Annotated in this window: 47 protein-coding genes and 1 tRNA gene (1 of these 48 running past the window's edge); 12 read left to right on the forward strand and 36 right to left on the reverse strand. The window is 70.0% G+C overall.

The genetic code is table 11. The annotated features are described in order from the left end of the window. Positions 1 to 547, reverse strand: a 547-nt coding sequence (locus ACN469_RS08645; RefSeq protein ID WP_498766036.1) for a YihY/virulence factor BrkB family protein, incomplete at its 3' end; no start/stop codon positions are given. Positions 548 to 757: 210 nt separating this feature from the next. Between ACN469_RS08645 and ACN469_RS08650 the strand changes: the two genes are divergently transcribed. The 3 genes from ACN469_RS08650 to ACN469_RS08660 are packed head-to-tail and all read left to right on the forward strand — an operon-like array spanning position 758 to position 5,208. Next, on the forward strand, positions 758 to 2,317 hold the full coding sequence (locus ACN469_RS08650; RefSeq protein WP_498766038.1) for a PEGA domain-containing protein: 1,560 nt from the start codon (positions 758 to 760) through the stop codon (positions 2,315 to 2,317). After that, positions 2,307 to 3,302, forward strand: a complete 996-nt coding sequence (locus ACN469_RS08655) for a hypothetical protein (protein WP_498766040.1) — start codon at positions 2,307 to 2,309, stop codon at positions 3,300 to 3,302. Before ACN469_RS08650 ends, ACN469_RS08655 begins: the two co-directional genes overlap by 11 nt. 34 nt (positions 3,303 to 3,336) lie before the next feature. Further along, on the forward strand, positions 3,337 to 5,208 hold the full coding sequence (locus tag ACN469_RS08660) for a serine/threonine protein kinase (protein WP_498766042.1): 1,872 nt from the start codon (positions 3,337 to 3,339) through the stop codon (positions 5,206 to 5,208). Positions 5,209 to 5,309: 101 nt separating this feature from the next. Here ACN469_RS08660 and ACN469_RS08665 read toward each other — a convergent pair whose 3' ends face one another. After that, the gene (locus ACN469_RS08665) at positions 5,310 to 5,639 is read right to left on the reverse strand and encodes a hypothetical protein (RefSeq protein ID WP_498766044.1); all 330 of its coding nucleotides are present in this window, start codon (positions 5,637 to 5,639) and stop codon (positions 5,310 to 5,312) included. A gap of 152 nt (positions 5,640 to 5,791) precedes the next feature. Next, positions 5,792 to 6,817 (reverse strand): LLM class flavin-dependent oxidoreductase, encoded by a 1,026-nt coding sequence (locus ACN469_RS08670; RefSeq protein ID WP_498766046.1) that lies wholly within the window; start codon positions 6,815 to 6,817, stop codon positions 5,792 to 5,794. Between the two features lie 199 nt (positions 6,818 to 7,016). Between ACN469_RS08670 and ACN469_RS08675 the strand changes: the two genes are divergently transcribed. Both ACN469_RS08675 and ACN469_RS08680 read left to right on the forward strand, forming a co-directional pair. Further along, the gene (locus ACN469_RS08675) at positions 7,017 to 7,799 is read left to right on the forward strand and encodes an AAC(3) family N-acetyltransferase (protein WP_498766048.1); all 783 of its coding nucleotides are present in this window, start codon (positions 7,017 to 7,019) and stop codon (positions 7,797 to 7,799) included. Between the two features lie 186 nt (positions 7,800 to 7,985). Continuing rightward, positions 7,986 to 9,665, forward strand: coding sequence for a hypothetical protein (locus ACN469_RS08680; RefSeq protein WP_498766050.1), 1,680 nt, complete (start codon positions 7,986 to 7,988; stop codon positions 9,663 to 9,665). Positions 9,666 to 9,671: 6 nt separating this feature from the next. On the opposite strand, the gene rfbC is transcribed toward ACN469_RS08680, so the two are convergent. The 4 genes from rfbC to rfbB are packed head-to-tail and all read right to left on the reverse strand — an operon-like array spanning position 9,672 to position 13,040. After that, positions 9,672 to 10,217 carry a dTDP-4-dehydrorhamnose 3,5-epimerase gene (rfbC, locus tag ACN469_RS08685; protein ID WP_498766052.1) on the reverse strand — a complete coding sequence of 182 codons (546 nt, stop codon included), beginning with the start codon at positions 10,215 to 10,217 and terminating at the stop codon, positions 9,672 to 9,674. After that, complete coding sequence (gene rfbA, locus ACN469_RS08690; RefSeq protein WP_498766054.1) at positions 10,214 to 11,095, reverse strand: glucose-1-phosphate thymidylyltransferase RfbA; 882 nt, start codon at positions 11,093 to 11,095, stop codon at positions 10,214 to 10,216. The genes rfbC and rfbA overlap by 4 nt, the downstream gene beginning before the upstream one ends. Before the next feature lie 15 nt (positions 11,096 to 11,110). Beyond that, positions 11,111 to 12,013, reverse strand: coding sequence for an SDR family oxidoreductase (locus ACN469_RS08695; RefSeq protein WP_498766056.1), 903 nt, complete (start codon positions 12,011 to 12,013; stop codon positions 11,111 to 11,113). Between the two features lies 1 nt (position 12,014). After that, on the reverse strand, positions 12,015 to 13,040 hold the full coding sequence (gene rfbB / locus ACN469_RS08700) for a dTDP-glucose 4,6-dehydratase (RefSeq protein WP_498766058.1): 1,026 nt from the start codon (positions 13,038 to 13,040) through the stop codon (positions 12,015 to 12,017). Positions 13,041 to 13,159: 119 nt separating this feature from the next. Here rfbB and ACN469_RS08705 point away from each other — a divergent pair, with 119 nt between their 5' ends. From ACN469_RS08705 to ACN469_RS08715, 3 genes are read left to right on the forward strand one after another with little or no spacing between them, the layout of a single operon-like run. After that, positions 13,160 to 14,803, forward strand: coding sequence for a glycosyltransferase family 4 protein (locus tag ACN469_RS08705; protein ID WP_498766060.1), 1,644 nt, complete (start codon positions 13,160 to 13,162; stop codon positions 14,801 to 14,803). Further along, on the forward strand, positions 14,793 to 15,359 hold the full coding sequence (locus ACN469_RS08710; RefSeq protein WP_498766062.1) for a hypothetical protein: 567 nt from the start codon (positions 14,793 to 14,795) through the stop codon (positions 15,357 to 15,359). The genes ACN469_RS08705 and ACN469_RS08710 overlap by 11 nt, the downstream gene beginning before the upstream one ends. An 18-nt stretch (positions 15,360 to 15,377) precedes the next feature. Next, positions 15,378 to 17,570 (forward strand): glycosyltransferase, encoded by a 2,193-nt coding sequence (locus ACN469_RS08715; protein ID WP_498766064.1) that lies wholly within the window; start codon positions 15,378 to 15,380, stop codon positions 17,568 to 17,570. Between the two features lie 53 nt (positions 17,571 to 17,623). Here ACN469_RS08715 and ACN469_RS08720 read toward each other — a convergent pair whose 3' ends face one another. From ACN469_RS08720 to ACN469_RS08760, 9 genes are all read right to left on the reverse strand, one after another. Next, positions 17,624 to 19,915: a glycosyltransferase gene (locus ACN469_RS08720; protein ID WP_498766066.1), complete on the reverse strand. Its 2,292-nt coding sequence runs from the start codon at positions 19,913 to 19,915 to the stop codon at positions 17,624 to 17,626. Continuing rightward, positions 19,912 to 21,882, reverse strand: a complete 1,971-nt coding sequence (locus ACN469_RS08725) for a class I SAM-dependent methyltransferase (protein ID WP_498766068.1) — start codon at positions 21,880 to 21,882, stop codon at positions 19,912 to 19,914. The genes ACN469_RS08720 and ACN469_RS08725 overlap by 4 nt, the downstream gene beginning before the upstream one ends. A gap of 274 nt (positions 21,883 to 22,156) precedes the next feature. After that, complete coding sequence (locus tag ACN469_RS08730; RefSeq protein ID WP_498766071.1) at positions 22,157 to 25,972, reverse strand: rhamnosyltransferase WsaF family glycosyltransferase; 3,816 nt, start codon at positions 25,970 to 25,972, stop codon at positions 22,157 to 22,159. Positions 25,973 to 26,045: 73 nt separating this feature from the next. After that, positions 26,046 to 27,338: an ABC transporter ATP-binding protein gene (locus tag ACN469_RS08735; protein WP_498766073.1), complete on the reverse strand. Its 1,293-nt coding sequence runs from the start codon at positions 27,336 to 27,338 to the stop codon at positions 26,046 to 26,048. Between the two features lie 9 nt (positions 27,339 to 27,347). Then, on the reverse strand, positions 27,348 to 28,130 hold the full coding sequence (locus tag ACN469_RS08740; RefSeq protein ID WP_498766075.1) for an ABC transporter permease: 783 nt from the start codon (positions 28,128 to 28,130) through the stop codon (positions 27,348 to 27,350). A 260-nt stretch (positions 28,131 to 28,390) separates the two neighbouring features. After that, positions 28,391 to 28,465 (reverse strand) — tRNA-Gly (locus tag ACN469_RS08745). Positions 28,466 to 28,554: 89 nt separating this feature from the next. Beyond that, a complete protein-coding gene (pgsA, locus tag ACN469_RS08750; RefSeq protein WP_498766077.1) occupies positions 28,555 to 29,244 on the reverse strand; it encodes a CDP-diacylglycerol--glycerol-3-phosphate 3-phosphatidyltransferase in 690 nt (229 codons plus the stop codon). Positions 29,245 to 29,255: 11 nt separating this feature from the next. Next, a complete protein-coding gene (locus ACN469_RS08755) occupies positions 29,256 to 30,806 on the reverse strand; it encodes a tetratricopeptide repeat protein (RefSeq protein ID WP_498766079.1) in 1,551 nt (516 codons plus the stop codon). Beyond that, entirely contained in the window at positions 30,763 to 31,452 is a 690-nt protein-coding gene (locus ACN469_RS08760) for a lytic transglycosylase domain-containing protein (protein WP_498766081.1), read from the reverse strand. Before ACN469_RS08760 ends, ACN469_RS08755 begins: the two co-directional genes overlap by 44 nt. 87 nt (positions 31,453 to 31,539) lie before the next feature. Here ACN469_RS08760 and nadB point away from each other — a divergent pair, with 87 nt between their 5' ends. The 3 genes from nadB to ACN469_RS08775 are packed head-to-tail and all read left to right on the forward strand — an operon-like array spanning position 31,540 to position 34,458. Next, positions 31,540 to 33,129 carry an L-aspartate oxidase gene (gene nadB, locus ACN469_RS08765; protein ID WP_498766082.1) on the forward strand — a complete coding sequence of 530 codons (1,590 nt, stop codon included), beginning with the start codon at positions 31,540 to 31,542 and terminating at the stop codon, positions 33,127 to 33,129. 5 nt (positions 33,130 to 33,134) lie between these two features. After that, the gene (locus ACN469_RS08770) at positions 33,135 to 33,860 is read left to right on the forward strand and encodes a rhomboid family intramembrane serine protease (protein WP_498766083.1); all 726 of its coding nucleotides are present in this window, start codon (positions 33,135 to 33,137) and stop codon (positions 33,858 to 33,860) included. 1 nt (position 33,861) lies between these two features. Continuing rightward, positions 33,862 to 34,458 carry an LOG family protein gene (locus tag ACN469_RS08775; protein ID WP_498766084.1) on the forward strand — a complete coding sequence of 199 codons (597 nt, stop codon included), beginning with the start codon at positions 33,862 to 33,864 and terminating at the stop codon, positions 34,456 to 34,458. Positions 34,459 to 34,477: 19 nt separating this feature from the next. Here the strand turns inward: ACN469_RS08775 and ACN469_RS08780 are convergent, their stop codons facing one another. The 9 genes from ACN469_RS08780 to ACN469_RS08820 form a co-directional block, all read right to left on the reverse strand. Continuing rightward, on the reverse strand, positions 34,478 to 35,107 hold the full coding sequence (locus tag ACN469_RS08780; RefSeq protein WP_498766085.1) for a hypothetical protein: 630 nt from the start codon (positions 35,105 to 35,107) through the stop codon (positions 34,478 to 34,480). Continuing rightward, entirely contained in the window at positions 35,104 to 35,670 is a 567-nt protein-coding gene (gene pyrE, locus ACN469_RS08785) for an orotate phosphoribosyltransferase (protein ID WP_498766086.1), read from the reverse strand. Before pyrE ends, ACN469_RS08780 begins: the two co-directional genes overlap by 4 nt. Continuing rightward, positions 35,670 to 36,638, reverse strand: a complete 969-nt coding sequence (locus ACN469_RS08790; RefSeq protein WP_498766087.1) for a ParB/RepB/Spo0J family partition protein — start codon at positions 36,636 to 36,638, stop codon at positions 35,670 to 35,672. Before ACN469_RS08790 ends, pyrE begins: the two co-directional genes overlap by 1 nt. A 289-nt stretch (positions 36,639 to 36,927) precedes the next feature. Beyond that, a complete protein-coding gene (gene bacP, locus ACN469_RS08795; protein WP_498766088.1) occupies positions 36,928 to 37,626 on the reverse strand; it encodes a bactofilin BacP in 699 nt (232 codons plus the stop codon). A 3-nt stretch (positions 37,627 to 37,629) separates the two neighbouring features. Continuing rightward, positions 37,630 to 37,953, reverse strand: coding sequence for a bactofilin family protein (locus ACN469_RS08800; protein WP_002636698.1), 324 nt, complete (start codon positions 37,951 to 37,953; stop codon positions 37,630 to 37,632). 59 nt (positions 37,954 to 38,012) lie between these two features. After that, positions 38,013 to 38,354, reverse strand: a complete 342-nt coding sequence (gene bacN, locus ACN469_RS08805) for a bactofilin BacN (protein WP_141648417.1) — start codon at positions 38,352 to 38,354, stop codon at positions 38,013 to 38,015. A gap of 55 nt (positions 38,355 to 38,409) precedes the next feature. Then, the gene (locus tag ACN469_RS08810) at positions 38,410 to 39,249 is read right to left on the reverse strand and encodes an alpha/beta hydrolase (RefSeq protein ID WP_498766089.1); all 840 of its coding nucleotides are present in this window, start codon (positions 39,247 to 39,249) and stop codon (positions 38,410 to 38,412) included. A gap of 12 nt (positions 39,250 to 39,261) precedes the next feature. Then, positions 39,262 to 41,139, reverse strand: coding sequence for a tetratricopeptide repeat protein (locus tag ACN469_RS08815; protein WP_498766090.1), 1,878 nt, complete (start codon positions 41,137 to 41,139; stop codon positions 39,262 to 39,264). A 43-nt stretch (positions 41,140 to 41,182) separates the two neighbouring features. Further along, the gene (locus ACN469_RS08820) at positions 41,183 to 43,678 is read right to left on the reverse strand and encodes an ATP-binding protein (protein WP_498766091.1); all 2,496 of its coding nucleotides are present in this window, start codon (positions 43,676 to 43,678) and stop codon (positions 41,183 to 41,185) included. A 544-nt stretch (positions 43,679 to 44,222) separates the two neighbouring features. Here ACN469_RS08820 and ACN469_RS08825 point away from each other — a divergent pair. After that, positions 44,223 to 45,833, forward strand: a complete 1,611-nt coding sequence (locus ACN469_RS08825; protein ID WP_498766093.1) for a hypothetical protein — start codon at positions 44,223 to 44,225, stop codon at positions 45,831 to 45,833. 31 nt (positions 45,834 to 45,864) lie between these two features. Here ACN469_RS08825 and ACN469_RS08830 read toward each other — a convergent pair whose 3' ends face one another. The 11 genes from ACN469_RS08830 to cpaB form a co-directional block, all read right to left on the reverse strand. Continuing rightward, positions 45,865 to 46,605: a TlyA family RNA methyltransferase gene (locus tag ACN469_RS08830; RefSeq protein ID WP_498766095.1), complete on the reverse strand. Its 741-nt coding sequence runs from the start codon at positions 46,603 to 46,605 to the stop codon at positions 45,865 to 45,867. Further along, positions 46,602 to 48,353: a 1-deoxy-D-xylulose-5-phosphate synthase gene (locus tag ACN469_RS08835; protein ID WP_498766097.1), complete on the reverse strand. Its 1,752-nt coding sequence runs from the start codon at positions 48,351 to 48,353 to the stop codon at positions 46,602 to 46,604. Before ACN469_RS08835 ends, ACN469_RS08830 begins: the two co-directional genes overlap by 4 nt. Next, positions 48,353 to 49,246, reverse strand: coding sequence for a polyprenyl synthetase family protein (locus ACN469_RS08840; RefSeq protein ID WP_498766099.1), 894 nt, complete (start codon positions 49,244 to 49,246; stop codon positions 48,353 to 48,355). Before ACN469_RS08840 ends, ACN469_RS08835 begins: the two co-directional genes overlap by 1 nt. Before the next feature lie 29 nt (positions 49,247 to 49,275). Continuing rightward, positions 49,276 to 49,656 carry a response regulator gene (locus tag ACN469_RS08845; protein WP_163864826.1) on the reverse strand — a complete coding sequence of 127 codons (381 nt, stop codon included), beginning with the start codon at positions 49,654 to 49,656 and terminating at the stop codon, positions 49,276 to 49,278. 24 nt (positions 49,657 to 49,680) lie between these two features. Then, on the reverse strand, positions 49,681 to 50,025 hold the full coding sequence (gene xseB, locus ACN469_RS08850; protein ID WP_163864825.1) for an exodeoxyribonuclease VII small subunit: 345 nt from the start codon (positions 50,023 to 50,025) through the stop codon (positions 49,681 to 49,683). A gap of 48 nt (positions 50,026 to 50,073) precedes the next feature. Further along, the gene (gene xseA, locus ACN469_RS08855) at positions 50,074 to 51,810 is read right to left on the reverse strand and encodes an exodeoxyribonuclease VII large subunit (protein ID WP_498766102.1); all 1,737 of its coding nucleotides are present in this window, start codon (positions 51,808 to 51,810) and stop codon (positions 50,074 to 50,076) included. Next, positions 51,807 to 53,546 (reverse strand): FHA domain-containing protein, encoded by a 1,740-nt coding sequence (locus ACN469_RS08860; protein WP_498766104.1) that lies wholly within the window; start codon positions 53,544 to 53,546, stop codon positions 51,807 to 51,809. Before ACN469_RS08860 ends, xseA begins: the two co-directional genes overlap by 4 nt. 36 nt (positions 53,547 to 53,582) lie before the next feature. Further along, positions 53,583 to 55,466, reverse strand: coding sequence for an FHA domain-containing protein (locus tag ACN469_RS08865; RefSeq protein WP_498766106.1), 1,884 nt, complete (start codon positions 55,464 to 55,466; stop codon positions 53,583 to 53,585). 80 nt (positions 55,467 to 55,546) lie between these two features. Further along, positions 55,547 to 56,431, reverse strand: coding sequence for a type II secretion system F family protein (locus tag ACN469_RS08870; protein WP_498766108.1), 885 nt, complete (start codon positions 56,429 to 56,431; stop codon positions 55,547 to 55,549). Positions 56,432 to 56,441: 10 nt separating this feature from the next. Then, positions 56,442 to 57,287, reverse strand: a complete 846-nt coding sequence (locus tag ACN469_RS08875; protein WP_498766110.1) for a type II secretion system F family protein — start codon at positions 57,285 to 57,287, stop codon at positions 56,442 to 56,444. A gap of 39 nt (positions 57,288 to 57,326) precedes the next feature. Further along, positions 57,327 to 57,671: the final stretch of a Flp pilus assembly protein CpaB gene (gene cpaB / locus ACN469_RS08880; protein ID WP_498766112.1), read on the reverse strand. Its footprint extends 471 nt past the window's final position; the window shows 345 of its 816 coding nt (coding positions 472–816); its start codon lies beyond the right edge, outside the window — the gene reads right to left on this strand; the stop codon is at positions 57,327 to 57,329.

Consider the following 57,671-nt stretch of genomic DNA (forward strand, 5'->3'; position numbering starts at 1 on the left):
GGCCCGCCACGGGCAGGCGCAGCCACAGCGCCACCGTGGACATGGGGCCTGGCAGCTTGCTGGCCAGCGCGGGCGTGGCCACGGCCGCCAGCGCCGCGAAGATGGCCACCACCGCGGCCACCAGCGTCGCCGTCACCGCGATGAGCCGAAGCTTCCACACCGGGCGCGTTTCCTCGACGCCATAGGCCGTGTTCAGCGCGGTCATCAACGCGACGATGCCCCCGGAGGCCGCCCAGATGGCTCCCACGCCACCTACCGTCAAGAGCCCCACCGGGTTGCTGTCCGCCAGCGCCTGGATGCGCTCCCCCAGGATGGTCGTCACCTCCTTGGGGGCCACCTTGCCCAGCTCCTGGATGAGCACCTGGGCCTGGTTCGGGTCGATGAGGACGCCCGCCAGCGACACGAGGAACAGGAGGAAGGGGAACAACGCCAGGATGGCGCGGAACGTCAAGGCCCCCGCGACGTCGCCGACATCGTCGCGTTTCCACTCGTCCTTCAAGAGCTTGAAGAACTCCCACCACCCCATGCCCTTGCCCGGCAGGACCATCTCGCCCCCTCGCACATGTAAGCCCAGGGGAAGATGGCCATGCGGTCCCTCGGTGGCGCCCCTGCCCGGATGGGCAGCCTCCCTGGCTGCTCCGCCCTCGGGGAGCCGACTTCCTGAAAAACATTTCATCCGCTAAAAAACACCCGGCGCCCGTTTCTCGCCCTATCCGGGCACACGGGACTCACCGCCTCAGCCCGCCCCGAGGACGCAATGTTCGTCGCCTCTCTCCTGAGTGTCAGCCTGGCGCTGGTCGCCAGCGCGACACCCGGCGCCGCCCCCGAAGCCCGCGCCGAGGCCCCGGCCCACACCCTCTGGCTCATCCAGCCCATGTACCCAGGGCAGGACGCCCTGGTGAAGCGGACCGAGGACGGCATCGCCGGCCTGCTGCCGGGTGACGTGAAGCCCCGGCAGGTCATCGGAGTGGGGGCGCTGGCCTCGCACCTCCAGGGCCGGGAGGGCGACCTCGGCTGTCTGGCGGGAGGCGCCCGGTGCCGGGAGCCCCTGGGGACCTATCTGGCGTCGCTGGGCCTGGAGCGCGTGGTGCTGGTGCGGGTGGGCCAGGACGACGCGGGCTACCGCTTCCGCGCCGTCAGCGTGCGCTCGGAGAGCGGCGCGCGCGCGGAGGCGGAGACGAGCAACCCCGCCTTCGAGAAGGCCCTGGCCGGCGTGCTGGTGAAGTTCCTGTCCCTCAACGCGCTGGTGGAGGCGGTGTCGGAGCCCGCGGGCGCGACGGTGTTCATCGACGGGGTGAAGATGGGCGTCACGCCCTACGCCACGGAGGTGCTGCCCGGCGAGCACACGTTCCGCTTCGAGCTGGCGTCGCACCTGCCCAAGGAGGAGACGCGCGTGGTGGCCTCGCGCGAGCAGGTGAAGCTGCGGCCGGCCCTGGAGAAGGTGCCCGCGCGGCTGGTGGTGAAGGCCCTGCCAGAGGGCACGGAGATCTCCGTGGACGGCAAGGTGGTGGGCAAGGACGCGGTGGACCAGGGCATCCAGCCCGGCTCTCGCACTCTGCTCCTGGCGCGCGAGGGCTATGAGCCGCACGAGGTCCAGGCGGATATCGCCCCGGGCGCGACGTACACGCTGGAGCGCGAGCTGAAGCCCACGTCGATGCAGGCCTTCAAGCTGGCGATGAAGCGGCGGCAGGATGCCACCATGGCGCGCCAGAGCTACCTGGAGGCGGCCTACGAGTTCACCAGCCTCACGTCCGACACGCTGACCGCGCAGCCGGTGAAGACGGAGGGCGGGCTGAGCGACGTGCGCGGCAGCGGCGTGCGCGCGCCGGGCTCGCGCCGGCTGCGGGGACTGGGCCTGGAGTACGGCCGCTATGGCCAGTACTTCGGCGTCATGCTGGTGGGCGCCACCTGGTACTCCACCGGCGACGTGTGGACCATGGGCGTCAACGTGCCGCAGAACGTGCAGAACCCGAACGTGGTCGGGCTCACGCAGGTGAACACCAAGGTCCAGATGTTGTCGTTGCGCGCGCTCCAGCCCCAGCTGCGCTACGTGCTGGGGCCCGTGTCCCTCGCCATCCAGGCGGGGCTCGACGTGCGCGGCGCGCTGGCGAAGGAGGAGGACGATGGCTCCGGCAACTCGCCCCGCTTCGAGGACGGCCTCTACGCGTTGGACTTGCACGCGTCCGGACAGGCCTCCGCGCGCATCTTCGTCTACGAGGGGCTCTACGCCTCCGTGGCGTACCAGCGGGGCTTCTCGCTGCTGAGCAAGATCGCCGGGACGAGCAACTTCCGTGGAGGGGTGGGTTATGCGTTCTGAGTCGCGCCGACTGCTGCTGACGTGTGCGCTGCTGGTGTGCGGCGTGGCTGGGGCGGAGCCGCTCGTGGGCCCCTCGGTGGGCAACGCCGACGCGCTCGTCGCCGAGGGCACCAAGCTCTACAACAAGCGCAAGTACGCGGAGTCCTCGCGCGTGTTCCTCCAGGCCACGCGGGCGAACGCCACGCTGCTGCCGGCCTACCTGGGCCTGGGGCGCGCGCGCATGGGCGCCAAGGAGACGGCGGGCGCGTGCGCCGCGTATCGCGCCTGGCTGAAGAGCGCGCCGGACATCCAGGAGCGACCCAAGGCGAAGGGCGAGTTGGACCTTTGCGAGCGTCAGCTCAAGGCCCTGCGCAAGAAGAAGAAGGCCCAGGTGCCCGCGGACCTGACGGCGCGGCACGTAGAGCTGAAGTCCGACTTCTTCGAGGCGCTGGAGGCCGGCACGCTCATGGGCGCGGGAAGCGCGGGTGAGAAGCTGCGCACGCTGGTGACGGAGGGCTACCTGGGCACGGACCTGGCGGAGATGGGCACGCGCCTGAGCACCGCGAGCCGCGCCGCCGCGGAGGACGTGCACCAGCGCGCGCTGAAGGGCGAGGCGCTGGAGACGGAGCGACTGCGCGCCGGACGCGAGCTGTTGGACCAGGCGAAGGACACCGGCGAGGCCGCGCCCCAGTCCCCCGCGCAGGGCCTGTTCCTGGACGGCCTGGCCGTGCTTCAGGGCGGAGACTCGAAGAGCGCGGAGGGGCTGTTCGCCAAGGCGGCCTCGGCGGCGCCGGGCGTGACGGAGTACCGGGTGTGGCGCGCGGCGGCGCTCCAGCGCGCCGGTGACCTGCGGGGGGCCCTGTCGGTGATGGAGACGGAGCTGCCGGAGGACCCTCGCACGGACCTGCTGCGCGCGGCGGTGGCGCAGCGCACGTCGAAGGAGGACGGCGCGCGTGAGCTGGAGCGGCTGCTCTTCCAGCGCTACGCCGCGCCCCCGTCACGCTGACGTCGCACCCACCTCGCGGTCAGGAAAGACTTGGATGGCCCTCTTCATCTGTCAGCGGTGCGAGACGGAGCACGACACCTGGGGCGGTGCCTGCCCGGGGTGCGGAAGCACCGAGCAGCTGAAGGTCGCCCCGCAGGTGGACCGGATGCTGGGCCGCACGGTGGCGGGCCGCTACCGAGTCATCAAGCGGCTGGGCCAGGGCGGCATGGGCTCCGTGTACCTCGCGGAGCAGGTGGGCATCGGGCAGCAGGTCGCGATGAAGTTCCTCAACAGCAACCTGTCGTTGGACCCGGACGTCGCGCGGCGCTTCCTCAACGAGGCGAAGAGCTACGCGCGCGTGGGTCACCCCAACGCGGTGACGTTGCATGACTTCGGACAGGACGAGGAGGGCAACCTCTACATCTCCATGGAGTACGTGGAGGGCGACGACCTCAAGCGCCTGCTGACGAAAGTGGGCCGGCTGAGCCTGCATGAGGCCGGGGACATCATCCTCCAGGTCGCGGACGTGCTGGCGTACGCGCACGCGCGCGGGGTGGTGCACCGTGACTTGAAGCCGGAGAACGTCATGGTCCGGCAGGGCATGCGCGGCTGGCACGTGAAGGTGCTGGACTTCGGCATCGCCCGCATCGCCGACGGAGCCACGCGCCTGACGGCGCAGGGCGCGGTGGCTGGCACGCCCCGGTACATGTCCCCCGAGCAGGCCATGGGGCAGGACGTGGACGCGCGCGCGGATATCTACGCGGTGGGCGTGGTGCTCTTCGAACTGCTCACCGGCGTGCAGCCGTTCGACGGGACGAGCGTCGCGGACATCATGCAGAAGCAGGTGAACCAGGCCGTTCCCCGGCTGGTGGACGTGTTCCCGGACCTGGACATGCCCGCGCTCGACGCGGTCATCCAGAAGGCCACCGCGAAGAAGCGCGTGGAGCGCTACACCACGATGGAGGCGTTCGCCGGGGACCTGAGCAACGCGCTGCCCACGATGTCCGGCCGGCCCGCCATCAGCGGCGTCAGCCCCGTGGTGAGGCCGGGTGCGACTGAGACGTCCTCACCGGGCACCATGATCTACGGCGACGGCACCGAGGACACGATGCTGCGCGGCGCCTCGGTGCCGACGCCGCCCCCCATCGACCCGGGCCTCTACAACACCGGGCGCGTGGCCCCCATCCCGCTGACGCAGCCCGCGCCGGGCATGCCCGAGCTTCCCCAGCGCCCCGCCGCGAGGGACGGGTTCGACAAGACGGCGCACGCGGTCTCTCCGTATGCACCGCCGCCGAGCGGGCGCCCTGGCTGGGTGCTGGCCCTGAGCGTCGCTGGCGCGCTGCTCGCGGGCGGGTTCGGCGTGATTGCCCTGCGCGGCCCACCGCCGGTGGACGGACACGGACCTCCGGGCCCCTACGGCATGGGGGACGGGCACCCGCCCCCGCATCCTCCGCCGCACGGCCCGCCTCCGCGTCCTCCCCCGCCCCCCCGAGGGCCTCCGCCTGTCGAAGAGGCCCCCGCGACCCAGGAGCAGGCCCCCGGAGAGAATGCGCCAGCGCCCACAGAGGCCGTCGCCGCGGCCGCGGACATCGCGGCGCTGAAGCATCTGAAGGAGAACGCCCAGCTCCGGCTCATCGAGATTGGCGACGACTTCAGCGATGGCGAGCTGTCCAAGGCCGCGGCGAAGTACGAGCTGGCCAAGAGCGTGGGGCTGGACGTCGTCGAGCCGAAGCTCGCGGAGCTGGGAGCGAAGATAGAGGATGCGACGAAGCGGATGGCGCGCGCTCGGGCCCGGGAAGCCGAGGGTCGCTGCAAGGAGGCCATCAAGCTCTACCAGGCGGTGGCACGGGACTATGAGAACCTGAGTGCGGCGCACCGAGGCATCACCCGGTGCAACGGGGATCTCCCGCCCGAGACGTCCGACTAGCGGGAGCGCTCCTCCACATCCGCTCTGGCTCGTGGCCCAAGAGGTGCCACGAGCCAGAGCGGACCGGAGGCCGCGCGCTAGCTCAGCGCGCGGTGTAACGACTACTCCAGGCTGCAGCCCGGGATGCAGTGACGCACGTTGATGAGCGTCCTCGTCCCGGAGATGTTCGACTGACAGGCCGCGTACTGCGTCGCCGGTTGCCCCTGAACGCGCGTGGTACCGCACTTCTGGACACAGGCCTGCACGTTCTCCACCCAGTAGATGAGCGTGTCGCCGCTCCTGCAGGACGGCGGGTAACCGATGCCCTGCTCCACGCTGCTCACCGGGGCCTCCGTCTCGGGGACCTCCGCGGTGGGCTCACCGCCTCCGCAGGCCAGGAGGGACAGGGAGAAGCAGGCGGTCAGCGTGGCGAGGATACGGGCGGCGTTCATGGGGGACTCCTGAGCAGAGGTGGAACTCCCGCATCATGCATAACCCCTGACTTCCGATGAAGTCCCTCCGGCGCCCGAAATCTGCTGTCACATGCCTCGGCTGTCTCGAACCGGACGCGCCCGGCAGTCACCTCCCGAGCGCCCGCGCCGGCTCACCCGCCGACGGACGTCGCGGGCTTCGCATCGAGCGACAGCTTCGCGTGCACCTGCGAGAGCAGCTCATACGAGCGCAGTCGCGCGGCGTGGTCGAAGATCTGCGCGGTGACCATCAGCTCGTCGGGTTGCGTCTCGGCGATGAAGGAGCGCAGTCCCTCGCCCACCTGCTCCGGGTCGCCGACGATGGAGCAGGCCAGCATGGACTCGACCTCCGCCAGCTCATACTCGGTGATGCGCCCGTCCATGGTCTCCACGGGCGCGGGAAGCTGGCCCGGCCGACCGCGCCGCAGGTTGACGAACGCCTGCAGCAGCGACGTGAAGAGGCGCTGGGCCTGGGCCTCGGTGTCGGCGGCGAAGACGTTGATGCCCAGCATCGCGTAGGGCTTCTGGAGGGCCTCCGACGGACGGAACTGGCTGCGATACAGGCGCAGGGCCGTCATCATCTGCTGCGGCGCGAAGTGCGAGGCGAACGCGAAGGGCAGGCCCATGGCGGCGGCGAGCTGCGCGCTGAAGAGGCTGGAGCCCAGGAGCCACAGCGGCACCTTCAGGCCCATGCCGGGCACCGCGCGCACGGCTTGCTGGGGCTCCGGCTCCTGGAAGTAGGCCTGCAGCTCCGCGACGTCCTGGGGGAACGCATCGGAGGAGTCCACGCGGCTTCGCCGCAGGGCGGAGGCGGTGCGCTGGTCCGTGCCGGGAGCGCGGCCCAGGCCCAGGTCGATGCGGCCAGGGTACAGCGTCTCCAGCGTGCCGAACTGCTCGGCGATGACGAGCGGCGAGTGGTTGGGGAGCATGATGCCGCCAGCGCCCACGCGGATGCTGGAGGTGCCCTGCGCGACATGGCCGATGACGACGGCGGTGGCCGCGCTGGCGATGCCCGTCATGTTGTGGTGCTCGGCGAGCCAGAAGCGTCGGTAGCCCCAGCGCTCCGCGTGGCGCGCCAGGTCCAGCGTGCCGCGCAGGGCGTCACCGGCGTCGCTGCCCTGGCGGATGGGGGAGAGGTCGAGAACGGAGAAGGGAATCATCGAGGGACCCCAGGGCATGCACGCGGAACGGAGGACGGGCCCGTCCCGTCCCGGGCGGCACCACCCCCGGCGTCCCACCGTTAACCGGGGACGCGGGGGAGCGCACGGGAAACGCGGGAGGGCTTGGACGCTCCCTCGCGAGATGGGGCCCTCACGGGAGGCGACCTGGCGCCCGGCCCGGTAGAATCTCCCGGTGTCCATGCGCGAGCTCAGTCAGCGGGAAGTGGTGGAGCAGCTCCAGACCCTGGGCGTCCGCGAGGGGGGCGTGCTCCTGGTCCACACGTCCTTCAAGGCGGTGCGGCCCGTCGAGGGAGGCCCTCTCGGGTTGATTGGCGCGTTGCGCTCGGCGCTCGGCCCGGCGGGCACGCTGGTCATGCCCACGATGACCGACGGGGAGTCGGTGTTCGACCCGGTGTCCACCCCGACCACGGACATGGGCATCACCGCGGAGCTGTTCTGGCGACAGCCCGGAGTCACCCGCAGCACGCACCCCGGGGGCTCGTTCGCCGCAGAGGGCCCGCACGCGGCGGACATCTGCCGGCCACAGCCCCTCGCCCCTCCGCACGGCCCCGACAGTCCGGTGGGCCGGGTGCATGACCTGGGCGGCCAGGTCCTCCTGCTCGGCGTGACGCACTCGGAGGACACGACGCTGCACCTCGCGGAGGCGCTGGCGAAGGTGCCCTACTCCATCTCCCATCCCTGCGTCGTCGAGGTCGACGGCGCTGTGGGCACGGTGATGATTCCGGAGACGGACCACTGCTGCCAGGGCTTTCGGCTCGCCGACGACTGGCTCCGTGCACGCGGCCTCCAGCGCGAGGGGCCGGTGGGCCATGCACACGCGCGACTGTTCGACTCCCGCGCGCTCGTGCCCCTCGCGGTGGACCAGCTCACCGTGGCGCCGCTCACGTTCCTCTGTGCGCCGGACAACGGCTGCGGGGAATGCGACGCGGCGCGCGGGAGCGTCACCGGCGTCGCGACCTGAGCGCGCGGCGAAAGCGTCAGGTGGCGAAAGACGCCTGGCACTCCAGGGCTGAACCGCGCACTGGGGATCAGCCCGGGTGTCGCGGAGGTGACGGCCCCCATCGCGCGCGCGAAATGCACGTGCCTGGCGCGCGCGCGGTGCCTCATTAGCAGCGCGCTTTGAAGCGCGTCAGCATTGGGGGATGGGATGAACAAGACTCACGGGCATGTCGGCTGGGTATTTCTCGCCGCGGCCCTGGCCACCTCGCAGGTGGCCTGTTCGAAAAGCAAGGACAGCGGCGACTCCGTCAATCAGAACCAGACGAAGGACGGCCCCGTGGACCAGGGGCCGGACCTGCCGCGGCTGACGGGGGGCGACGCGACGCGAGGTCAGCAGGTGTTCCGCTTCGAGACCTTCGGCAACGAGGGCTTCTGGACGGACGCCGCGAGACTGCCCGCGGGCATCGTCGCCGCGAGGCTCACGCCCGTGCAGGCGCTGCAAGCGGGCCTGAGCGTCAACGTGGAGGCGCTGGACGACGCCACGAAGACGGCGGTGGCGAACGAGCTGGCGAGCCAAGGCACCAGCGGGCCGCTGCTCAATGACCCGGCCACCACGCTGCTGCTGCTCAATGCCAACGCGGTGATTGGCGTCGTGGTGAAGGACACCAACGGCGACGGCAAGCTGGACGTCGCCACGGGCGACAAGGTCGGCGTGAGCTGCGCGCTGTGCCACGCCATCACCGACGGCTCGGTGGTGAAGTCTCCGAACAACCTGGGGGGCGGCTCCGTCGGCAAGCAGATCGACGGGCTCACGCCGCACAACCTCAACGTCGGTGGCATCTTCGCGCTCGCCGCCAACACGCGCGCGTTCTACCCGCTGCTCCAGGTGAAGCTCGCCGCCAACGGGAACAAGTCCATCGGCCGAGCGCCGTCGGACCAGGGGCTCACCGAGACGTCCACCGAGGCGCAGGCCGATGCGCTCGTGAGCAACCCGGCCTTCTATCCGCTGGGGACCTTCGACGACGCGCCGGACGGCACGGGCGCGCAGCAGCACATCGCGCCCTTCTTCCGGACGGACCTGGCGGCGCCGTGGGGGACTCCCGGCGATATCGCCCGGCTCGAGAACTTCAACAACCTCGTCTACACCGCGCTGTTGGACCCGACGAGCCTGGTGACGCCGGATGGCCGCGCGTTCCTCAGGGCCCTGGGCGGCGTGGCCGCGGGCAACGAGCTGGCGGACGACTACCTCACCATCCTCAAGGACACCCAGGTCCAGGGAAAGGGCGGAGTGGTGGGCGAGGGCTTCCCCTACATCACGGCGACGCTGCTCACGGACAAGGCGGGGACGGAAGAGGCCCCGGTGGGCCTGCGGGTGAACGAGGACGCGCTGCGAGACTTGAACGCGTACACCGACGGCCTCGCGGCGCCGGCACCGGGGGCCTTCGACGCCACCCTGGCCGCGCGCGGCAAGGAGCAGTTCGCCGCGCGGTGCACCCGCTGCCACAACGTGGACCAGACCCGGCGCGTCCCGTCCTTCATCGTGCCGATGGCGACGCTCTTCCCGGGCTACAACCCCACGGTGATTGCCCAGCGTCCGCAAGAGGCCGGCGTGCGCCCCATCGCCTTCGCGCCCATCCAGGACGACCCGGCCACCATCTTCGACGACAAGACGGTCGTCGTGGAGGCCAGCCGCCGAGGCGAGCCGCGTGGCTCCGCCATGCCGCTGCTGCTCGACCTGGGGAGGAAGGACCGCTTCCTCCACGACAGCTCCGTGGTGGGGCTGGCGTCGCTGTTGGATCCGGCGCGCGGTGACAAGGCACCCCACCCCATCTATGTGCCGGATGCGGCGCAGCGCGCGGAGCTGGTGGAGTTCTTGAAGAGCCTGTAGCCGCGACTACAGCGAGGGCAGCACCGGCGCGTCCTTGAGGCGAGGGGCGCGCAGGTCCTTGGGAGACATCACCGGCTCGGACACCGGCCAGGGGATGGCGAGGTCCGGGTCGTCCCACGCGACGCAGCGCTCCGTCTCCGGCGCGTACAGCGTCGTGCACTTGTAATGGAAGTCGGCGGTGTCGCTCGTCACGCAGAAGCCATGGGCGAAGCCGGGCGGAATCCAGAGCTGGCGCCGGTTCTCCGCGGACAGCTCCAACGCCACCCACTGGCCGAACGTCGGCGAGCCGCGCCGGACGTCGACCGCGACGTCGTACACGCTGCCCACGAACACCTGCACCAGCTTCCCCTGCCCTTGCGGCTCCTGGAAGTGCAGCCCGCGCAGCGTGCCCCGCGCGGAGCGCGAGTAGTTGTCCTGCACGAAGGGCCCGGGGATGCCCGCGTCGGCGTAGCGCTTCGCGTGGAACAGCTCCATGAAGAAGCCCCGGTCGTCACCGAAGACCTTCGGCTCCACCAGCAACAGCTCCGGAATCTCCAGCGGCGTCACCTTCATGACACCGCACCCTTGCTCTCCGCGAGGGCCAGCAGATATTGCCCGTACTCGTTCTTGCGCATCGGCTCCGCCAGCGTCACCAGTTGCTTCGCGTCGATGTAGTCCATCCGGTACGCAATCTCCTCAGGGCACGACACCTTGAGGCCCTGCCGCCGCTCGATGATCTCAATGAAGTTGGACGCCTCCATCAGCGAGCTGTGCGTCCCCGTGTCCAGCCACGCGTACCCGCGCCCCATCAGCTCCACGTCGAGCTGCCCGCGACGCAGGTACTCGGCGTTCACGTCGGTGATCTCCAGCTCGCCCCGCTTGCTCGGCTTGAGCGCGGCGGCGATGTCGAGCACCTGGTTGTCGTAGAAGTACAGCCCGGTGACGGCGTAGTTCGACTTCGGCTTGAGCGGCTTCTCTTCCAGGCTCACCGCCCGCCTGTTCGCGTCCAGCTCCACCACGCCGTAGCGCTCCGGGTCCTTCACGTAGTAGCCGAACACGGTGGCGCCCGCCGCGCGCTTCGCCGCGCCGCGCACCATGCCGCTCAGCCCGTGCCCGTAGAAGATGTTGTCGCCCAGGATGAGCGACACGGGGTCCTTGCCCACGAAGTCGCGGCCGATGACGAACGCCTGCGCCAGTCCGTCCGGCCGGGGCTGCTCCGCGTACTCGAAGCGCATGCCCCACTGCGTGCCGTCGCCCAGCAGCTCCCGGAAGCGCGGCAGGTCCTGCGGCGTGGAGATGATGAGCACGTCACGGATGCCCGCCAACATCAGCGTGCTGAGCGGGTAGTAGATCATCGGCTTGTCGTGCACCGGCAGCAGCTGCTTGCTGACCACGCGGGTCAGTGGGTACAGCCGGGTGCCCGAGCCGCCTGCCAGGATGATGCCCTTCATATCCACCTCTCGACGTCAGTGCCCGCGCGCGGCCTTCCACGTCGCGTGGAAGCGCGCCAGCGACTCGGCCAGTTCCAGGGGTTTCGCCGCCAGCTCCGTGCGGACCTTGTCCGTCCTGAGCCCGCCCTTCAGCGGCCGGGGGCTGGGCAGCTTCAGCTCCGCCATGCGCGTGGGGATGACGAGCTTCGCGTCGAACCCGAACACCTCGCACAGCGCCCGTCCGTAGGTCACCCGGTCGACGACGGTGCCGCCACACGTATTCCACACGCCGCCGAGCTTGCGCTCGCCCAGCTCCACCAGCATCGCCGCCACGTTGTCCGCGAGGCTGGGCGAGACGACCTGGTCCTCGAACAGCCGCGCGGGCTGCCCCTTCTCCAGATTCGTCACCAGCCACGCGCCGAAGTTGAGCCGTCCCTCCACCGGAGGCCAGCCATACACCACCGCCGTCCGGGCAATCGCGCAGCCGGGCGCGAGCGTCCGCGCCGCCTGCTCGCCCATGTGCTTCGTCACCGCGTAGACGCCGCGCGGATTCGGGATGGCGGCTTCGTCGTAGGGGCCCGCGTCACCGTCGAAGACGTAGTCGGTGGACACATGCACCAGGTGCGCTCCGGCCTTGCGCGCCCCGCGAGCCACCGCCGCCGTCGCGCTCACGTTGCCGGCGTAGGCCGCCTCCGGGTCCTTCTCGCAGGCGTCCACCTCCGTCATGGACGCGCAGTGGATGATGACCTCGGGCGCGGCGGCCTCCAGCGCGGCGGAGACGTCCGCCTCTCGCGTCAGGTCCACGGATACGTAGCCGTACTCGCCGCCCGTGCGCCGGGGCCCTCGCCCCAGGCCCACCACCGTGTGGCCCCGCTGCTCCAGCAGCGCACAGGCGCGGCTGCCCACCAGACCGTTGGAGCCCGTCACGAGCACGCGCATGTCACGCCCTCCCCTGGAGACGACCGCTGTACTGCGTCTCGAAGTACTGCCGATAGGCGCCGCTCATCACCCGCTGCCACCACGCGGGGTGGTCCACGTACCAGCGCACCGTCTCCGCCAGCCCCTGCTCGAACGTGTGCGCGGGCGTCCAGCCCAGCTCCGCGCGAACCTTCGACGGGTCGATGGCGTAGCGCCGGTCGTGTCCCGGGCGATCCTTCACGTACTGGATGAGCGACTCCGGCTTGCCCACCAGCCCGAGGATGGCCTTCACGATGTCGATGTTGCGCCGCTCCGCCCCGCCGCCGATGTTGTACACCTCGCCCGCCCGGCCCTGCTCCAGCGCGCGCAGCAATGCCTGACAGTGGTCCTCCACGTGCAGCCAGTCGCGCACGTTCGCGCCATCGCCGTACACCGGCAGCGGCTTGTCGTGCAGCGCGTTGACCACCATGAGCGGAATCAACTTCTCCGGGAACTGGTAGCGCCCGTAGTTGTTCGAGCACCGCGTCACCACGACGTCCATGCCGAACGTGTGGTGGTACGCGAGCGCCACCAGGTCCGAGCTCGTCTTGCTCGCCGAGTAGGGGCTGGAGGGCTGGAGCGGCGAGGCCTCGGTGAAGGCACCCGTGGGGCCCAGCGAGCCGTAGACCTCGTCCGTGGAGACCATGACGAAGCGCTTCACGCGCCAGGCGCGGCAGGCCTCCAGGAGCCGCTGGGTGCCCAGCACGTTGGTCGTGATGAACACCTCGGGCCCCAGGATGGAGCGGTCCACGTGGCTCTCGGCGGCCAGGTGCAGCACGGCGTCGATGGCGTGCGTGGACAGCAGTTGCTCCACCAGCGCGCGGTCGCCGATGTCGCCTCGGACGAAGACGTGGCGGGGGTCCCCCTCGAGGTCCGACAGGTTCTCCAGGTTGCCCGCGTACGTGAGCTGGTCGAGGTTGACCACGGTCCACTCGGGTCGCTCGCGTCGCAGGTACCTCACGAGGTTGGAGCCGATGAAGCCACACCCTCCTGTCACCAATACGTTCATGTGCCGCGGGCCTCGACTGCTCAGAGAGGGTGCCTGCGTATCGGAGGGGTCGGCGACGGTCAAGGCGCCAGGGGGCTCGGGCTTGTGTGCTCCCCCTCGCGGCGCTAAGGGAGCCGGGCGTGAGCGCATCCAGACACAGCCCCCCGGCATCGCCGCCCCGGGAAGTCCACCAGCTCCTTCCACGGCTCGCCTGGGGAGACGCGGTGGGCAACCAGGTGCGTTACCTCCAGGGCCTCTTGCGGAGCTGGGGGTTCGCCTCGGAGATTTTCGCCGAGGACTGGGATGACGCGTGCAAGGACCAGGTCCGGCACGTCCGCGAGCATGCGAAGCACGCCCGCCCGGACTCCGTGCTGCTCGTGCATCACAGCTTCCAGTCCCGGCTGGTGCCGCTCATCGCCCGGGCGCCTGGTCGCAAGGTGCTCGTGTACCACAACGTGACGCCTGCCCGGCTGTTCGAGGGGTTCGAGCGCAAGGTGGCCGCCGCGTGCGACGCCGCCCGGGACGAGCTGCTCGAGCTTCGCCCTCACGTCGAGCGGGCGTTCGCCTACTCGCGCTTCAGCGCGGAGGAGCTGGTGGCGGCGGACTACGCGTCGGTGTCGACGCTGCCGTTCGCCATCGACTGGAGCGCCTTCGACACGGCGCCGGACCCCGCGCTGCTCGCGGAGCTGAGCGATGGTTTCTCCAACGTCCTCTTCGTCGGGCGGGCCGTGCCCAGCAAGAAGGTGGACGACGTGCTGCGCGTCTTCACCGCGTACCAGCGGCTGTACCAACCGCGCAGCCGGCTGGTCGTCGCCGGGTATCTGCATCGGGATGGCGCATATGGTGCGTACCTGCACGGGCTCAAGGAGGTGCTCGGCGCGGAGCGCGTCCTCTTCCTGGGCCGGGTGAGCGCGGCGCAGCTCTCCGCGTGCTTCGCCACCGCGTCGGCGTATCTCTCCATGAGCCGGCACGAAGGCTTCGGCGTGCCCTTGCTGGAGGCGATGTACCGGAGCGTGCCCGTCGTCGCCTACGGCGCGGCGGCCGTGCCGGAGACGATGGGCGGCGCGGGGCTCGCGACGCTGTCGGACGACCCGGCGGAGGTGGCGGAGCTGCTCGCGGTGCTGGACCGGAGCCCGGGGCTGCGAGCGCAGGTGCTCGAGGCGCAGCGGGCACGGCTCCAGGCCCTCTCGCAAGCGCGCGTGGCCGAGCAGGTCCGTGAGGCCTTCGACGCCCTGCTGACGTCGCGCCCGACAGAGGCGCCCTCGGCATTGGCTTCGCGCGAGCACGTCGCCGTGGAGCTGGTGTGCCCGGGGTACACCGTGCGGCCCGAGGACGCGGCGTCGCGGCTGACACGTCAGCTGGCGGAGCAGCTGCCTGGGGCACGCGTCCTCGCGCTCCGACCTCGTGGTGCCGAGGCTTCGCTGGAGGTCGGCCCCGAGCAGGTGGAGGGCGTGTCCGTGTGGCACTTCACGCCAGACCAGCCCGTGGGCAGAGGGCCTGGGGCGCTGCCCGGCTCCTCCTCGCTGGAGACCGCGGTGCGCGTGTCCCCGGAGACGGTCATCTTGCTGGGGGTGGATTCGCTCTCGGCCCAGGCGCTGATGCCGCACGTGGGCGCGAGGGCCTTGGGGATGTACACAGCCGAGCATTCGTCGACGGTGCTGGAGGCCGCGCGCCGTCACCTGGGTGACAGGCTGGTGCGGCTGGAGCCATCACGCCCCGAGGAGACCCTCATGACGCTGTCGAAAGTACTCTCCTCCGTTCGAGGTGACGGCCGTGCGCGCTGAGGACCTGTTGACCCGTGCTCCCTCGCCCGAAGCCGTGGCGAAGGAGACGCAGAAGCTGCCGGAGCCCACCGCCGAAGCGCTCGAGGCCCTGCGCCAGACGCTGGAGGCGTCCGCGCGTCCCGCCACTTCCACGCCCTGGCCCGCGCTGCTCCAGGAGGCACGCGGGAAGATGGACAGCCGCTACGCCGGTCCGGTGACGTCACACCGTGGCGGAGTGTCGGGCCTGGCGCTCGTGCTCGCGAAGAGGGCCTTCCGTCTCGTCTTCCAGCCGTTCATCAACGAGTCGCTCCGCAAGCAGGTGGAGTTCAACGAGTCCATTCTCGATGCGCTCGCCACCATCCATGACGTCCAGCGCGAGCACGCACGCACCCAGGCCACCTGGAGGCAGGAGGTGGAGCGCCGCCTGGCGCGCATCGAGGGCGCGGTCGCCCCACCGGCGCCCTCGCAAGTCACTCACGACTCCGCTTCACCACCGGCTCCACGACAAGGCGACAGCGACTCCACTGACCGCCCCACGGGCGGCTCATCGCGGCGCCATCGCTCGAACCGGCGCTAGTCCCCTTCCGAGGTCTTCTTGCGCATCTGCCTTGTCTCCAGAGAGCTTTCTCCCTTCCTCGGGGGCGACATCGGCACGTATGCGTCGCTGATGAGCCGCTCGTTCGCCGAGGCGGGCCATGAGGTGCACGTCCTCACCGCGCCTCACGCGGGCCTCGAACGCGCGAGCACCCTGCTGCCCGGCGTTCAGGTGCACGCCGTCCACTCGGAGATGGACTCGGCCTTCGCGGGCGCCTTCCCTTTCGCGCCGATGCGCTACGCCATGGACGTCTATTCGTCCCTGCGCGAGCTGCATGCACGCCACGCCTTCGACTTCATCGAGTTCCCCGAGCACGACTTCGAGGGCTACTTCGCGCTGAGAGCCCGGCGCACGCTGGGTCACTTCGCCTCCGCCGTGCTCGCGGTGCGGCTGCACACGCCCACCCATGAGCTTCGGGCCCTCAACGGCGTCGCCACGTTGGATCTGGACCTGGCCCGATGGGAGTACATGGAGGACACCTCCATCCGCGAGGCGGATCTGGTCCTGTCCCCCACCCACGCCCTGCTCGACAAGGTGCGTTCGCGGCTGAAGCTGGAGACCCGGGGTGTCGTCGTTCCCCATCCCTTCCGTCACGACGTCTCGAAGAGCGCCACACCCGAGGAGCAAGGCCGACCCCAGGTGTTGTACTTCGGCCCGCTGGAGCACCAGCGGGGCGTCCACCTCCTCGTCGACGCGATGCAGGCGCTCTTCGAGCGGGGCCTCAACGCGACGCTCCTGCTCATTGGCGAAGACACTCCGACGGGGCCGGCTGGCCGCTCCATGCGTGCCTCGCTGGAGCGACGTATCGCGCCCGCGTGGCGCGAGCGCATCCAGTTCGAGCTCGCGCGCTCCACTCCGGGCCTCGCCGTCGCCCTCGCGGACGCCACCGTGTGCTGCTTCCCCTCGCTATGGGAGAACTTCCCCCACCGCTGCCTGGAGGCCATGTCCGCGGGAGCGCTCGTCGTGGGCAGCGACGCGGGAGGCATGGCGGAGCTCATCGAGGATGGGCGCAGCGGCCTGCTCTTCCGTGCGGGTGATGTGGCCCACCTGGCGGCCACCCTGGAGAAGGCGCTGACGCACCCCACCCCGCGCGAGACGGCGCGCCGTGAGGCCCCTGCCCGTATCGCCGGGTACTGCGCCCCCGCGAGCATCGTGAAGCAGGTGGAAGCCGCGGTGGAGAGCGTGGCTGACGTCCGGCACCGCGTGCTCCCCAAGCGCACCAGGCCGAAGACCGACACCCCACTCGTGTCGGTGCTGGTGCCCTACTTCAACATGGGGCACTACCTGCCGGAGACGCTGCGCTCCATCCGCGCGCAGACCTTCACCGACTACGAGATTGTCCTCGTGGACGACGGCTCCACCGACGCGGAGAGCATCGACATGCTCGAGCGGGTCCGCGCTCCGGACCTGCGCATCATCCGCCAGCGCAATGGCGGACTGAGCTCGGCGCGCAACACGGGGCTGAAGCACGCCCGCGGGCACTACATCCTTCCGTTGGACCCCGACGACCTCATCGCTCCGACGTTCCTGGAGAAGGCCGTCGCGGTGATGGAGGGCACGCCGGGGCTGGGCTACGCCACGTCCCTGGTGAACTACTTCATCGACGACGCCACCCGCGTGACGGGCGGCTGGGTGCCGTGGGGCATGGAGCGCGACGCGCTCTGGGTGGCCAACGTGGCCTCCACGTGCACCGCGCTGATGGAGCGACGAGTCGTCGAGGAGGCCGGTGGCTACGACGAGTGGTTCACGGGCTTCGAGGACTGGGATGTCTTCTGCTCACTCGCGGAGCGGGGGCTCGAAGGCTCCGTCATCCCCGAGAGCCTGTTCTCCTACCGCGTGCGGCTGGACTCGATGACGCGGACCTCGCTCGTCTCCGAGAGAGATGGGCTGCTGGCCTACCTGAACCAGAAACACCCGGGACTCGCGCCGCATCCCGAGCGCGCGCTTCGCATCCTCCGAGGAGAGGCTCGCAAGCAGGAGGCCCGACTCCTCGCCCAGGCCGCGGCGGCCATTCCCAGGCCCCTGCTCACCCGCGTCGTGGACAGTATCAACGGCACGCTCAAGCGCATGGACTTCGTCCACCACACGCTGCGCGGCGCCGTCTCGTGGATGGTGGGCTCGGAAGGCGACTCGCGGCCCCTGCGCCACCAGCTCGCGGACCGGCTCAGCGGCAAGTCACGATCCGACCGCTGAGCCGCATTCCCGCCGGGGTGCCCGACGCCAGAGGCAGGCACCCCGACAGCGGCTCAGCGCCGCCCCATGCCCAGCTTGCTGGTGGTCTTCATCACCTGCTTCATCGTGGGGTGGACCACGGGCATCGCCTTGAGCGTCCGGTTGAGCAGGTCCACCAGCGCGTAGCGCGTGGGGCGTGCCTCCGCGCCTTCCGGCGTCAGGCCGCTGGCCGCGAGCTTGAGGAGCCGGTGCATCATCGGCAGGCGCTTCAGCGTGGAGTTGAGGGTGTCCACCACGCCATAGCGCAGCGGCACCTCTCCGCTCGCCGCCTCCGACGTGGGCTCCGAAGACGGCGCGCGGGCCACGTTGGGAGGCGAGGCCAGCAGCACGAAGGCCGCCAGCTGGACTCCCGCGGGGAGCGGGCGCGCGAGGTTCTGGTGGAGCTGGAAGAGCAGCTCCTGATGCCGACGCGGGTTGACGCCGGAGATCATGGACCCCTTGCGCCGCCGATAGTGGAAGTGGAGCGCGTTGGTGACGAGGAAGCGGTGCCCCGCATGCGCCAGGCGCAGGTAGAGGTCCCAGTCCTCGTAGCTCGTCATCTCCTCCGTGTAGCGCATGCGCTCGAACACCGAGCCGCGCATGAGCGACGTGGCGCACGACAGCCGGTTGGCCACCATGCCCAACGACGGACAGTCGCCAATGAAGAGGGCGTAGTCGATGAAGCGCCGCTGCGCCCGGGCCTCGTCGGAGTCGAAGTAGCCCGTGGAGGGCACCACCACGTCGAACTCCCGGTGGCGCTCCAGCGCCTCCACCGCCATGCGGATGAAGGTGGGGCTGATGCAGTCGTCCGCGTCCAGCGGGAGGATGTAGTCCCCCGTCGCCGCGCGCAGGCCGATGTTGCGTGAGGCCGGCAGGCCCCGGTTGACGGGGTTGCGGATGAGCTTCACGCCGCTGGCGCCGGAAGCGCAGGCCTCCTCGATGCGGTTGAGCACCTCGTGGTCGAACGCGCCCGTCGAGGCGTCGTCCACGATGATGACTTCAATCTCCGGGTAGTCGCTGTCCGCGACGCTCGCCAGCGTCTCCGGCAGGAAGCGACCCAGGTTGTGGTTGGTGATGAGCACGCTGACGAGCGGCAGGTCGGCGTCCGGGGCCAGCCGGGCCACCGCGGGCCGCTCCCAGGGCATCTCCCAGTACGCGGGCTGCGCGGTCCACTCCACCTGGCGCAACGCCGGAGCACGCCACGCACGTGCCAGGGACTCCACGAGCCCTTCGACCGAGCCGTCGTACGTGTAGCAGTTCACCCCATCGATGAAGGGGCTTCCCGGCGCGAAGGCCACACACTTGCCGTTGAGCACCAGCGTGGCGCCCGCGCCAGAGGCCTCGTAGGCGGTGAGGTTGAGCGACTCGTAGTCGGAGGTGATGACGACGATGCCGTGCCGCATCAGCGCGTCACGGTCCTTGCTCGGCCCGGTGAAAAGGAAGCGCGGGCGAAGGTCCTCCGGAATCAGCGACTGGACATACGCCAGAAAGGCCGAGTTGGCGGTATGGCAGGCCAGCACGGCCTTCCCACCGTACTCCGGGAAGCGACGCATGAACGCGGCCGCACCCCGGACGAACATGTCGGTCCGCTTGAAGTTCTGGATCTTGGTGACGAAGAGCAGGTCCGGCTCGCCCTCCGTGCGCGGCGGCACCGGGTCCGCCTTCGGCGCGACGGGCGGAAACTCATGGACCACCTTGTCGAGCCACGACTCGGGAAAGCCGTAGAACGAGCGGTTGAGCTCGGCGACCCCGGGGATGTGGGCGATGACGAGGTCCGCGTCCAGCAGCGCCTTGCGCTCGAGCTCGAACTGGCCCAGGTACTCCCAGTTCGGCAGCTGGCGCTCGAAGGGCACCAACATCCCGGCCGTCGAGTGCAGCCGCACCACCATCCGCGCATCCTCCAGGCCGCAACCGAGCAGCTTCTCCTGGATGGCGCAGAAGCCCCAGCCTCGGTAGTCCGGGAACTCGATGACGTCGAAGCGAACACCTTCGGACTCCAGCCGGCGCAGTTGGAGCAGCAGCTCCATCGACTGGGCATGGCTCGTGGAGTCGGTGAAGGCGCCGGGCGGCGGGTAGACGCCTCCGTCGTCGAAGCTCACCTCCCACTCGCGGCGGGCCGCGGCGACGTGCACCTTCACCTTGTCCTGGAAATAGCGCTCCACCTCCCGCGGCTTCACCGTCGTGCGCGACGGGAACAGCAGGTGCATCTCCACATCCAGCCCACGTTGGAGCGACTCCTCGACGAGGTTGTGGATGACGCGGCCGATACCGCCCGCGGTGAAGGGGTACATCTCGTCGGTGACGAGGCAGACGCGGCGAGGGCTCATGATTGAACGAACTCCTCCAGGACCTTGACCGCCTCGACCGTGAGGGCGCGCTCGTAATCCACCATCATCTGTGTGAGCTCCTCGGGCGAGCGGTCTCGCAGCGCCACCATCCGCTCGATGGCCGCGGCGACGACCTCCACGGAGTCCACGCCCGAGACTTGCGCGAGCTTCTGGAAGGGATGCGAGTCCAGCGCGCCCAGGCTGAGCGGCCCATGGACACACGGCACGCGCAGCGCGAGCGCCTCCAGCCCCGTCATGGGCTGACACTCCGACAAGGAGGCGTTGAGGACGATGTCGCAGCGGCGCACCAGGTCGAACAGCTCCGTGCGGCTGGGGCGCGCGACATGGTGGATGCGCCGGGGACTCTTCATGGCGTCCGGCAGGTGGTAGCTCGCGGTGACGTAGATGTCGTCGATGCGAGAGGACGCCTGGCAGGCGAAGAGGTTGGTGAAGAAGTTCTTCCGCCAGTCATTGGGCGTGGGGATGAGCGCGGCGCGCGTGAGGCGGCGCGACGGAAGGATGCGGTCGGCCTCCGACAGCCGGGGCGGCAGGTTGAGCACCGTCTTCGGGAAGACCTCGGGTGCCAACAGGTGCATGCCTGGCTTGACGGTCGCCACCGCGTCGAGGATGCCACGCCGCCGCAAGTCGATGAGCTGCGCGAAGCAGTCCAGCTCGAACGAGTTGTGGAACTGCGCCGACGAGCCGTGCCACAGCGCGAGGATTCGCACCGAGGAGCCGAGCGCGCGTCGCAGCAACACGACGAAGTCACGGGCGTTGGTGGAGAAGCCGTGGACGATGACCTGGCGGCAACCGCTGCGCTCGACGACCTCGAGCGAGGCGCGCAGCTCTCGCTCGTCCAACACGCGCTCGGCGGCGATGGCCAGCTTCTGCCCCGGCAGATAGCCGGCGGCGGCGCGAATGCCGTGCCACTCCTGGTGGAACACGTGCATCAGCTTGCCGAACTGGGGCAGGTCCGCGGACCAGCGGGTGTCCATCGCTGCGTTGTGGATGAAGCCGGGGACGAAAGACTGCGGCGCCTGCGGAGCCGGCGCGTCCGGGAACGGCACCCGCGCGGCCCGCAGGCGGGCGAGGTCGTCGGAGAGTCCCTGGAGCCGCTGGCGACGCGCGAAGCGCGCGGACTCCACCGCCAGGCGCTCGGTCAGCTCCGCCACCTTCGCCTCGCTGCTCGTGACGGGCGCCGCCATCGACTTGCTCGCCCGGCCCGCCCACTCCAGCAGCCGGGGCATGGCGCGCGCGTGCAGCGCCTCCAGCGTCAGCGGCTGGGACTCGTCGCGCGGAGCCTCCGTCCCCACGAGCTGGAAGTAGCGCCGGCCCTGGCCCGCATGGCGCTTGAGGACGTAGACGTCGTGCGTCTCCACGAGCCCGGGGCCGTGGTGCAGGTCCCACCCTTCCGGCAGCAGGTCCGCGAAGGCGTGGAGCCAGGAGCCCGGATGACACGAGGGGTCCCACACGCTGGTGGGCATCAGCGGGTTCTCCACCAGCACCAGCATGCCGCCGGGCAGCACGAGCTGCCCCATGGTCTCCAGCAGGGCGGTGATGCGCTCACTCGGGTTGTGCACGAGCGTGGAGACGGAGAAGACGACGTCGAAGCGGCGGCCCCCCACGGCGGCGAGCGGGTCGTCCCCACAGAAGATGCGCTCCTCCACGGGGCGCAGCGAGGCGGGCGGCTCCTGGCGCAGCGGCTCCGTCATCGACTCCGAGATGTCGTACCCGTGGTAGCGCACCTGGGAGAGCTGGGAGAGGTATGCCGCGTGCTGGCCGAAGCCACAGCCGAACTCCAACACTGACAGCGAGCGGTCCAGCCGGCGCTGTTCGGAGCGGATGAGCGCGGTCACCGCGCGTTCCTGCTGACCGTACGCGATGTTCCCCTGACCCTCGCGGACTCGCACCAGTTCCCGATAGGAGTGGCCGCTGGTCGTCTTCCAGAAATGGAGACTGTCGCTCATCTGGGCCGCGTCCCCATTCGGGCCCTCGCTCTTGATGTCTTTGTACATGTGCCGATGTAGAGTTGCGCCGCCTGCATGGACCGAAGAAGAAGGTTGCCAGCGGGATTTCCGCAGCAGCGCAACCATTCCCATGCCTGGCGGCAGTCAGGCAAGGGACGTGCTGTAAGTGAAGAGTAAAAGCGCCCAGGGAGGACCTTGGACGCATTGGCGATTTCCGCATTCTCGGCTATCCGCCCGCCCCCTTGCCAGCCGAGCGGGCCCCGGGTGACCTCCATCACTCGATGGCCGAGCGGACTGCTCCAACCTCCGGCGTCAGCAGATGCGCCATCATCTGGTCCACCTGCTGCTCCCAGGTCGTGCGCCGCACGCGCTCGGCGGCGCGGGTTCCGAGCCGGGTGCGCAGGTCCGCGTCCAGCACCGCCGTCCGCAGACGCGCCAGCACCGAGCCAGGGGTTGGCGCGGCCAGCAAGCAGTTGCGCCCATCCTCCAGCAGCCAGTGATTGGCGCGGTTGTCGTTCGTCACCACGGTCATCCCGCACGCCATCATCTCCAGTGGCAGGTAGGAGGGGTGCCGGGTGAACATGAAGCACAGGCCCACGTCGCACTCGCGGTAGAGCGCCGCCGTCCGCTCCGCGGGGAGCACGCCCAGATTCGTCACCAGGCCACGAACGCCATACGACTCCGGGTGCCACTCGGCTCCAGCAGTAACAATCTCCACCGCCGGGCCCAGCTCGCGCTTGAGCCGCGTCAGCGCCGCGAGCCCCAGCTCGAAGCCGTTCCGCTCGTTGCCCGGACGCCCGTAGAAGAAGACGCGCACGGGTCCCCGGCGCGCGGGGCGCCGGTCATGGAAGAGCGCTCCGTCCACCGCGGGCTCGAAGGCGAAGCCATCCATGCCGTGCAGCGCCCGCACCGTGTCGCGCAGGCCCGGGGTGTTGAAGATGCCCTGGAAGCCGAGCTGATACGTCTGCTCCGCCAGCGCGGACTGGGTGCCCGCCGCGAAGAACATGGGCTCGTAGTCCTGGACGAAGTACGCGCGCACGCCCGCGCTCGGGTGGCGCAGCACCTGATACACGGACGTCCAGTAGGTGGCGATGGCCAGGTCGCACGGGGGAAGCCGCGCCAGGTCCGCCGCGCCGGAGAGGACGCGGAAGGCCCCCGCCGCCTCCGGGAAGACAGTGGCCGCGCGCGCCTCGAAGTCACCGGGGCTGGCACCGGGCTTGTCGTACACGACGAAGTCGTTGCGCACGCCGTGGCGGCGGTGCATCAGGTCCGCGAAGCGGAACAGCGTGTGGATGCCCGCGTAGACGTGGCCGAAGGCGGGGATGAACCAGGTCGCCGTGCGCACCTTGCCGCGTGAGCGCAGCGCCGCCAGCGCCGTCGGGGCCGTCGCGCGCGACTCCGCTGCCTGCTCCGGCGTGAAGTCCAGCTCACCCAGGTGCTCCACGAGGTGGCGCTGGGCGAGCGCCCGGGCCTCCATCGCCGCGTCCTGGGCGCTGGGCACGTCATGCGTCAGCGTGCGCAGGGCCAGCGTCTCGCCCGTCTCCGCGTGCTGACGCAGCGTGCAGTCGGTGCCGAGCAGCGAGAGGTTGGGGTTGTAGAAGGGGTCGCCCTTCTCTCCCAGCCACGGTCGATAGGAGACGTAGGAGCGCCAGTAGTCGGACTCAGGGACGGAGTCCGCGCGCCGGCTGGCGGACTCGTGGTGGATGAGCCGCGCGTGTGGAGTGCACACCACCCGCAACCCGCGCTGGTTGAGCCGCAGGCCGATGTCCACGTCACTGCCGCACACCTGGAAGCGCTCATCGAAGCCGCCCAGACTGTCGAACACGTCGCGCCGGAAGATGACACACGCGCTGGTGACGGACAGCCAGTTGCGCGTCCACTCCGTGTGGCCGAAGGGCGTGGAGATGGGGCCATCCGGCAGACGCCAGAAGGGATGCCCCGCCATGCCGGTGATTCCCACCACCGCGCCCGCGTGCTGCACCGTCCCCTCGGGGAAGAGCAGCTTGCAACCCACCGCTCCGACTTCCGGGCGCTGGGCCTGCGACACCAGCTCCTCCAGCCAGCCGGGGTCCACCACTTCCATGTCGTTGTTGAGGAAGAGGAGCAGCTCGCCCGTGGCCTGCTTCGCCGCCCAGTTGTTGATGGCCGGGTAGTTGAAGGGGAAGTCCCACGTCAGCTTCACCAACCGGGGGTCCGTCAGCCGCTCCAGCAGCGCGAAGGTCTCCGGCTTCACGCTGTTGTTGGAGACGAGCAACACCTCGAAGTGGGGATACGAGGTGCGCGCCAGCAGCCCTGGCACCAGCAGCTCCAGCAGGTCCGGCCGGTCCTTGAACGGGACGATGATGGAGACCTTCGGCGCGCCTCGCACCGGGTAGCGCACGCGGAACCTGTCGGGCGCGGGGCTCGTCACCTCGGCCGACTCCGACTTGCGCGCCAGGTGCTCGCGCAGGGCCCGCTCGCCCGCGTCCGTCGCCCCGGTGAGTCCCGCCGAGGCGCTGGAGAGCAGCTCCGGATTCGCGCGCCCGTGGTAGAGCACCTTCGCCACATGGCCGATGCCGCGCGCAGCCTCGCTCAGCCGCAGCATCAGGTCGAAGTCCCACGCGCCGTCGAACCCCTCGCGCACGCTTCCCACCGCGTCCAGCAGGCGCTTGCGCGCGACGAGGAAGTAGCGGACGTAGTTCACCGAGCGCAGCAGGTCCGGAGACCAGTCCGGCTTGAAGAAGGGCGCGGTGCGCCGCCCCTGCGCGTCCAGTCGGTCCTCGTCGCTGTAGACGACGTCGAGCGAGGGCTCCGCCGAGGTGGCCAGCACCACCTCCGCCAGCGCATGCGGCGCCAGCGTGTCTCCGCAGTCCAGGAAGCCCACCCACTCGCCCGTCGCCACGGCCAGTCCCGCGTTCGTCGCCCGGGCCGAGCCCCCGCCCTGCTCCAGCGAGACGACCCGGATGCGAGTGTCCTGTGCCGCCACCTCGCGCAGCATCGCCGCGACATGCGGGGCCGTGCTGGCGTCCTCCACCAGCACCCACTCCCAGTCGAGATGCACCTGCGCGCGCACGGAGTCCGCGCACTCGCGGAAGAAGGACTCGGGCGTGTCGGACACGGGCGTGATGAGCGACACCCGAGGCCGGGTGGCCAGCGAAGTCATTGCCTCGCGCGCCACGTCGATGTCCCCGGGCTCCCGGCGTGCACACCAGCCCTCGTAGTCACCCAGCGCTGGCGGTTGAGGCGGAGGCGTGCGAGTCCCCAGCACACCCGCGAGCGCCAGCACCGCCTGCTCGTTGAAGCGCGTCTGCCGGCGAAACAGCTCGGTCCACAGCGGCGCTCCCGCGCGCAGCGTCCGGGACATCGCCTCCGGCCGCAGCGGGTCATTGCGCTCGCACAGGTTCGCCACCCACTTCGCGCCGGTGGCCTCGTCCGGAGCGCGCGGCCCCGCGGCGGAGACCACGGCCTCCACCATGGCGGTGTTCCACTCCGCCTGGCCCCGCAGCAGCCCCTCCAGCATGGGCCCCGCCGCGGAGAGGTACGAGCGCTTGGCTGCCTCCACCACCGAGCCCAGCGCGCCGCCCCGGTGCGAGCGCGCCACCTTCCAGCGCGTCGGGTCCGCCTTGGGCTCGAGCTGCGCGCGCGCCCACGACGAAAGGTCCTCGCCGAGCCCCAGGCTCCGGTGCACCGTCAGGTACTCCAGCACCCGCAGCACGGCCTTGTTGAAGTCCGCCTGGGGACGGAGCGACTCCACGTGGAAGGGCTGCAGCCCCTCGATGAAGGCGCGCTTGGTGGCCGTCACCACCTTGCCCAGCCGGGCGGCCCGGTGCGAGTCCGGCACGGAGAACTCGTGCGGCACCGCCCACCGCGCGGCCTCCTGGAGGGGCGTCAGCGCATGCGCTCCATCCGGACGCGCGCGATGCAGCTGCGCCGTCAGGAGTCGCAGCGCGCCCTCCAGCGCCGTCACTTCCTCACAGGCCTCGGGCAGACAGGGACGACGCGAGTCCAGCAGCGAGCGCACCACCGCCACCATCCGCGCCAGGTCCCCCGCGCCGGGCGCCGCATCGGGCGCCTCCGCGTCACCGGCGAGCTTCTCCAGCACTGTCTTCACCGCCGTACCGCCTCTCTCGTTCACGTGCCGGCCGCACGGCTACCCTGCTCGCGACGCGAGCCCTCCGCGCGGCTCAGGGATGACCCACGCCCGCGAGCACGGGCGCCACGGGCACCGTCACGGGCTCCACCACCCAGTGGTGCACGGGCCGGAAGATCCCGCGCTCCGCCACGGAGGACGTCACCACGAAGGTGCAGGTCTCCCGGGACACGCCACCCTTCGTGCGCGCCGTCACCTCGCACACGTAGGTGCCCGCCAGAAGGCCCAGGCGCTCCAGCACGAAGCGCACCCGCCCCGATGAGGGCAGCTCCCTGGGCAGCGGCACCGACTCCACCCGGGTGCTCGTCTCGTACAGCGGGCGCCCCTCCAGGTTCTGGAGCGCCACCTCGAACACCAGGTCCTCGCACGGCCCCTGCGAGGAGAAGTCCACGCAGGCCTCCACGGAGGACTCGGGCGTCAGCAGGGGGGCCGCCTCTCCCGAGGGGCTCACCAGCTTCAGGCCGGAGAGGCGCACGGGCGCATCCGCGCCGGGCACGTTCACCTGGGGCAGCGCGCCGCCGTCCTCGGTCAGCGCCGGAGGGGTGAAGACCACGGACTGGGCCTCCGCCAGGGCGATGGCCTGCTTGTACTCGGCGACGACTTCGGACGGACGACCCACGCGGCGGATGTAGCCACCGTCGATCCACGCGGCCTCGTCACACCAGCGCTCCACGGTGCCCAGGTCGTGGGTGACCAGGACGATGGTCTTCCCGCGCTTCTTGAACTCCGTCATCTTCGCCATGCTCTTCTTGCTGAAGTGCTCGTCGCCCACGGCGAGAATCTCGTCGACGATGAGGATGTCCGGGTCCACGTGCGTGGCCACCGCGAACGCCAGCCGCATGTACATGCCGCTGGAGTAGGTGCGCACCGGCTCGTCGATGAACTCGCCCAGCTCGCTGAAGGCGATGATTTCGTCCATCCGCTCACGGACCTCCGCGCGCGACATGCCGAGGATGATGCCGTTGATGAGGATGTTCTCCCGCCCGGAGAAGTCCGGGTGGAACCCGGCGCCCAAGTCGAGCAGCGCGGAGATGCGTCCGTTGATCTCCATGTGGCCGGAGGTCGGCGCGTAGATGCCGGTGATGAGCTTGAGCAGCGTGCTCTTGCCGGAGCCGTTACGGCCGATGATGGCGACCGTCTTGCCCCGGGGGATGTTCAGGGTGATGCCGCGCAGGGCGGTGATGAGTCCACCTTCCCGGGGCTGGCGCTTGCCGCGCAACCAGCGCAGCAGCTCGGACTTGAAGGTCGTGTATTCGCCCCGGATGGTCCTCTTCCGGAAGCTCTTCACGACATCGCGCATGACAATGGCGTCGAGGGGTTCCTGCATGGCAACGGCTCAGATGGACTCCGCGAACTCCTCGCGGCGGGATTCAAAGAGGATCGAGGCGCCCCAGAGCAGCGCCAGCGAGAAGGCGGCCAGCCCCGCCAGCGGCCAGAAGTCCGGCAGCCGGTGCTCGTAGAAGATGGCCTGGTAGGAGAGCATCAAGCTGGACATCGGATTCACCACCAGAATCACACGGCGGACGCCCTCATCGACGATGGTGGACGACTGGTAGAGCACCGGCGTGGTGAAGAACCACATCGTCAGGATGTTGCCGATGATGTGCTGCAAGTCGCGGAACGTGACGTTGATGGCGGCCAGGATGTACGTCATCGCCAGCGTGAAGACGAACTGGATGAGGACCACCACGGGGAAGGCGATGACGTGCCAGGTGGGGAGCTGGCCGTAGAACAACCCCAGCCCCAGCATCAGCGGCAACGACAGCAGGTAGTTGCTGAGGTTCGTCAGCACCACCGTCGTGGGCAGCACTTGCGCCGGGAAGCGCACCTTCGTCATCAGGTCGCGCCGGTCGCTGATGGCGCTCGCGCCCGCGGCCAGCGAGGAGGAGAACCAGATCCACGGCAACAGCCCCACGAACATGAAGAACGCGTAGTTGGGCGTGTTCTGCCGCATCACCATGGTGAACAGCAGCGCGTACACCAGCATGTTCAGCGTGGGATTCAGGAACGTCCAAAGGAAGCCGAGGAACGAGCCGCGGTAGCGAGCCTTGAGCTCACGCTGGACGAGACTGAGGAGCAGGCCCCGGTATTGGTACAGTTCTCGGACGAGGCGAATCATGAAGGGGCCCTTCTATAGCAGGGCCCGAGTGCGTGCGAGGCAAGCAGATGCCCCCCGCACCCAACCCCTTCACGGCGCAACGAGGTTGTCCGCCCGTCACCCGGGCAAGCCCGACGCGCTCGCCAGCACTCCCGCCCCCGGGGGCAAGGAAGCGCTTTTCCCCTCAACGCCGCCCTGCGGGCTCGACGAGGACAAGACAGTCATGCGTGTGATTGAACCAAAACAAAAAGGCCCCCTGGTTTCCCAGGGGGCCTTCGTATTGGAGCGGGAAAAGGGATTTGAACCCTCGACCCTCGCCTTGGCAAGGCGATGCTCTACCGCTGAGCTATTCCCGCATCAGTTACCGCGACTTCCCTCTCGTCCGCGCCCCGTGTCGGCGCCGCGTCCGAAGTGAGGTGGGGTATACAGAGGCCCTCCGAACACGTCAAACACTTTTCGCAGCCTGCGTTTCATCCCCTCGCTTCGCGAGCATGGCGAGGAACGCGCGGAAGTAGACGACGGCGCTCCAGACCGAGAACGCACCGGACAAGTAGACGAGCACCTTGCCCACGAGGTTGTAGTCCACCGGCGTGCTGAACGAGCCGAGCGACAGCGGGTGCACGTAGTGAACGCAGAGTGAAATGATGCCCACGAGCTGGAGGGAGGTCTTCCACTTCCCCTCCTGGCCGGCGGCGATGACCATGCCCTCGCTCGCGGCGATGGTGCGCAGGCCGCTGACGATGAGCTCGCGCGCGAGCAGGACGATGACGACCCACGCGGCGATGCGCCCCAGCCGCACCATCATCACCAGCGCGGCCATGGCGATGAGCTTGTCGGCCAGCGGGTCCATGAACTTGCCGACCACGGTGATGAGGTTCCACTTGCGCGCCAGGTAGCCGTCCACCACGTCGGTGATGGAGGCGACGGCGAAGACGAGGCCCGCGAAGAGGGAGCTGAGCGGGTCCGCGTCGTAGAGGAACCAGACGAAGGGAGGGATGAGGAGGATGCGCCCCAACGTGAGCATGTTGGGGAGGTTCCAGAACTCCTGCACCAGCACGCTCGGCTTGCGCTCCGCGCGACGGCGCGCCCGCTCCTCCCGCTTGCGCTGCTTCCGGGTCGCTCGGTCCATGGCCATGGCGCGCTCTTCTAGCGAACCCCGAGGGAGATCAGGGCAAAACCTTCGCCCCCCAGCTCCACCGCGGTGCGCAGCGACTCGCCCGAGGGGGACTTGAGCAGGGGCACCACTCGGGGCGTGAGGTTGCCCTGCCAGCCCACCAGGTGCGTCAGGGGCACCGTCACCGGCGCATCCTGGCGCACCAGCACCGAGCGCAGCGGCCCCGGCAGGTTGAGCAGCACCTGGCCCTGGCCTCGCAAGTGGACCAGGTCCAGGTCCGGGGCGATGTCCGACGGCACCCGGCCGTTCTCGAACATCACCGGCTCCTCGAAGGCGAAGACATTCTCGTCCCGGAAGTAGGCCGAGTCCTCGCCCAGGTCCACCGCGAGGAAGATGCGCCGCTCGGCCGGCTCCAGGTGGAGCACCCCGCGCCCGCGCGCCCGGACCATCCGCGACGGCCCGTCACCAAAGGGCTTGTCCGTCGCCCGTCCCCGGAAGCGCTTCATCTCCGGTTGGAACGTCACCTGCCCCTGGAGCGCCACCACCCCCTCCAGCCGGGTCAACAGCTCCCCGTCCACCGCCACGCTGAAGCGCCCTTCCCCCAGCACGAAGGGACGTCCCCCGCGCTCGTCGTCCAGGGACAGCGAGGGCGCCAGCTCCGACAGCAGCGGCGCGGTAGACGACGGGGGTGCGCCGGACGTCTCCGGGCGCGGAGCGACCGTGGCCCCCTTCGCGGCGGCCTCCGGGCTCCGCGTCGCGGCGACCTTGGTGAGCTGGAGCTTCGTGAGCGGCACCGGGGTCGGCACTGTGGCCGCGTCCCGGAGAGGCTCTTCACGGGGGCTCGGAGCAACGGCGGGAGGCGGCTCCTCGTCGATGTCCACCGTCTCCTCGGGCACGGCGGTGAGCACCGGACCTTCGTCGCCGTCACCGTCGGTGTCGCCCAGCGCGCTGGGGCCCTCGTCCTCGGCGAAGCGGATCTCCTCTTCCCTTGGTGCCGCGGCTGTCGCGGCGGGCGGCGGGGCCACCTCGCGAGCTGGCGCGGGCGGCTCCGGACGCACGGGAGGCGACACGGGCGCGGGCGCGGGCCGGGAGTAGTTCTCCCCGGCGATGGCGCGCGACATCTTGTCCGCCATCTGGTCGCTGCCCGCGAGCAGGAAGTGCTCACGCGCGCGGCCGTACTCGCCCATCTGCGCCAGGGCGAGGCCCAGGTAGTTCTGGGCCTTCTGGTGCTCGGGGGACAAGTCGGTGGCGGTCTCGAACTCGCGCACCGCGCGCTGCAGCGCGTTCGTCTTCAGGTAGACCAGGCCCAGGTTGACCCGCAGCGTCGGGTCCACCGGGTTGTCGCGCACCAGCATCTCGTAGAGTTCGGCCGCCCTGTCGAACAGGCCGAGCTTGAAGTAGCAGAGCCCCAGGAGGTTCTGCGCCTTCTCATTGCGGGGTTGGAGCTGGTGGGCTCGCTCCAGGAACTCCTTCGCCTCGATGACCTTGTTGGCGGCCAGCAGCTCGCCACCGCGGTGGAGCTGCTGGAGGAACTCGTCGTCAGCGGGGCTCGTCTCCGCCCGCCCCTTCACGCGCGTCGTCATTCTGGGATGTGGGCTCGCGGGGGCCGCTCTCGGCGGGCCGCTCGCGCTCCTTGTAGTGGTAGTAGAGCTGGAGCACCTTGCGGACGTACCCCTGCGTCTCCTCGTAGGGGGGCACCTTGCCGCCGTAGCGCTTCACCGCGTCTGGCCCCGCGTTGTAGGCGGCAATCATCTTCACCATGTCGCCCTCGAACATGTTGGCGAGCACGCGAAGGTAGCGCACGCCGCCCTCGATGTTGTCGCGCTCGTCGAAGATGTCCTTCACGTACATGTCCGACGCCGTCGCCGGCATCAACTGCATCAGTCCGCTGGCGCCCTTGTGGCTGAGGGCGTTCTTATTGAAGTTGCTCTCCGCGTGCATGATGGCGCGCACCAGCGCGGTGGGGATGCGGTAGCGCAGCGCCGCCGCGACGATGTGCGGGTCCAGGTCCGGGGGCGTGTTCTTGCGGCCCACCGCCGGAGAGCTCTTCGCGGGCGCCTGGGCGAACGAGCCCTTCATCTTCTTCGCCGCCTTGGAGCCGGAGGGCGGGACGTTCGTGTAGACGATGGTCCCGTCCTTCTCCACGTACCGATAGATGGACTCGGACGCCCCCGCCCACAGCGGGAAGGCCAGCACGGCGAAGAGGCTGAGCGCGGGAATGGCACGCATATCGGCCCCCGAACCTTAGACACACGCAGGAAAGTCCTCAAGAAAACGCCTTGTTTCCGGCACTTACAGTCGTTAAGGCTGTCCGCCATGCCCCATCGGTTCGACTTTCTCGTCCTGGGAGGAGGCGTTGCGGGCCTCTCGTTCGCCCTCCAGGCGGCCAGGCACGGCACGGTGGCCGTGCTGACCAAGCGTGAGCGAGGAGAGAGCAACACCGCCTATGCCCAGGGGGGCATCGCCAGTGTGCTCGCCCCCACCGACAGCTTCGACGCCCACATCGAGGACACCCTCGTGGCCGGCGCGGGCCTGTGCCACCGGGACGCGGTGGAGGTGACGGTGCGGGAGGGGCCCGAGCGCGTGCAGGAGCTGGTGACGCTCGGCGCGGAGTTCAACCGGCAGGCCACCGGCGAGTTCGACCTGACGCGCGAGGGAGGCCACTCCGCGCGCCGCATCATCCACGCGGGCGACATCACCGGGCGCGAGGTGCAGCGCGCCCTGCTGGCCCAGTGCGACGCGACGCCCAACATCACCTTCTTCGCCAACACGGCCGCCATCGACCTCATCCTGGACCGGCGTCAGCCCCGGCCCGGCACCACCCGGTGCGCGGGGGCGTATGCGCTCCTGGAGAACGGGAGCATCGAGCGCTTCCTGGCGAAGGTGACGGTGCTGGCCACCGGCGGCGCGGGCAAGGTGTACCTGTACACGTCCAACCCGGACGTGGCGACGGGCGACGGCGTGGCCATGGCGTACCGGGCGGGCGCGCAGGTGGCGAACATGGAGTTCTACCAGTTCCACCCCACCTGCCTGTACCACCCGGAGGCCAAGAGCTTCCTCATCAGCGAGGCGCTGCGCGGCGAGGGCGGCAAGCTCAAGCTCAAGGGCGGGCAGACGTTCATGGAGCGCTACCACCCGCTGGGCGCGCTCGCCCCGCGCGACGTGGTGGCGCGCGCCATCGACGCGGAGCTGAAGCGCACCGGCGACGAGTGCGTGTACCTGGACATGACGCACATGGGCCGGGCCTTCCTCACCGAGCGCTTCCCCAACATCTACGCCACCTGCAAGGCGTTCAACATCGACATGGCGGTGCAGCCCATCCCCGTCGTCCCCGCGGCCCACTACCAGTGCGGCGGCGTGGTGACGGACCTGCACGGGCGCACGTCGGTGCCGGGCCTGTACGCCATCGGCGAGGTGTCCTGCACGGGGCTGCACGGCGCCAACCGGCTCGCGTCCAACTCGCTCTTGGAGGGCCTGGTGTTCGGCCAGCGCGCCGTCCAGGTGGCCCAGGAGGAGATGGCCTCCCTGACCACTCCGAGCGAGGACCCGCCGGAGTGGGACTCCGGCAGCGCGGTGGAGTCCGACGAGAGCGTCGTCGTCAGCCACAACTGGGACGAGATTCGCCGGCTCATGTGGAACTACGTCGGCATCGTCCGCACGGACAAGCGGCTGATGCGCGCGCGGCGCCGGCTGGAGCTCTTGCGCGAGGAGATTCGCGACTACTACTGGCGCTTCAAGGTGACTCGCGACGTCATCGAGCTGCGCAACATCGCCGACGTGGCCCTGCTCATCGTCGACTGCGCCAGCCGCCGCAAGGAGAGCCGCGGCCTGCACTTCACGCTCGACTACCCGCACCCCGACGACCACCACTGGCTGCGTGACACCACCCTCTCCCGGGAGCTGTGAGCGACATGTCCTCCGGACCGCGACACATCCTCGACGCCCCTGGTTCGGGCCCTGAACAGCGCGGAGGGGGCCACCCGTTCGGCACCCCGCCGCCGCCCCAGGCGCCGCAGCCCCGCCCGTGGGTCTGCTACGCCATCATCGGCATCTGCGTCGTGGTGTTCGGCCTGGAGGAAGCCGGCCAGCTCCCGTCGTTCGCCTCTCGTCAGCTTCCGGTGGGGGCGCTGTATGGCCCGGCGGTGCAGGCCGGCGAGTACTGGCGGCTGCTCGGGGCGGCCTTCGAGCACGGCGGCATCCTCCACCTGGTGTTCAACATGTCGGTGGTGGTGACGCTGGGCTTCACGCTGGAGCGGGGCATCGGCAGCCTGCGCTTCCTGGGGCTGTCGCTCGTCACCGCGCTGGGCGCTTCCACGTTCTCACTGCTCTTCAACTTCGACACGCCGATGGTGGGCGCGTCGGGGATGATTCTGGGGTGGGCGGGCGCCATGCTGCCCATCGCGACGCGTCAGGGCCGCCGGGAGCTGGGCATCTGGCTGGTGCAGGTGGCCGTGCTCAGCCTGTTGCCCTTCGTGAGCTGGTCCGGACACCTGGGCGGCTTCCTCTTCGGCCTGCCCTGCGGCGTGGCCCTGCGGCAGGGCCGGCAGGTGTACGCGCTGGCGCTGCCCATCATCCTGTTCCTCACTGCGCTGGTGGCCGTCTACGCGGCCCACCCCGAGCGGCGCGGAGCCTTCTGACATGGGGGACGTGCGGAGCATCTGCATCTTCTGCGGCTCGCGTCCGGGCGCGCGGCCCGAGTATGCCGAGGCGGCGACGGCATTGGGCACCGAGCTGGGACGGCGCGGCCTGACGCTCGTCTACGGCGGGGCGAGCGTGGGCCTCATGGGCACCGTGGCCGCCGCCACGCTGGCCTCGGGCGGCAAGGTGGTGGGCGTGCTGCCGCACTTCATGGGCGCGCGGGAGATTGCCCACCTGGGCCTCACGGAGCTGGTCCGCGTGGACTCCATGCACGAGCGCAAGGCTCTGATGGCCTCGCGCTCGGACGCGTTCCTCGCCCTGCCCGGCGGCTTCGGCACGCTGGACGAGCTCTTCGAAATCGTCACCTGGGCGCAGCTGGGCCTGCACAAGAAGCCCATGGGACTGCTCGACACGCGCGGCTTCTTCCAGCCGCTCGTCACCCTGGCCCGACACATGGCCGACGAGGGCTTCGTGCCCGTGGAGCAGGCCCTGCCCTTCGCGGTGAGCGAGTCACCCTCGGAGCTGGTGGACCGGCTGCTGGCTGGCCCCACGCTCACGGTGACGGAGAAGTGGCTCAAGCGCCCCGAGCAGACGTGAGCCCCGGGGCCGCGAGCGACTACTGCGCGGAGACCTTCATCTCCGCCTGCCCCAGCGACGAGGCCAGACGGAACGTCACCTTCTCCGTGCCAGGGGGAATGACGGGCTGCCCGCTGGCCATCACCGTGGGGAACTGCACCTCGTAGCCGACCCAGAAGACGCTGGTGTACGGGTAGTAGGCGCGCATCTCCAGGTCCGCGCGGCCCATGCGGCGGATGCGCACCGGCGTCACCTCACCCGCGGGCGTCACCAGCGCCATGCGCCAGATGGTCTTCTTGAAGTCGAAGTCGAGGTACCGGTAGTCGTTGACGTGCACGGCCATGAAGAACTCGTGCACCTGCGCGGCCTCGGCGCGCTCCTCCGCGAGCAGCTCCGCCACCTTGGGAGCTGGCAGCACCTGGAAGGCCGCCTGGCGGAGCACCCGCGCCTCGCGGAACGTCATCGTCTGTATCGTCACCCCGGCGAAGAGGCGGGTGTCGAAGCCGTCGTAGATTTCCTGCTGGCCCGAGTACTTGTCGAGCAGCCTCCGGTAGGCCGCTTCCGCGTTCTCGTCGTGCAGCGTGGGAGCCTGCTCGCCAACGGCGGGAGGCATGGTGGAGCAGCCGGACAACATGCCCAGCAGCGCTCCCGTGGCGAGAAGCTTCTTCACGGAATGAAGTCCTTGCGGGTGAACAGCGTGGTGAGTCGGTGGCCCGCGGCCTCCACCGCCTCGCGTCCCCCCTCCAGTCGGTCCACCAGGGCGAACGCCCCGAGCACCGTCAAACCCTCGGACCTGGCCCGTTCAATCGCCTTGATGGTGGAGCCGCCCGTCGTCACGACGTCCTCGACGATGGCCACCTTCGCGCCAGCGCCCAGCCCGCTCAGGCCTTCAATCCACTGGCCGGTGCCGTGGCCCTTGGGCTCCTTGCGGACGATGAACGCGGCCAGCGGATAGCCGGACAGGTAGCCGGTGAGGCTCACCGCGGACGCGAGTGGATCCGCGCCCAGCGTCAGCCCGCCCGCGCCCACCGCCTCGGGCGCCTCGCGGCGGATGGCCTCCAGGAAGAGCCGTCCGATGAGGAAGTGGCCCTCGGCCAGGAGCGCGGTGCGCTTGCAGTCGATGTAGAAGTCCGACTCCTTGCCGGACGAGAGCACCACGCGGCGGCGTTCGAAGGAGCGCTCGGTGAGCAACTCCAGCAACCGGGCCCTGTCGCGGGCGAACAAGTCCGACATCACTTCAACCCCTCCAGGTACGCCACCAGCTCGGAGGAGTACCGAAGCTGCATCAGCAACTCCGCCCGACGCGACTCATCCAGCGAGGTGAACACGTCCGCCAGCAGCGAGAGTTCCTGGTTGATGGTCCCCAGCCGCTGCGACACGTCCGCCGCCAGCTCGTCGGCGTCGATCTCCTCTTCCACGCCCTCGGGCGCCAGCTCGTCATCGGTGGCGAGTGCCTTGGCGAGCATGTCGGCCACCGCCGCGCTCAGCCGGCCCTGGGCCTCCAGCTGGTCGCGCTTGGCCTCCAGCACCTCCGGTTCCACCGGCGTGGCGTGGATGGCCTCCGCCAGCGACATGAGGAGCGCGTCCTCGTCCGACAGGTCCGTGTGCACGCGCGCCTGCACCGCGTCCCGCTTGAGGAAGCGCAGCGCCGCCACGCGCCGGAAACCGCACACCAACTGGTAACTGTCCTGGCCACGGGGCCGCACGTCCACCGGGAACAACTGCCCCAGCCGCGCGATGTCCGTGGCCAACCCGGACACGTCACCCTCGGGACGCAGCCGGTAGGCCGACTCGTCCTCGAGCCGCTCCAGCGGCATCAACACCGTCACCACCCGGCCCGCGAGACGCTCCTCCGGCGCGGCCAGCATCTCCGGCTCCGACTCATCTTCTTCCTCGTCCTCTTCCTCGGACGCACCGGACTCCGACGCGCCAGAAGCAGTCGGCGCCTCGGAGTCAGACCGAGCCTCGGCGGAGGAGGCGCTCGCCTCGGCGGCAACGGCCCATGACTCCCCGGAGGACGTGTTCGCCTCGGAGGTGGACTCCTGCCCGGAGCCCTCCTCGCGACGCGACTCCTCGGGGACACCCGGCTCCGAAGCGGACTTCACCTGCGACTCATCCGACGCACCCACCGACGACTCCATGGCCCGCTCGGGCTCACCCGTAGCGGGTGCTCCTTCGGCGGCGACACCCTGAGACTCCACCGAGCCTCCTTCCGGGGACGCGGCGCCCGCATCCGTCGCGGAAACTGGGGGTGACTCCCCCTCTCCACCTTCGGCGCGAGTCGGCTCCCGCGGCGCGGGCTCGCCCGGCGCGGAGTCCTGGGACCCACCGTCACCCCGCGCCGAAACAGCCTCGGGCGTGGACGACGAGCCACCTTCCGGAGAACCCGGCATCCCTTCTTCTCCGTCAACCCTGTGCTCGGCGTCCATGGTGGCACCCCTGGTCTGCCCACTCCCGCGCCACCGACACCGGCGGCGCGGGAAGTGCGCTCTAGCGGGTCTTCTTCTTCACCACGACCTTCTTCTTGGCGCCAGCACCCAACGCGAAGGGCGTTGGCGGCTCGGCAGAAGCAGGCTGCTCCACGGGCGGGGCTACCGGACGCGTCTCGGCCCGAGGGGGCGGAGGCGGCGGCAGCGGCTTGCTCGCGGGACGGGCGGGCTGGGTCATCATCGGCGGCGGCGCGGGTCGCGTCGTCGCCACGGGGGCCGTGGGACGCGCGGGAGGCACGCTCGGACGCGCGGGGGGCGCGCTCGGGCGGGCAGGCGCCGCGGAGGGACGCGTCACCGGGGCGGCCGGACGGGCCACCACGGGGCGCTGCGACGGCAGACGGCCGGGCTCCACGTCACCCATGTCGACACGGCCGCGGAAGCTGGCGCCGTCCACGATGATGACGCGGGGGGCGTGGATGTCGCCCACCATGCGGCCCTCGCGGGTCAACTCCACGCTCTCCGTGGCGTTGATGTTGCCCACCACCACGCCGCTGACGATGGCGTTGCGCACCGCCACGTTCGCCTTCACCACGCCCGACGGCTCGACGATGAGGGTACGGCTGAGCGTCAGCTCGCCCTCCACGCGGCCCCGGACGGTGAGGTCCTCATCGCCCGTCAACCGACCGCTGATGAGGATGGAAGGCCCCACCACGGTGTTGTTGACGTCGTTGCTACCGCTCAACTCCTTCGGGGTGGCCACGAATCAGCGCTCCTTCATGTCCATGTCGACGTTGCCCTTGAAGGAGGCACCGTCGGCGATGAGGATGCGGGGCGCCTTGATGTCGCCCACCACGCGGCAGTCCGTCTTCAGCTCGACCTTGTCGCTGGCGACGATGTTGCCCGTCACCCGGCCGGCGATCTCCACGTTCTGCGTCTCGATGTCCGCCTCGACGACGCCACTTCCCTCGACGTAGAGGCTCTCCTTGAGGGAGATCTTCCCCTTCACGGTGCCCTGGATGACCAGGTCCTCGTCTCCGGAAATCTCCCCGTCGATGACGATGCTCGAACCAATGACCGTATTCGCCATGAGTGTTGTCCGCCCTCTAGAAAGGTGTGTGCCGCGCCGTCAGCGCCGCGGCGTGAGCTTCAGATGTCGTCTGGCAGCCGGACGTCCATCTCGATGGAGCCGTTGAACACGGCGCCATCCTCGATGACGATGCGAGGCGCCTTGATGTCGCCGGCCACCTTGGCCGAAGCGTTGATGGCCACGCGAGTCGAGGCGTCGATGTTGCCGCTCGCCTCGCCGTTGATGGTCAACTCCTCGGCGCGGATGTCCGCCTGCACCTTGCCGGTGCTCTCGATGGTGAGGTGGTTCTTCAGGGCAATCTGCCCCTCCACCCGCCCCTCGATGACAAGGTCCCCTCCACCCGTGAGGTTTCCCTTGATGACGATGCCCTTACCGATGATGCCCGTTTCACCCGTTGCCATGCGGTGACCTCACCCAGAGCCCGCTCCTTCCGAGGAGCCGAGCGCCCTGATTATGTCAGAGATGCGCGGAGATCCAGCCGGAGATATCCCGGAACACCTCGGCGCGCCCCACCTCGTTGAGCGGCTCGTGCCTCATGCCGGGGTACTCCTTGAACTTCTTGTCCGCCGAGCCCGCCGTCTCGAAGAACACCCGCGCCGCCGACGGCGCCGCCACCCCGTCCTCGGCTCCGCAGAGCACGAACAGCGGGACTTGAATCTTCGGCGCCAGCAACATCGCCTCGGCCTGCGCCTTCGTGGACTCGATGAACCAGCGAGGCGTGGCGATGGACAGGTACAGCGGGTCCTCCCGGGTGGCGCGCTGCACCTCCGGGTCCTTGCTGAGGTCTTCGATTTTCAGTCCCGAGGACAGGCCCAGCCAAGGCACCAGTGAACCCACCGCGCGAGCCGCCATCACCTTCACGGCGGGCGGAGTCAGCGCCAGCTTGAAGTAGGGGCCTGACATCACCAGCCCGGACAGGCCCTCCACCTTGCGGCCACCGGCCCAGTGCGCCGCCATCAGTCCACCGTGGCTGTGGCCGAGCGCGAACGTCTTCTTGCCACCGGCCGAGGCGCGCACCCGCTCCCAGAAGACCTCCAGGTCGTCCACGAAGTACTGCCACTTCTCGCTGTACGCGCGCCGGCCCTCGGCGCGGCCGTGGCCCCGGTAGTCGAAGCCATGCACCGCGAAGCCGTCCGCCAGGAGCGCGTCCGTCACGTACTGGTAGCGGCCGAAGTGGTCTCCGTAGCCGTGCACCACCGCGACATGCGCTCGCGGCTCCGCGTCCGGAAGGTGCGTCTTCCAGAACAGCCGCGTTCCATCCCGGCCAGTGAAATAGCCCTCGTCGTGGCGAGCCATAGGCCCAGCAACTTAGCGGCCCGCCGCACCCATGGATAGCGCCTTGAGCTTGCGCTCCAGCGCCTCCCGCTGCCCGGGGGGCTCGGCGGACTCGGGGTCCAACGACAACACCTCCAGCGCCCGGCGCCACGCACCGGCGGCATCCGCGCTCCGAGCCGCGCGCTGATAGGCGTCTCCCAGGTGCTCGAGGATGACCGGCTCGTCCGGCGACAGCGACGACGCGCGCTCCAGCGCCTCCACCGCGCGCGGATAGTCCCCCCGCCGGAAGTAGACCCAGCCCAGGGAATCCAGGAAGGCACCGTTGTCAGGCCGCAGCTCCAGCGCGCGGAGCACCAGCCGCTCCGCCTCGTCCAGGTCCCTGCCCGTCTGCGCCAGCAGGTAGCCCAGGAAGTTGAGGGCGGCGGCATGGTCCGGATCCACCTCCAGCACGGCCCGCATGCGTGCCTGCGCGCCGGCCAGGTCCCCTTGGCGCTCGAAGGCGGCGCCCTGCACATACAAGAGAGCCTGGTCCTTCGGCGCGCGCGACACGGCCTCGCGAAGCAGCGTCAATGCCTCCGCGCCCCGGTTCTGCCGCTGGAGCGTGCCGGCGAGCGCGTCGTACAGCGCGGCGGAGGAGCCCTGCGTCAGCCCTTCCTTCAGCACGGACTCGGCTCGCGCGGACGCCCCACTCCGCTCCAGCGCGCGGGCATATTGGGCACGCACCTCCAGATCCGACGGGGCCTCCTGGAGCGCGGCGCGCAAGAGCGTGAGCGCTCGTGGGTGCTGCCCCGCGAGCGACAGGCACCGGGCGCGGCGCACGCGGGCATCGGCGAAGATGTCCGAGCCTTCGGGAACTCCCGCGAAGGCCTCCGCCGCGTCGGCGAAGCGCCGCATGCGCTCGTGCACCAGGCCCGCGTAGTAGGCCAGCCGAGGCTCATCTCCGCTGGCCGCGCGGGCGGACTCCAACACCTCCACGGCGGCGGTGGACTCGCGCTCGGCCAGATAGCTGAAGGCCACCCGCACCGCCGTCTCGGGCTCACCTGAGAGCGACAGGAGTCGGTCGAAGTACGCCCGGGCCCGCACCACGGAGCCCGCCTTCAGCGCCGAGCGCCCCGCGGCCAGCAGCACCTCCTGACTGTCCGGCTCGTGCTCCAGGGCCCGGGCCAGCGTCTCCTCCGAGCGCGCGGGCCGCCCCGTCTCCTCGTACAGCTTCGCCAGCGTGCCCAGCACCTCCACGTCGCCCGGGTCTCTCGAGGCGGCCTCCGTCAGCAGGCGCTCGGCCCGGTGCGTGTCGCCGCGCTCGGCCAGGGCCAGCCCCAGGCGTCGATAGCCGGAGGCCTCGCCCGGCAGCGCACGCGCGAGGGACTCCACCACCTTCACCGCCTCGCCCGAGGCGCCGGACTCGAGATAGAGCTGCGCGAGGACGAGGTAGGCCTCGGGCTCGCGGGGCTTGAGCGCGATGGCCCGGCGCAGGTGCAGGCGCGCGCGGGTGAAGCGGCCCGACTCCAACAGCACGCGCCCCAACAGGACGTGGGCCGGGTAGTACGCGGAGGAGCGCTCCACGGCGCGACGCAGCTCCCGCTCCGCTTTGTCGAGGTCCCCCAGCCGGGCGTACTCCTCCGCCAGCCGGGTGAGCAGCAGCGGGTGGCCGTCATCGGTGGCCAGGGCCAGCCGCAGCGCGTCCACGGCGCCGCGATGGTCCCCCGCATGGTGCAGCAGCCGCGAGCGCAGATATTGGGAGTAGCTCGCGGACGAGGAGAAGGCCCCCTCGTCCAAGGCCGCCGCGTCCATCGCCTCTCGCATGGCCTCGCGGTCCACGCGCGGACGCTTGGACGGAGGGGCCGCCGCGAGGGCTCCGGGCCCCCACAGGGCGGCAAGCAGCACGACGGCGAGGAGGCGAGAGGGGCTCACGCGAGACGAAGTCTAGCGCGGCCCCGGCCCGCGTGCAGGTGCCTCAGGCCGCCTGAGGGGGTGGCGCGCCCAGCTTCTCCAGCAGCTTCTCCACCGGGTCGCTGTCCTGGCTCACGTCCGCCACCGCCGAGCGGTACTCGGTGTCCGTCGCCTTCTCCACATCCGGCATCAACCGACCGATGACGTTGCGCGCGGCCTCCGCGTTGCACTCGGGCAGGACGACGACGAAGACGCCTCCGCCCAGGTGGGAGATGGCATCCGGGTGACGCACCCGCTTGCGAATGACGTCCGCGATGTTGCTGGGCACCGGCTCCACGGGGCGATCCGGCCGCAGCACCGCCAGGCTCAGGGCCCGGTGGTAGCGCCGGCTGCGCGCCAGTTCCTGCTCCAGCCGCAGCAGCAGGCCGCGCCGGTCATGCAGGCCCGTGGTCGGATCGCTTCCCGTGCGACGCTGGAGCGATGAGCCGTCATGCTGATCCCGCTCACCCTGGCGCAGCTTGAGCGCGCGGTCCGTGCGGTTGAGCAACTCCACCGCGTTGAACGGCTTGCTCATGTAGTCCACGGCGCCCAGGTTGAGCGCGCGGACCTTCTCCGCGACGCCCTGGTGCGCGGACAACAGGATGACGGGGATGTGCGCCGTGTCGGACGACGACTTCAGCGCCATGGCCGCGTCCAGGCCGTCCAGCTTGGGCAGGAAGACGTCCATCACCACCAGGTCCGGCCGCTGGGCTCGCGCCCGGGCCAGGCCCTCCGCGCCATCGCGCGCCACCTCCACGCGGTACTTCGAGCGCAGCACCTCCGACAGCACGGCGGCGATCTCCGGCTCGTCCTCCACCACGAGGACGCGCGGCTGCTCGTGCACGCTGGTCGCCGCGACGGGCGGACGAGGATTGCGCGGCGCTTCCTGCGCGAGCGGCAGCGTGAAGACGAAGAGGCAGCCGTGCTCCGGCGGGCTCTCCGCCCAGATCTCCCCGCCGTGCAGCTCCACGAACTCCTTGCAGATGGCGAGCCCCAGCCCCGTGCCCTTGCCACCGTGGCGGTAGCGGTCGAACACCAGGTGCAGCTCGTCCTGCGGAATGCCGACGCCGTCGTCCTGCACGCAGACCTTGGCCGCGTCACCGTCCGGACGACCCAGGCGACGGGTGGAGACGACGACTTCGCCCGCCTCCCGCGCGTGGTGGATGGCGTTGGTGATGAGGTTCTGCAGCACCTCGTGCAGCTTCACCTCGTCACCGATGAGCATCAGGCTGTCGGGGCAGTCCGCGCGCAGCGACACCCCGCGCTCGGCGGCCAGGATCTCCAGCTCGTTGACGGCGTCGCGGCACAGCTGCGCCACGTCCAGCACACGAGGCTCGATGGACAACCGCGCCGCCTCGCCCTTGCCCTTCTCCAGCAGCGACTCGACGAGGCCGAGGATCTTCTTGCCCTGGCGAATCATCGCCTCGGCGGACTGCTTCTGCTGGGACTCCAGCGGTCCCTCCAGCAGGAGCCGGCCGTGGCCCAGCAGCACCTGGAGCGGGGCTCGCAGGTCGTGGCTCACCACCGCGATGATCTCATCCTTGAGGCGGTTGAGCTCCTTGAGCCGGCGGTTGGCCTCGAGCAGCTCGTGGTACCGCTCCACGTAGGCCATCTCCAGGTCTTCGCGCTTCTTCTTCACCGCGGTGTGGAGCCGCGCGTTGCGGATGGAGTTGGCCAGCACTCCGGCCACGGCCTGGGTGAACTCCTGCTCGTCGCGCCCGAAGGACGCGTCCATGCGCGAGACGCGTAAGAACAGCGCGCCCAACAGGTCGTCCTGACAGATGAGCGGCTGCACCAGGATGGACTTCACGCCCAGCGGGACGAGCGACGTGCGCACCTCCGCCATGAGCGGATCCCGCTGCGCCTCCTCGATGAGCACTGGCTCCCGCGTCTCCAGCGCGCGGCGCAGCTCCGGATAGCGAGCCACCTCGATGTCCAACTGCACGAGGCTCGGGTCCTCCTGCGTCGCCACCACCCTGCCCGTGCGGGCATGGCTGCCCTCCACCAGCACCACCGAGCACCGGTCCGTCCCGGTGACGCGGCCCACCTTGTCCACCGCGATGCGGAGGATCTCCTCCAGCTCCAGCGAGCTGGTGGCCGCCTGGGTGATCTCCAGCAGCATCCCCATGCGCAGGCGGACGCGCTCTTCCCTGTCCTTCAACCGGCCCGCCCGCAGCGCGGCCTCCAGGCGGGGCACCACCTCGTCCGCGCCGCGAATCCAGTCGTCCACCGCCAGGCGCTTGAAGGCCTCCGCGGACCGGCTGCGGCCCAGGTCCACCAGCACCGGCAACCGCTGGAGGCGCTCCACCCGACGCAGGGACTCCAGCAGCTCCGCCGCGCGCTTCGCCGTCACCGACAGCAGCACGACCTCGGGCTGCAGCGAGTCCGCCACCTCCGCGAGCCCGCTCTCCTTCTCCGTCGACGCGCACTGGTAGCCGCTCGCGGTCAGCCGCTCCATCAAGGCGTCGCCGGATTCCTTCCCGGCCACCACCAGAACGCGTCCCCGCTGATCCGCCTGCATCTCGACTCTCACAGTGAACCTCGCGCCGACGAGCCCCGAACCGGGACTCGATGGGGAGGCTGCAAAAACCCGTTGAGTGCGTAAGGGTTCATGGTTCGGATCCCGATCATGCCGCTGATCACGTCCGTGGGCCAGAGCGGCGCACATCCGGAGACGGCGGTAACTGTGAGTGGTGCTGGGGAGGCGTCACGCCCATCGTGGCTTTCCCGCAGGGACGGCGAAGGTGCTCCGGGCGGGCGCCGGGAGGACTGGGCGCGCGCAACAGCGCCGGACGAAGAACCTTCCCAGGCCCTCCGCGCACGAGCGCCGGTCGCCCGGTCGGGCGCCGTCCATTCAAGCATCCTTCCGGCCGTCATCTCTTGCTCCCACCCGTTTCCGTGTCGCCCTGGCTTCGCGGATTTACCTGCCTCCGCGCACGGAGACCCGGCGGCTATCACGTCACGGGCCTGTCAAGGGCGCCAATCGACGTGGGCAGGGCTCCCCGGGGGCGTTTCGGAGGGGGGATGATGCCGGGAATGGTGCGAGCAAGATAGAGTGCCGTGCCATGCTCCACCCTTCCGTGACTCGGCGTGCATGGCGCACCGCCCTCGTTCTCGTCTCCGGTCTGGCCACCGCTTGCGGCGATGACCCGCCACCGCCCACGCCGGATCCGCCCCAGGTCAACTTGACGGTCCCCGAGGGAAACCTCGCGGGAACGGCCCTCCCGCTCATCGTCAACGTGTCCGGCTGCGCGAAGGTCGCCACGCTGAACATGTACGACCGGACCACCTTCCTGAAGGCGTTCCCGTACGCGAGCGGGGCCACCACGGTGGAGCTGCTGGCGTCGGACATCCCCTACTCCAACCCGCTGGTGGGAATCGCCGCCAGCCTGTCGCTCACCGCGGAGGTGGTGTGCGATGACGGGCGGAAGAACACGTCCCTGCCCCAGCCCGCCACGTTCTTCCCCGTGGCCCGGGTGGTGGATGATCCTCAGGGGCTCCAGGTCTATTCCACCCCATTGGCCATTGACGGCACGGGCAGCGGGATGACCTTCCTGAGCTGCGCCAAGACGACCACGGGCGGACTGGAGACGATGTACCGCCACAACTCGGCGGGGAGCGGGGCCACCGTGCTCCAGGTCCCCACCCTGTGCAACGCGTCCACGGTCATCACCCCGCGCAACGCGAGCACCGGTAAGCGCTGGGTCTGGACGCCGGGCTACGGCGCGTTCGCCATTGACGCCGACTTCAAGATTACGTCGCGAACGCACATCGACCTCAAGGTCAACGACCTGGCCGTCATGCCCAACGGTGACGCCGTCATCCGCTCGGTGCAGGGGCTCCTCTACCGCATCACCCACTCCACCACGGACGGCCTGGGCATCGGCGTCACCCGGTGGATGTACCGGCGGGATATCTCCATCGGAGACCCCATTGGAAGGCTCGTCGTGCGCAGCGACGGCCGGGTGCTCAACGCCAGCCACATCGCCTACAGCGACAACCGCTCGGACGTCATCGTCGAGGAGGTTGACGGCGGCGTGGACTCCGCGGGCGGCACGCTGCAGGACACGCACATCATCCGGCAGATCTTCGCGTCCAACACCTCCACACCGCTTCCCGTGGGCGCGTTCAGCCCGGATGGCAGCATCCTGTACCTGGGCTTCGCCCTGCCCGAGGACAAGTCGCAGGTCCTCGCGTGCGTCGCGAACCTGGCTGGCTGCGAGGGCGCGGCATCCAAGTGGGCCACGAGCGTGCTCACCGGGAAGGCGACGCAAATCACCACGTATGCCAACGGCAACCGCGTCGCCGCCGCGACGACTCAGCGCGTGTGGCTGCTGGACGGAAGCACGGGCGTCATCCGCAACCGGGAGACCCGCTCGGTGGACGCCAACGGCGCGCTCCACGTGAAGTTCCTGCTGCCGGCGCCCTCCCCTTCGTCGGACCTGTTCTTCCTGAACGGGCCGGCCGCACAGGGTTCGACGGTGACGCTGCCGGTGGAGCTGGTGGGCGTGGACCAGTCGGCGGGCAGCGTGGCGGAGGGCCGGGAGCTGTTCCGCTACCAGGTGCCCGTCTCCATGGGCGCCGCCTTCGACGACACCGGTCGGCTCTGGATGCGCACGGGACTCAAGCTGCTCCAGCTCCAGCCCTCGTCGCAGTACCGCAGCGCCCGGCCGTAGGCAGTGGCCTTCCCCCTCGCGCCGAGCGGACTCAGGGCCGCTCGGCGACGAGGAGCGCCTCCACGTTGCCGGCGGGCCCCGGCACGGGGGAGTCAATCAACCCGCGCACGGTGAGGCCCTGCTCGCGCACGAAGGCCGTCACGGTGTCGATGGCATCCTGGCGCGCGGCGGCGTCTCGCACGACGCCCCCCTTGCCCACGCGGTCCGGCCCCACCTCGAACTGGGGCTTCACCAACGCGGCCAGCAGCCCTCCCGGCTCCAGGAAGCGCAGCACGGACGGCAACACCTGCGTCAATGAGATGAAGCTGACGTCGATGACGATGACGCCCACCTTCTCCGGCAGGTCCTCTTCCGTCAGGTAGCGCGCGTTGACGCGCTCGCGTGAGCGCACCCGGTCATCCTTCCGGAGCTTCTCGTGAAGCTGGCCGTAGCCCACGTCGATGGCGTGGACCCTCACCGCGCCGTGCTGGAGCAGGCAGTCGGTGAAGCCGCCCGTGCTCGCGCCGATGTCCGCGGCCACCTTGCCGCGCACGTCGAGCGCGAAGTGGTCGATGGCCCCCTTCAGCTTCAGCCCTCCGCGCGAGACATACGGCAGCACCTCGCCCTTGAGGCGCAGCTCGGCCTCCACGCGAATCAGGGAGCCGGGCTTGTCCACGCGCTGGTCATCCACCACCACCAGCCCGGCGAGGATGAGCGCCTGGGCCTTGGTGCGCGACTCGGCCAGTCCACGCTCCACCACCAGCACGTCCACCCGCTCCTTGCGAGGCTTCACGGTTCGCTCCTCCCCAGCAGCGCCAGCGCGGCCCGCCGGAGGCCCGCCGCGTCCAGCCCGAGTTCCGCGCGCTGCACCCGCGCGTCTCCATGGGGAACGAAGGCGTCCGGCATGCCCAGCACCCGCACCCGCGCGGCGACACCGCGCTCCGCGTAGAGCTCCAGCACCGCGCTGCCCAGGCCCCCTCGCACCGTCCCCTCCTCCGCCACGACGACGGGGCCGTGGGAGGCGGCCTCCAGCAACGCAGCCTCGTCCAGCGGCGAGAGGCCCCGCGCATCGAGCACGCTCCACCCTGGCTCGTGCCTCGCGGCCTCCAGCGCGGACAGGCCCAGGGGCCCCAGCGTCACCAGCGTCAACTCCGGCCGCGCGGCGCGAACGAGCCACCGGGCGCCCCGCACCGGCGCGTCCTCCACCCGCACTTCCGGAGGCAGCGCGGGGAGCGTGCCCCGAGGGAAGCGGAGGACGGAGGGATGCGGCGCCTGGAGCGCGGTGGCGAGCATGGGGGCGAAGTCCTCCCCCACCACCGGCGCCCACAACGCGAGCCCCGGGAGCGGACGCAGCGACGCCACGTCGTACGTCCCCTGGTGCGTGGCGCCATCCGCGCCCACCAGCCCCGCGCGGTCCACCGCGAAGACGACGGGCAGGCCCGGCAGACACACGTCGTGGATGATCTGATCATACGCGCGCTGCAGGAACGTCGAGTAGATGCAGCACACGGGACGCGCCCCCGCGGCGGCGAGCCCCGCGCAGAACGTCACCGCGTGCTGTTCGGCGATGCCCACGTCGTGGACCCGGTCCGGGAAGCGCGCCTTGAGGGCATTGAGCGCGGAGCCCTCCAGCATCGCGGGCGTCACCGCCACGACCCGCGAGTCCCGCGCCATCGCCTCTTCGAGCGCCAAGGCGAGCGCCTCGCTGTAGGTGCGGTGGCCTCCACGCGAGCGCACCAGCTTGCCGTCGCGCCACTCATACGGGCCCATGGCATGGCCACGCGTCTGAGCGTCCGCCTCCGCCGGAGGAAACCCCTTGCCCTTGAGCGTGAGCGCGTGGACCACCACCGGACGGGACGACGCACGAGCCTCGCGCAGCGCGTGCATCAGCGCGCCCAGGTCATGCCCATCCACCGGCCCCAGGTAGGTGAAGCCCAGGCCCTGGAAGAAGTCGCGCGCGCCGCGAGTGCGCAGCAGCGAGGGAATCGCCCCCACGTTGGCGCTGATGGACATCTGGTTGTCGTTGAGCACGACGACGAGCGGCAGGTGGCTGCCTCCCGCGTTGTTGAGACCCTCGAAGGTCATGCCCCCGGTGAGGCCTCCATCTCCGAGCACCGCCACCACGTGGCCCCGGTGGCCCATCATCCCGCGGCCCGCCAGCAGTCCCAGCGCCGCCGACACGGCCGTGCAGGAGTGCCCCGCCAGCAGCGCGTCGTGAGGACTCTCGCGCGGGTCCAGGAAGGGCGCCACGCCGCCCGCCTGTCGCAGCGTGTGCATGTGCTCGCGCCGCCCGGTGAGCAGCTTGTGCGCGTACGTCTGGTGTCCGACGTCGAAGAGGAGGGCGTCGGTGGGCGAGTGGAAGACCCGGTGCAGCGCGACGATGAGCTCCACCGCGCCCAGGGACGCGCCCAGGTGGCCGCCCACCTTGCCGCAGACGGAGATGATGTCCTCGCGGAGTTCCTCGCAGAGCCGGGGCAGCTCCGCTTCGGGAAGTGCCCTTACGTCCGTTGGAGAGGCGATGCGTTCCAGCAACCTCGGCATCAGGACTTCCGCTCCACCACGTAGCGCGCGAGCGCCGCCAGCGGTCCGTCCTCGCCCTCCAGCGGGCGCACCGCCTCCACCGCCAGCGCCACCTGCTCCTCCGCCATGCGCCGCGAGGCCTCCAGCCCCACCACCGCGGGGAACGTGTGGCGCCCGGCCTCCGCGTCCGCGCCCGCCGGCTTGCCGAGCTGCTCCCGGGTGGCCGTCACATCCAGCACGTCATCGGCGATCTGAAAGGCCAGCCCCACCGCGTCGCCGTAGAGCTGCGCGCGGACGAGCGCCTCCGCGTCTCCACCGCCCGCCAGCGTCCCCATGCGACACGCCGCGCGGATGAGGGCTCCCGTCTTCAGCCGGTGCATCCGCACCAGGTAGTCCAGGACGGCGGGACGGTCCTCGGCGGTGTCCAGCACCTGGCCGCCCACCATGCCCACGGCCCCCGAGGCCACCGCCAGCTCCCGACACAGCACGCCCCGCACGGGCTCCGGTCCGTCGCCGAGCAACGCGAAGGCCTCCGTCAGCAGCGCGTCTCCGGCGAGGATGGCCATCGCCTCGCCATACACCTTGTGGTTGGTGGGCCGGCCGCGACGGAAGTCGTCGTCGTCCATGGCCGGCAGGTCGTCATGAATCAGCGAGTACGTGTGGACGTACTCGAGGGCACAGGCCGCGTCACCGGACAGGGGCGAAATCAGGGAGGCGCGCGCCACCGCATCCGCGAAGGTGAGGCACAGCACGGGCCGAAGGCGCTTGCCGCCCGCGAGCAGCGAGTAGCGCATGGCCTCTACCAGTCGCGGAGGCGCACCGGAGGAAGCGAGCCGGTCCGCGCGCTCGAGCAACAGCGATTCCACCCGCGCCTGCTGGGTGCGCAGGAAGGTGTCCAGGTCGAAGTGGGCCAAGCGTCGGTGCTCCTTGCGCTGCTGAGAGACTAGGGAGCCGGTGGAGGTACCAGCTCACGAATGCGCCGGACGAGCTTGTCCGTGTCCAGGGGCTTGACGAAGTAGTCCGCGGCGCCGACCTCCCGGCCGCGCCGCTTGTCCTCGGAGTCTCCCCGCCCGCTAATGAAGATGATGGGGATGTCCCTGAAGTGCTCGTTCTTCTTCACCGCCTTGCAGAGCTCGAAGCCATCAATCCAGGACATGTTGACGTCCAGGAGGATGGCCTGGGGGCGGTGGAGCTGCAGCGAGGCGATGAGCCGCAGGCCGTTGGCCGCGAGCGTCACCTCGAAGCCCTCGTCCTCGAGGGCAGCCGCGAGCAGCTCCCGCGTGTCGCGGTCATCATCGACGATGGTGATCTTCGGCTTCGACATTCCGGAGTGCGCGTCCCGCCCGACCTAGAACGGGACGTCATCCTCGGGGGGAGGCCGGGGTGCGGGCGCCCGGGGGGCCGCCTGGGCGGCGGGACGAGCGGACACCGACAGCGGCGCCACCACGTCATTGCCGTCCTCATCCTGGAGCAGCTGCTCGATGCGCTGCTCCGCTTCGGTCAGCAGCTTCTCGCCCCGGCGTACCAGCCGGATGCCTTCCTCGAACGCCTTGAGCGAATCCTCCAGCGACAGGTTGCCGCTCTCCAGCCGGCCCACCGTCTCCTCGAGACGGGACACGACGTCCCCGTACTGGCCGGGAACCTCGCCCTCCGCCGCCTTGTCCGCCTTGGACGCCTTGTCCGCCTTCGCCACAGCCTTCCACCTCGCCGTTCGGGGCGCGGGACTCTAGAGGGTGGCCCGTTAGCAGTCCACCGGCCCTTTTACCAACGTGACAGTGGCTTCGACTTCTTCACATCCGCCCAGCGTCTTCGCCCCATTGGCGGCGAGTTTGATGCCCAGGCGCTCTCCCACCTCGACATCCGCGGCGGAGCGCACCACCCCACCGTCGCGCTGGCGGAACACCACCGAATAGCCCCGCGACATCACCTTCAGCGGGCTCATCGCGTCGAGCCGCCCCTCCAGACGCTGGAAACGCCGCTGCGCTTCCGCCAGCGTCCCTTGCTGGAGCGCCCGCAGCCGTGCCTGGTGTGCCGCCAGCCGGGCATGCTCTCGCGAGACGAGTGCCGTCGGCGAGGCCCGCTCCAACCCGAGCCGCGCCGTCGCCAGCGTCGCCTGCCGCGTCGCCACGCCCGCGCGCGCCGCCTCCGATAGTCGACGGGCCAGTTTCAACAAGTGTGCGCGCTGCTCGCCCAACCGGGCCTGGGGCCGCGCGCGCTGCAGGCGCTCCGTCAATGCCCGCAGCGACTCGCGCCGCTCGCGCACCGCGGGCCGCAGCACGCGCATCATCGCCTCCACCTGTTCGGACAGGTGCAGCCGCTGGTGGTTGAGCGCCCGCCTGGGGTCATCCAGCCGGGAGGAGAGCTGGCCCTGGCGCTCGCGCAGCTCCAGCACGCGGCGCTCCATGGCCCGGCGCAGCCGCCCCGCTTGCGTGGCGAGCGACAGCTCCAGGTCCGCGAGCACGGGCGCCAGCCGCTCCGCCGCCGCGCTGGGAGTGGCCGCCCGCCAGTCCGCCACGAAGTCGGAGATGGTGAAGTCAATCTCGTGGCCGATGGCCGACACCACCGGCACGGGCGAGGCGAAGATGGCGCGCGCCACCTCCTCCTCGTTGAACGTCCAGAGGTCCTCCACCGAGCCACCGCCGCGCGTCACCACGATGACGTCCACATCGGCGCGCCCCAGCCGCGCAATCGCCCGGGCGACCTCCGGCGCGGAGCCCTCGCCTTGCACGCGCGCGTCCGCCAGCAGCACGCTCAGCCGGGGGTTGCGCGAGTGCAGCACTCGCAGGAAGTCCTGGAGCGCGGCGCCCGTACGGCTCGTCACCACGCCGATGCGCTGGGGCAGGAACGGCAGCGGACGCGGAGGCCGCACACGGCGGTCTCCGATGAGGCCCTCGGCCGCCAGCCGCGCCTTGAGCTGCTCGAAGGCGAGCGCCAGCGCGCCCTCCCCCACCGGCTCCAGCCGCGTGACGATGAGGCTGTAGCGCCCCTGCGGCTCGTACAGGTCGACGCTGCCCTCGGCCAGCACCTCCATGCCGTCGCGCAGCGCGAAGCGCATCCGTCCCGCGAGCGACGCCCACACCTTGGCGTCGATGGACGCGACGGAGTCCTTCAGCGAGAAGTACCAGTGCCCTCGCGCGTTGGCGCCGCGAAAGCCCGTCACCTCGCCGCGAACCAGCACGCGCGCGAAGCGCGACTCCAGCGTCTGCTTGAGCTGACGCGTCAGCTCCGCCACGGAGAGCACCGAGCGCTCGGGCTTGGGCGGCGCGGCCGGAGCACCCTCCATCGGCCCCAGCAACCCCGTTCCGTCCGCGTCCACCGAGGGCAGCGGAGGCGGCGGCTTCCTCGGCATCGCCAACACGCGCGGCGCCGAGACAGGCGCGACGGGAACCGGCGCGGAAGCGGCACCGAACAGGTCCCCCTGGAAACCCAACGTGACGGGCGGCGGTGACTCGCCGCCCGCGCCCTTGCGCTTCTTCATCGCGAGAGCTTCTCGACCCAGGACTTCGCCTTGTCGTGGTACTCGTCATCCGGCGGCGTCATGGCCACCACGTCCTTGAACTTGGGCAACGCGTCCTCCGGGTTGCCGTCCTTCATGGAGTAGGCCAGGAGGTAGAGCTCCCGCGCCTTCGTCTTCATCTCGCTGATGATGTTCGAAGCGCCCGCGTGGCCAGGGTCGGCCTGCAGCGTGCGCCTCGCGAACTCCATCGCACGGGCCCACTGGCCAGAGGCCTTCGCCGAGCTGGCGCTCTTGTAGAAGATGGTCGCCGCGCGGGTGCCCGCGTTGCGCGCCATCTTGCTGGCGCGGCCGTCGGTGATGTCCTTGTCCAGCGCCAGCAGCTTCTGCAGCCCCTTCGCGTCCAGGTCCTCCAGGCGCTTGTAGAGGGTGCTGAACTCCGACATCTGCGCGAGCAGCTTCTTGCACTGCGGGTTCTTCGACATGCACGCGTTGAGGATGGCCACGGCGCCGGACATGTCTCCGTCGCGGAAGCGCTCCACCGCGGGCTCCCAGGGCTTGGGCGCGGGGCCGGTGGGAATCACGCGGGGCGTGTCGCGGATGGTGATGGCCTGCACCGCCTGCTCGTTGATGAGCTTGGCGTCGCGGTGCTCCGGGAAGGCCTTGAGGATGTCGTCGGTGATGGCCTTCGAGGAGTCCAGCTGACCGGTGTCCAGCGCCGTGCGCGCCTCGCGCGTGCGCTTGTCGGCCAGCTCCGACAGCTCCCGCTTCGCCGCGTTCACCTGCTCGTAGAGGAACTGGCTCTCACCCGCCTTGGCCAGCGAGGCGGAGGCCTTGCCCAGCTCGTTCTTCACCAGCGCGGCGCGTGCATCCGTGAGGCGCCCCTGCACGGGAATCTCGCGCTCGGCGTGCTGGAGATAGTCCTTCACGCCGGGGTAGTCGGGAGCCGAGGCGGAAAGCTCCTCGAGCTTCGCCTTGGCCTCCACCCACTTGCCTTCACGCACCAGGTTCTTCGCGTCCTGGAAGATGGTGCTCAGCTCCTTGCGGACGGCATCCTCCTGGCCCTTCTGGGCGACAATCTCCGCCTGCGCATTCACCATGCGCATGCGCGCGATGCCCAGGCCGGCGAAGAGCACCACCACCACGCCGCCCGCGAGCAGCTTCAGCCGCGTCTTCTTGCGCTGGACCTCGGGGTCCGGCGGAGCCATGGCGGAGGAACGCGCGCTGCGCACGCGGCCACCCTCCACGCGCGGAGGCGGACGGGCCGGTGACGAGCCACGGCTCGTGGACGCGGAGGAAGCGCTCGCGGCGCGCCCGCGCGACGGGGCGGCCACCATCAGCGTGGAGTTGACCACGTCCTCGAAGCGCAGCTCCGTGTCGCCCAGGGTGATGACATCCCCGTTGGCCAGGGGCGTCTCCTCGCCAATGGCCTCGCCGTTGACGAGCGTCCCGTTGCCGGAGCCCAGATCGCTCACCATCCAGGCCGCCCCCGCCTTGCGCACCATGACGTGCTTGCGCGACACGGACGTGTCGGGGATGCAGATGGGGTTGTCCGCGGCGCGGCCGATGACGTACTCGCCGTCCTGCAGCGAGAACTCCTCACCTGACTTGGGCCCCGCCACGCAGATGAGCCGCGGGGTGGCCGCCCCGGGGGCGGCGGAGACGGGAGACGTCCTGCGGGCCGCGGGGCGAGCTCCTGTCCCGCCCGAGGGCGTCCCGGAAGGAGGCCTGCGACGAGCAGGAGGGGAACCGTTCGACATGGCGAATCACCGACTTCCTGAAGAGAGAGCACCAGCTCAGAGCTCGTGCTCGAACGCCTTTTCCTGGGCCAGATTGTGGCAGCGATGCTCGGTGGTAGGGAAGCGTCTGCTCACTTCTTGCAGCGCCGCCCGAGCCTTCTTCGCGCTCCGGAACTGCACAGCCTGTTGGAATTCCAGCATGAGCTGGGCACATTGGTGGTCCAGCTCGGAGGAGACCTGGGAGAGCTGATAGCGGACGTCCTGGTACAGCTCCGGCTTCGGGTCCATGGCCTCCAGGGTCAACCACGCGAAGCGGAACTGCTGCCAGGCCCGGAAGAGGTTCTCCGCTCCCACGCCCTTGGTGTCGAAGAACCGCCGGCCCGTGGAGGCATAATCCCGCGCCTGAGCGAGCAGTTGATCCGGGGGCAGCTCCGGCACGGGGATGACCTCCAACCACAGGTTCCAGACCCGCCAGGTCTCGTTCCCCGGGGGGTTGCGCACATTGTCGAAGGCGAAGCTGTTGAGCTCCCCGCGCTTGAGCGTCTTCGCGGGGAGGATGTGCTCCAGCTCGCGCTCGGCGGTGGTGGTGGTATCCGGGGGGACCCAGCCCAGATTCACGCCGTTGAGGACCAGGGCCACCTCGTCCTTGGAGATACCACTGGCCTGGTAGTGCAGCAGGGCCACCGCGCGGGTGGGCGCGGCGAACTGGAAGTCGAAGGACTTCTGGTCCGAGTGCTCCCAGCGCACACCCTCGCCCAGACCGAACGAGTCGGGCACGCGCTCGACGCCCAGGGACAGCGGCTCCGACCCCTGCCCGCCCGTGGCCCCGCCGGCTGGCAGGAACACGAAGGCCAGCGCGCTGCCCGCCAACCCCAGCACGAAGAGCGTCACGGTGCTCGTCAGGAGCTTGCGGGCCAGCGGCAACCCGCGCCACCACAGCCAGAGCTGACCGCCGCGCGTGCTCGCGAGCGCCCGACGCTTGCGCGCCCGGTCCGCCGCGGTCGGGCCCGTGGGGACGGGGACAGGTGAGACCTTCGTCGTCGGATCCGGTGAGGGCGGCGGCGGCGCGGAGGCCGGAGCCAGCGCCATGGGGGCCGGACCTGGCGCCATGGTGCCCGGTGCGCGGGTCCGGATCGGCCGGGTGGCATCGTCGTCGACGCTCGACTCCTCCAGGAGGAGCCCGAGGTCGGCGAGCGTCGGCAGCGCCAGCTCCGTGCGCTCTTCCCGCTCCTCGGGTGGCGGCTCGATGAACCCCGGAGGTGTCGCGGTGGCGACAGGAGGCACGTGGATGGCCAGGGCCAGCTCGGTGCGCTCCTCCTCGACGGACTCCATCACCGGCGGGCCCGGAAGCAGCGCGAGGCGCTCGGCGGTGAGCGCCACTTCGGTGCGCTCTTCCACGACCGAGTCCATGGACAGGAGGCTCGGCGCCACGGGTGCTACGAGCGGGCGCTTGCCGCTGGGGGGCGCCAGCGCGGGGAACTCGTCGGCCAGCACCGGCACCGGACGCGGCGCCACGGGGGCGACGAGTGGACGCTTGCCGCTGGGAGGAGCCAGCGCGGGGAACTCGTCAGCCAGCACCGGCACCGGACGCGGCGCCACGGGCGCGATGGCCGGCACTTCCCCCGTGGGAAGGTACTGTTGCTCCACGCCATCCGGAGGCCGCGGGGCGGGCGGGTTGCGGCGGATGGGGCGCGTGGCGTCCACGTCTCCATCCGGGGGGACCCAGAGGAAGGTGAACTCCACCGGGCCCACGCCGATGCGGTCCCCATCGCGCAGGAGCTGCTCGCCCTTCAGGACGTTGCCGTTGAGGGCCGTCCCGTTGGAGCTGCCCATGTCCTGCGTGAAGTACTGCCCGCCTCGAAGGACGATGCGGGCATGAAGACGGGAGACGCCATGGTCGAGCAGCACCAGGTCGTTCTCCGGCGTCCGACCGATCTTCACCTCGGCCTGCTCGAAGACGAGCTCCCTTCCCTGCTGGAGCCCCTTGGTGATGGAGAGGAGAATCGGCAGAGGACCATCCCCTACGCGAGCTCACCGAAGAAGAACTGGAACACGATGGGCCCGAAGAGCACCATGAACACCGTCGGGAAGATGCAGGCGATGAGCGGGAAGAGCATCTTCACCGGCGCCTCACCGGCCAGCTTCTCCGCGCGCTGAGTGCGGTCGATGCGCATCTGGGTGGACTGGATGCGCAGCACCTTGCCCAAGCTCGTGCCCATCTTGTCGGCCTGGATGAGCGCGGTGACGAACGTCGTCAGCGACGGCAGGTCCACGCGCACAATCATGCTCTTGAGGCCTTCTTCGCGCGTCTTGCCCATCTTGAGCTGCTTGAGCACCAGCTGCAGCTCCTCGCGAAGCGGCCCGGTCTTGCCCTTCTCCACCACCTTCGCCAGCGCGGCGGTGAAGTCCAGACCCGCCTCCACCGACAGCGTCAGGAGGTCCAGGTTGTACGGCAGCGCGCGGCTGATGAGCAGGTGGCGCTTCTTCACCTGGTCGTTCAGCCAGAGCATCGGGTAGTACATCCCGAAGAGCAGGAACAGGATGGCCCAGACCAGGTTCTGCCCGGTGCCGTTGAGGATGAAGAGGCCCATCAGCAGGCCCACCACGGCGCTCACTTCCTGGAGCGCCATCATGTCCTCGGGCTTGTAGCCCTGGGGCTCACCAGCCTTGATGAGGTTGCGGCGCGACTTCGCCTCGTAGCTCGGCCAGATGAAGCGGCGGTTCATGGCGCCCAGCCGGCGGATGGCCACCGAACCGAAGCCCTTCATGCCGCCCTGGGACTCGTCGCGCACTTCCGACAGGAAGCGCTCGAAGAGCACCTGGTACAGACCGATTCCGAGGAAGCCGATGGCCCCCGCGAAGAGCAGCGCGGAGCTGCCGACCAACACTTGCGTCAGGATGTCCACGGAGCACCCCTCAAATATCGATGTTGACGATGCGGCGGATGATGAGGATGCCCAGCACTTCCATCACGGCGATGATCACCACGAGGATCCACCCGAAGTAGTGGTTCATCATGGGCTCCATCAGGTCCGGCCGCATGTAGTTGAGCACCATGCCCAGCACACCGGGCATGGCCGCCACGATCCACCCCTGCAGCTTGCCCTGCGAGGTGAGCGCGTCGATCTTGCCTTCCAGACGGAAGCGCTCGCGAATCACCATGGAGATGGTCTCGAACATCTCCGCCATGTTGCCGCCGAGCTGGCGCGCGATGTTGGTGGACACCACCACCAGCTCCAGGTCGTCGCTGCCCACGCGGCGGGCCATGTTGATGAGCGCCTCTTCCAGGGGCACGCCCAGCTTCACTTCCTTCACGAACAGGCCGAACTCCTGCGACAGCGGAGCCATCGCCTCGCGAGCCACGTGCTCGATGGCCTGGGGGAAGGTGAGACCGGCCTTGAACGCGTTGGCCATCGCCTGCAGCGCGTCCACCAACTGGACGTTGAACTTCTTGATGCGCCGCTTGCGGTAGTGCTTGACCATCAACATCGGCAGGAAGAAGCCGAACACCGTGGCCACGACGGCCAGGATGGGGTTGAAGATGATGTACGACAGGATGCCCAGCAAGCACATGCACGCGATGTTGAGGACCAACATCTGGCGCGGATCGATGAAGAGGAACATGTCGCTCAAGTCGTTCATCGACTTGGCGACGTAGCGCTCTTGGTACTGCTCGTACGCCTTCGAGAGGACGCTGAAGATCACCAGGCTGAAGAAGAAGACCGAGCCTGTGACGAGGAGGAGGACGATTCCGGCAAGCATGGGCGCGCTTCCCTGGGGGTGAGGGCGGCGTGGCGCCGACTACTGGGCGCCAGCGGCGGCGGCCTTCTCGGTGCCGCCCTTGATGATCTGGATGATCTCCCGGCGCTTGGCTTCCAGCACGCGGGTACGCTCGCCAGAAAGCAGCGTGCTGATGGTGGCGCGACCGCGCTCCTCGATGAGGTCCACGTCGTCCTCGTTGCGCAAGCTGAGCGTCAGTGCACCGAGCTCCGCGGCCAGCACGAGGATTTCCGCCTCTTCCGGCAGCACCATCAGCGACACGTTGTTGTAGTCGCGCTGGCCTTCCGGGATGAGGTTGACGTTGGTGGTACCGGTGATCTTTCCGGTCGCCACCACGATGATGTTCTGCAGCAGCGTCACGCCGAC

This window comes from Corallococcus terminator (genome assembly GCF_049194865.1).
In the GTDB taxonomy this organism is placed as follows: Bacteria; Myxococcota; Myxococcia; order Myxococcales; family Myxococcaceae; genus Myxococcus; species Myxococcus terminator_A.

Excerpts from the sequence above, each read along its gene's own strand:
- ACN469_RS08670 (WP_498766046.1), bottom strand. The coding sequence starts at position 6,817 with ATGATTCCCTTCTCCGTTCTCGACCTCTCCCCCATCCGCCAGGGCAGC.
- ACN469_RS08760 (WP_498766081.1), bottom strand. The coding sequence starts at position 31,452 with ATGCGTGCCATTCCCGCGCTCAGCCTCTTCGCCGTGCTGGCCTTCCCG.
- ACN469_RS08755 (WP_498766079.1), bottom strand. The coding sequence starts at position 30,806 with ATGACGACGCGCGTGAAGGGGCGGGCGGAGACGAGCCCCGCTGACGAC.
- rfbC (WP_498766052.1), bottom strand. The coding sequence starts at position 10,217 with ATGAAGGTGACGCCGCTGGAGATTCCGGAGCTGTTGCTGGTGGAGCCG.
- ACN469_RS08695 (WP_498766056.1), bottom strand. The coding sequence starts at position 12,013 with ATGCGCGTGCTCGTGACGGGCTCCAACGGTCTGGTGGGCAGCCGCGCC.
- nadB (WP_498766082.1), top strand. The coding sequence starts at position 31,540 with ATGCCCCATCGGTTCGACTTTCTCGTCCTGGGAGGAGGCGTTGCGGGC.
- rfbB (WP_498766058.1), bottom strand. The coding sequence starts at position 13,040 with ATGAACGTATTGGTGACAGGAGGGTGTGGCTTCATCGGCTCCAACCTC.
- ACN469_RS08875 (WP_498766110.1), bottom strand. The coding sequence starts at position 57,287 with ATGCTTGCCGGAATCGTCCTCCTCCTCGTCACAGGCTCGGTCTTCTTC.
- rfbA (WP_498766054.1), bottom strand. The coding sequence starts at position 11,095 with ATGAAGGGCATCATCCTGGCAGGCGGCTCGGGCACCCGGCTGTACCCA.
- ACN469_RS08655 (WP_498766040.1), top strand. The coding sequence starts at position 2,307 with ATGCGTTCTGAGTCGCGCCGACTGCTGCTGACGTGTGCGCTGCTGGTG.
- ACN469_RS08770 (WP_498766083.1), top strand. The coding sequence starts at position 33,135 with ATGTCCTCCGGACCGCGACACATCCTCGACGCCCCTGGTTCGGGCCCT.
- ACN469_RS08845 (WP_163864826.1), bottom strand. The coding sequence starts at position 49,656 with ATGTCGAAGCCGAAGATCACCATCGTCGATGATGACCGCGACACGCGG.
- ACN469_RS08720 (WP_498766066.1), bottom strand. The coding sequence starts at position 19,915 with ATGAGCCCTCGCCGCGTCTGCCTCGTCACCGACGAGATGTACCCCTTC.
- xseA (WP_498766102.1), bottom strand. The coding sequence starts at position 51,810 with ATGAAGAAGCGCAAGGGCGCGGGCGGCGAGTCACCGCCGCCCGTCACG.
- ACN469_RS08665 (WP_498766044.1), bottom strand. The coding sequence starts at position 5,639 with ATGAACGCCGCCCGTATCCTCGCCACGCTGACCGCCTGCTTCTCCCTG.
- ACN469_RS08675 (WP_498766048.1), top strand. The coding sequence starts at position 7,017 with ATGCGCGAGCTCAGTCAGCGGGAAGTGGTGGAGCAGCTCCAGACCCTG.
- ACN469_RS08825 (WP_498766093.1), top strand. The coding sequence starts at position 44,223 with ATGCTCCACCCTTCCGTGACTCGGCGTGCATGGCGCACCGCCCTCGTT.
- pgsA (WP_498766077.1), bottom strand. The coding sequence starts at position 29,244 with ATGGCCATGGACCGAGCGACCCGGAAGCAGCGCAAGCGGGAGGAGCGG.
- ACN469_RS08725 (WP_498766068.1), bottom strand. The coding sequence starts at position 21,882 with ATGAGCGACAGTCTCCATTTCTGGAAGACGACCAGCGGCCACTCCTAT.
- ACN469_RS08820 (WP_498766091.1), bottom strand. The coding sequence starts at position 43,678 with ATGCAGGCGGATCAGCGGGGACGCGTTCTGGTGGTGGCCGGGAAGGAA.
- ACN469_RS08660 (WP_498766042.1), top strand. The coding sequence starts at position 3,337 with ATGGCCCTCTTCATCTGTCAGCGGTGCGAGACGGAGCACGACACCTGG.
- ACN469_RS08810 (WP_498766089.1), bottom strand. The coding sequence starts at position 39,249 with ATGGCTCGCCACGACGAGGGCTATTTCACTGGCCGGGATGGAACGCGG.
- ACN469_RS08775 (WP_498766084.1), top strand. The coding sequence starts at position 33,862 with ATGGGGGACGTGCGGAGCATCTGCATCTTCTGCGGCTCGCGTCCGGGC.
- ACN469_RS08835 (WP_498766097.1), bottom strand. The coding sequence starts at position 48,353 with ATGCCGAGGTTGCTGGAACGCATCGCCTCTCCAACGGACGTAAGGGCA.
- bacN (WP_141648417.1), bottom strand. The coding sequence starts at position 38,354 with ATGGCAACGGGTGAAACGGGCATCATCGGTAAGGGCATCGTCATCAAG.
- ACN469_RS08860 (WP_498766104.1), bottom strand. The coding sequence starts at position 53,546 with ATGTCGAACGGTTCCCCTCCTGCTCGTCGCAGGCCTCCTTCCGGGACG.
- pyrE (WP_498766086.1), bottom strand. The coding sequence starts at position 35,670 with ATGTCGGACTTGTTCGCCCGCGACAGGGCCCGGTTGCTGGAGTTGCTC.
- ACN469_RS08735 (WP_498766073.1), bottom strand. The coding sequence starts at position 27,338 with ATGCAGGAACCCCTCGACGCCATTGTCATGCGCGATGTCGTGAAGAGC.
- ACN469_RS08650 (WP_498766038.1), top strand. The coding sequence starts at position 758 with ATGTTCGTCGCCTCTCTCCTGAGTGTCAGCCTGGCGCTGGTCGCCAGC.
- ACN469_RS08800 (WP_002636698.1), bottom strand. The coding sequence starts at position 37,953 with ATGGCGAATACGGTCATTGGTTCGAGCATCGTCATCGACGGGGAGATT.
- ACN469_RS08680 (WP_498766050.1), top strand. The coding sequence starts at position 7,986 with ATGAACAAGACTCACGGGCATGTCGGCTGGGTATTTCTCGCCGCGGCC.
- ACN469_RS08740 (WP_498766075.1), bottom strand. The coding sequence starts at position 28,130 with ATGATTCGCCTCGTCCGAGAACTGTACCAATACCGGGGCCTGCTCCTC.